Annotated in this window: 53 protein-coding genes, 2 pseudogenes and 1 other annotated feature (2 of these 56 cut by a window edge); of the genes and pseudogenes, 25 read left to right on the forward strand and 30 right to left on the reverse strand. The window is 31.1% G+C overall.

From position 1 onward, the window contains the following. Positions 1 to 130: the beginning of a hypothetical protein gene (locus KTC94_RS04920; protein WP_220320058.1), read on the reverse strand. It extends 524 nt beyond the left edge of the window; 130 of the gene's 654 nt are visible here — the first part of the coding sequence; it begins with the start codon at positions 128 to 130; its stop codon lies off the left edge, out of view. Between the two features lie 293 nt (positions 131 to 423). Here KTC94_RS04920 and KTC94_RS04925 point away from each other — a divergent pair, with 293 nt between their 5' ends. Together KTC94_RS04925 and KTC94_RS04930 are read left to right on the forward strand one after the other, a co-directional pair. Further along, on the forward strand, positions 424 to 621 hold the full coding sequence (locus tag KTC94_RS04925) for a helix-turn-helix transcriptional regulator (protein WP_220320057.1): 198 nt from the start codon (positions 424 to 426) through the stop codon (positions 619 to 621). A gap of 3 nt (positions 622 to 624) precedes the next feature. Further along, a complete protein-coding gene (locus tag KTC94_RS04930) occupies positions 625 to 1398 on the forward strand; it encodes a DUF2178 domain-containing protein (protein ID WP_216302983.1) in 774 nt (257 codons plus the stop codon). Positions 1399 to 1587: 189 nt separating this feature from the next. Here KTC94_RS04930 and KTC94_RS04935 read toward each other — a convergent pair whose 3' ends face one another. The 5 genes from KTC94_RS04935 to KTC94_RS04955 all read right to left on the reverse strand — a co-directional run bounded on the left by KTC94_RS04935 (position 1588) and on the right by KTC94_RS04955 (position 7073). Then, the gene (locus KTC94_RS04935; RefSeq protein ID WP_220320056.1) at positions 1588 to 3495 is read right to left on the reverse strand and encodes an FtsX-like permease family protein; all 1908 of its coding nucleotides are present in this window, start codon (positions 3493 to 3495) and stop codon (positions 1588 to 1590) included. Next, entirely contained in the window at positions 3482 to 4255 is a 774-nt protein-coding gene (locus KTC94_RS04940; RefSeq protein WP_220320055.1) for an ABC transporter ATP-binding protein, read from the reverse strand. Before KTC94_RS04940 ends, KTC94_RS04935 begins: the two co-directional genes overlap by 14 nt. A gap of 242 nt (positions 4256 to 4497) precedes the next feature. Continuing rightward, the gene (locus KTC94_RS04945; protein WP_220320054.1) at positions 4498 to 5517 is read right to left on the reverse strand and encodes a HAMP domain-containing sensor histidine kinase; all 1020 of its coding nucleotides are present in this window, start codon (positions 5515 to 5517) and stop codon (positions 4498 to 4500) included. After that, positions 5514 to 6188, reverse strand: a complete 675-nt coding sequence (locus KTC94_RS04950; RefSeq protein ID WP_220287533.1) for a response regulator transcription factor — start codon at positions 6186 to 6188, stop codon at positions 5514 to 5516. The genes KTC94_RS04945 and KTC94_RS04950 overlap by 4 nt, the downstream gene beginning before the upstream one ends. A gap of 150 nt (positions 6189 to 6338) precedes the next feature. After that, positions 6339 to 7073 carry a Fic family protein gene (locus KTC94_RS04955; protein ID WP_220320053.1) on the reverse strand — a complete coding sequence of 245 codons (735 nt, stop codon included), beginning with the start codon at positions 7071 to 7073 and terminating at the stop codon, positions 6339 to 6341. A gap of 312 nt (positions 7074 to 7385) precedes the next feature. Here KTC94_RS04955 and KTC94_RS04960 point away from each other — a divergent pair, with 312 nt between their 5' ends. Together KTC94_RS04960 and KTC94_RS04965 are read left to right on the forward strand one after the other, a co-directional pair. Further along, a complete protein-coding gene (locus tag KTC94_RS04960; RefSeq protein ID WP_216303024.1) occupies positions 7386 to 7892 on the forward strand; it encodes a flavin reductase in 507 nt (168 codons plus the stop codon). An 87-nt stretch (positions 7893 to 7979) separates the two neighbouring features. After that, positions 7980 to 8120, forward strand: a pseudogene (locus KTC94_RS04965) (nitroreductase family protein); the annotation flags it as partial. A gap of 23 nt (positions 8121 to 8143) precedes the next feature. Here the strand turns inward: KTC94_RS04965 and KTC94_RS04970 are convergent. The 5 genes from KTC94_RS04970 to KTC94_RS04990 form a co-directional block, all read right to left on the reverse strand. Continuing rightward, positions 8144 to 8797: a CatB-related O-acetyltransferase gene (locus KTC94_RS04970; protein WP_216302976.1), complete on the reverse strand. Its 654-nt coding sequence runs from the start codon at positions 8795 to 8797 to the stop codon at positions 8144 to 8146. 166 nt (positions 8798 to 8963) lie between these two features. Further along, a complete protein-coding gene (locus tag KTC94_RS04975; protein ID WP_165414834.1) occupies positions 8964 to 9521 on the reverse strand; it encodes a cysteine hydrolase family protein in 558 nt (185 codons plus the stop codon). A gap of 405 nt (positions 9522 to 9926) precedes the next feature. Further along, positions 9927 to 10904 (reverse strand): DUF4367 domain-containing protein, encoded by a 978-nt coding sequence (locus tag KTC94_RS04980; protein WP_220320052.1) that lies wholly within the window; start codon positions 10902 to 10904, stop codon positions 9927 to 9929. Next, the gene (locus KTC94_RS04985) at positions 10894 to 11466 is read right to left on the reverse strand and encodes a sigma-70 family RNA polymerase sigma factor (protein WP_216302974.1); all 573 of its coding nucleotides are present in this window, start codon (positions 11464 to 11466) and stop codon (positions 10894 to 10896) included. The genes KTC94_RS04980 and KTC94_RS04985 overlap by 11 nt, the downstream gene beginning before the upstream one ends. 238 nt (positions 11467 to 11704) lie before the next feature. Continuing rightward, positions 11705 to 12868, reverse strand: a complete 1164-nt coding sequence (locus tag KTC94_RS04990; RefSeq protein WP_216302968.1) for a dicarboxylate/amino acid:cation symporter — start codon at positions 12866 to 12868, stop codon at positions 11705 to 11707. Positions 12869 to 13292: 424 nt separating this feature from the next. On the opposite strand from KTC94_RS04990, the gene KTC94_RS04995 reads away from it, so the two are divergent. The 4 genes from KTC94_RS04995 to KTC94_RS05010 all read left to right on the forward strand — a co-directional run bounded on the left by KTC94_RS04995 (position 13293) and on the right by KTC94_RS05010 (position 15640). Continuing rightward, positions 13293 to 13670 carry a DUF2809 domain-containing protein gene (locus tag KTC94_RS04995; protein ID WP_220320051.1) on the forward strand — a complete coding sequence of 126 codons (378 nt, stop codon included), beginning with the start codon at positions 13293 to 13295 and terminating at the stop codon, positions 13668 to 13670. 163 nt (positions 13671 to 13833) lie between these two features. Further along, the gene (locus tag KTC94_RS05000; protein WP_220320050.1) at positions 13834 to 14625 is read left to right on the forward strand and encodes an NAD(P)H-dependent oxidoreductase; all 792 of its coding nucleotides are present in this window, start codon (positions 13834 to 13836) and stop codon (positions 14623 to 14625) included. Positions 14626 to 14723: 98 nt separating this feature from the next. Then, entirely contained in the window at positions 14724 to 14969 is a 246-nt protein-coding gene (locus KTC94_RS05005) for a hypothetical protein (RefSeq protein ID WP_216302965.1), read from the forward strand. Positions 14970 to 14995: 26 nt separating this feature from the next. Further along, on the forward strand, positions 14996 to 15640 hold the full coding sequence (locus KTC94_RS05010) for a membrane protein insertase YidC (RefSeq protein ID WP_220287105.1): 645 nt from the start codon (positions 14996 to 14998) through the stop codon (positions 15638 to 15640). A 119-nt stretch (positions 15641 to 15759) separates the two neighbouring features. On the opposite strand, the gene thrS is transcribed toward KTC94_RS05010, so the two are convergent. Further along, a complete protein-coding gene (thrS, locus tag KTC94_RS05015) occupies positions 15760 to 17529 on the reverse strand; it encodes a threonine--tRNA ligase (RefSeq protein ID WP_220287103.1) in 1770 nt (589 codons plus the stop codon). 39 nt (positions 17530 to 17568) lie between these two features. Beyond that, positions 17569 to 17795: a binding site (T-box leader), on the reverse strand. Between the two features lie 356 nt (positions 17796 to 18151). Between thrS and KTC94_RS05020 the strand changes: the two genes are divergently transcribed. The 6 genes from KTC94_RS05020 (at position 18152) to pknB (ending at position 26453) form a co-directional block, all read left to right on the forward strand. Further along, the gene (locus KTC94_RS05020) at positions 18152 to 19819 is read left to right on the forward strand and encodes a PTS transporter subunit IIBC (protein WP_220320049.1); all 1668 of its coding nucleotides are present in this window, start codon (positions 18152 to 18154) and stop codon (positions 19817 to 19819) included. A 1-nt stretch (position 19820) separates the two neighbouring features. After that, positions 19821 to 20630: an endonuclease/exonuclease/phosphatase family protein gene (locus KTC94_RS05025; protein ID WP_220287099.1), complete on the forward strand. Its 810-nt coding sequence runs from the start codon at positions 19821 to 19823 to the stop codon at positions 20628 to 20630. An 18-nt stretch (positions 20631 to 20648) separates the two neighbouring features. Further along, complete coding sequence (locus KTC94_RS05030) at positions 20649 to 21536, forward strand: DUF4380 domain-containing protein (protein ID WP_216302960.1); 888 nt, start codon at positions 20649 to 20651, stop codon at positions 21534 to 21536. Between the two features lie 67 nt (positions 21537 to 21603). Beyond that, positions 21604 to 22251: a beta-phosphoglucomutase gene (pgmB, locus tag KTC94_RS05035; protein ID WP_216302959.1), complete on the forward strand. Its 648-nt coding sequence runs from the start codon at positions 21604 to 21606 to the stop codon at positions 22249 to 22251. Between the two features lie 31 nt (positions 22252 to 22282). Further along, a complete protein-coding gene (locus KTC94_RS05040) occupies positions 22283 to 24580 on the forward strand; it encodes a glycoside hydrolase family 65 protein (RefSeq protein ID WP_220320048.1) in 2298 nt (765 codons plus the stop codon). Between the two features lie 211 nt (positions 24581 to 24791). After that, positions 24792 to 26453, forward strand: coding sequence for a Stk1 family PASTA domain-containing Ser/Thr kinase (gene pknB, locus KTC94_RS05045; RefSeq protein ID WP_220320047.1), 1662 nt, complete (start codon positions 24792 to 24794; stop codon positions 26451 to 26453). 225 nt (positions 26454 to 26678) lie between these two features. Here pknB and KTC94_RS05050 read toward each other — a convergent pair. Beyond that, positions 26679 to 27221, reverse strand: a pseudogene (locus tag KTC94_RS05050) (glutathione peroxidase); the annotation flags it as partial. 321 nt (positions 27222 to 27542) lie between these two features. After that, positions 27543 to 29270 (reverse strand): oleate hydratase, encoded by a 1728-nt coding sequence (locus KTC94_RS05055; protein ID WP_216302955.1) that lies wholly within the window; start codon positions 29268 to 29270, stop codon positions 27543 to 27545. A gap of 203 nt (positions 29271 to 29473) precedes the next feature. On the opposite strand from KTC94_RS05055, the gene dhaS reads away from it, so the two are divergent. Next, positions 29474 to 30028 carry a dihydroxyacetone kinase transcriptional activator DhaS gene (gene dhaS / locus KTC94_RS05060; protein ID WP_220320046.1) on the forward strand — a complete coding sequence of 185 codons (555 nt, stop codon included), beginning with the start codon at positions 29474 to 29476 and terminating at the stop codon, positions 30026 to 30028. A gap of 124 nt (positions 30029 to 30152) precedes the next feature. On the opposite strand, the gene KTC94_RS05065 is transcribed toward dhaS, so the two are convergent. The 6 genes from KTC94_RS05065 to KTC94_RS05090 all read right to left on the reverse strand — a co-directional run bounded on the left by KTC94_RS05065 (position 30153) and on the right by KTC94_RS05090 (position 35147). Further along, the gene (locus tag KTC94_RS05065) at positions 30153 to 31811 is read right to left on the reverse strand and encodes an oleate hydratase (protein ID WP_216302953.1); all 1659 of its coding nucleotides are present in this window, start codon (positions 31809 to 31811) and stop codon (positions 30153 to 30155) included. Between the two features lie 217 nt (positions 31812 to 32028). Continuing rightward, positions 32029 to 32394, reverse strand: coding sequence for a hypothetical protein (locus KTC94_RS05070; RefSeq protein ID WP_220287089.1), 366 nt, complete (start codon positions 32392 to 32394; stop codon positions 32029 to 32031). A 162-nt stretch (positions 32395 to 32556) separates the two neighbouring features. Beyond that, complete coding sequence (locus tag KTC94_RS05075) at positions 32557 to 33375, reverse strand: DUF4037 domain-containing protein (protein ID WP_220287087.1); 819 nt, start codon at positions 33373 to 33375, stop codon at positions 32557 to 32559. Between the two features lie 53 nt (positions 33376 to 33428). Then, positions 33429 to 34523 (reverse strand): radical SAM protein, encoded by a 1095-nt coding sequence (locus KTC94_RS05080; RefSeq protein ID WP_220320045.1) that lies wholly within the window; start codon positions 34521 to 34523, stop codon positions 33429 to 33431. Between the two features lie 191 nt (positions 34524 to 34714). Continuing rightward, positions 34715 to 34879 carry a hypothetical protein gene (locus tag KTC94_RS05085; protein WP_220287085.1) on the reverse strand — a complete coding sequence of 55 codons (165 nt, stop codon included), beginning with the start codon at positions 34877 to 34879 and terminating at the stop codon, positions 34715 to 34717. Next, a complete protein-coding gene (locus KTC94_RS05090; protein WP_220320044.1) occupies positions 34872 to 35147 on the reverse strand; it encodes a hypothetical protein in 276 nt (91 codons plus the stop codon). Before KTC94_RS05090 ends, KTC94_RS05085 begins: the two co-directional genes overlap by 8 nt. 94 nt (positions 35148 to 35241) lie before the next feature. On the opposite strand from KTC94_RS05090, the gene KTC94_RS05095 reads away from it, so the two are divergent. Then, the gene (locus KTC94_RS05095) at positions 35242 to 37173 is read left to right on the forward strand and encodes a DUF2207 domain-containing protein (RefSeq protein WP_220320043.1); all 1932 of its coding nucleotides are present in this window, start codon (positions 35242 to 35244) and stop codon (positions 37171 to 37173) included. 37 nt (positions 37174 to 37210) lie between these two features. Next, on the forward strand, positions 37211 to 37753 hold the full coding sequence (locus KTC94_RS05100) for a LemA family protein (RefSeq protein WP_220320042.1): 543 nt from the start codon (positions 37211 to 37213) through the stop codon (positions 37751 to 37753). A 129-nt stretch (positions 37754 to 37882) separates the two neighbouring features. Here KTC94_RS05100 and KTC94_RS05105 read toward each other — a convergent pair whose 3' ends face one another. Continuing rightward, on the reverse strand, positions 37883 to 39535 hold the full coding sequence (locus tag KTC94_RS05105; protein ID WP_220320041.1) for a thiamine pyrophosphate-binding protein: 1653 nt from the start codon (positions 39533 to 39535) through the stop codon (positions 37883 to 37885). A 391-nt stretch (positions 39536 to 39926) separates the two neighbouring features. Between KTC94_RS05105 and murQ the strand changes: the two genes are divergently transcribed. Genes murQ through KTC94_RS05125 form a run of 4 tightly spaced genes read left to right on the forward strand, consistent with a single transcriptional unit; the run spans position 39927 to position 44197 of the window. Further along, the gene (gene murQ, locus KTC94_RS05110; RefSeq protein WP_220287081.1) at positions 39927 to 40832 is read left to right on the forward strand and encodes an N-acetylmuramic acid 6-phosphate etherase; all 906 of its coding nucleotides are present in this window, start codon (positions 39927 to 39929) and stop codon (positions 40830 to 40832) included. 17 nt (positions 40833 to 40849) lie between these two features. Further along, positions 40850 to 42211: a PTS transporter subunit EIIC gene (locus tag KTC94_RS05115; protein ID WP_216302945.1), complete on the forward strand. Its 1362-nt coding sequence runs from the start codon at positions 40850 to 40852 to the stop codon at positions 42209 to 42211. A gap of 27 nt (positions 42212 to 42238) precedes the next feature. Beyond that, on the forward strand, positions 42239 to 43318 hold the full coding sequence (locus KTC94_RS05120) for a MupG family TIM beta-alpha barrel fold protein (RefSeq protein ID WP_220320040.1): 1080 nt from the start codon (positions 42239 to 42241) through the stop codon (positions 43316 to 43318). 33 nt (positions 43319 to 43351) lie between these two features. Then, positions 43352 to 44197 (forward strand): MurR/RpiR family transcriptional regulator, encoded by an 846-nt coding sequence (locus KTC94_RS05125; protein WP_216302943.1) that lies wholly within the window; start codon positions 43352 to 43354, stop codon positions 44195 to 44197. Between the two features lie 198 nt (positions 44198 to 44395). Here KTC94_RS05125 and amrS read toward each other — a convergent pair whose 3' ends face one another. Together amrS and amrA are read right to left on the reverse strand one after the other, a co-directional pair. Beyond that, positions 44396 to 45382, reverse strand: a complete 987-nt coding sequence (amrS, locus tag KTC94_RS05130; RefSeq protein WP_220320039.1) for an AmmeMemoRadiSam system radical SAM enzyme — start codon at positions 45380 to 45382, stop codon at positions 44396 to 44398. An 11-nt stretch (positions 45383 to 45393) separates the two neighbouring features. Next, positions 45394 to 46767, reverse strand: a complete 1374-nt coding sequence (gene amrA / locus KTC94_RS05135) for an AmmeMemoRadiSam system protein A (protein WP_220320082.1) — start codon at positions 46765 to 46767, stop codon at positions 45394 to 45396. Between the two features lie 851 nt (positions 46768 to 47618). On the opposite strand from amrA, the gene KTC94_RS05140 reads away from it, so the two are divergent. Next, positions 47619 to 47834, forward strand: a complete 216-nt coding sequence (locus tag KTC94_RS05140; protein WP_220287075.1) for a Tn3 family transposase — start codon at positions 47619 to 47621, stop codon at positions 47832 to 47834. Positions 47835 to 48052: 218 nt separating this feature from the next. On the opposite strand, the gene KTC94_RS05145 is transcribed toward KTC94_RS05140, so the two are convergent. Both KTC94_RS05145 and KTC94_RS05150 read right to left on the reverse strand, forming a co-directional pair. Next, positions 48053 to 48805 (reverse strand): hypothetical protein, encoded by a 753-nt coding sequence (locus KTC94_RS05145; RefSeq protein WP_220320038.1) that lies wholly within the window; start codon positions 48803 to 48805, stop codon positions 48053 to 48055. Positions 48806 to 49323: 518 nt separating this feature from the next. Beyond that, complete coding sequence (locus KTC94_RS05150; RefSeq protein ID WP_220287073.1) at positions 49324 to 49821, reverse strand: hypothetical protein; 498 nt, start codon at positions 49819 to 49821, stop codon at positions 49324 to 49326. 312 nt (positions 49822 to 50133) lie between these two features. Here KTC94_RS05150 and KTC94_RS05155 point away from each other — a divergent pair, with 312 nt between their 5' ends. Beyond that, positions 50134 to 50670: a hypothetical protein gene (locus KTC94_RS05155; protein WP_304518696.1), complete on the forward strand. Its 537-nt coding sequence runs from the start codon at positions 50134 to 50136 to the stop codon at positions 50668 to 50670. A gap of 345 nt (positions 50671 to 51015) precedes the next feature. Here the strand turns inward: KTC94_RS05155 and KTC94_RS05160 are convergent, their stop codons facing one another. The 5 genes from KTC94_RS05160 to KTC94_RS05180 all read right to left on the reverse strand — a co-directional run bounded on the left by KTC94_RS05160 (position 51016) and on the right by KTC94_RS05180 (position 56171). Next, positions 51016 to 52293, reverse strand: coding sequence for a hypothetical protein (locus KTC94_RS05160; protein ID WP_220320036.1), 1278 nt, complete (start codon positions 52291 to 52293; stop codon positions 51016 to 51018). 648 nt (positions 52294 to 52941) lie between these two features. Beyond that, positions 52942 to 53535 (reverse strand): sugar O-acetyltransferase, encoded by a 594-nt coding sequence (locus KTC94_RS05165; RefSeq protein WP_220320035.1) that lies wholly within the window; start codon positions 53533 to 53535, stop codon positions 52942 to 52944. Between the two features lie 308 nt (positions 53536 to 53843). Beyond that, entirely contained in the window at positions 53844 to 55046 is a 1203-nt protein-coding gene (locus KTC94_RS05170) for a NupC/NupG family nucleoside CNT transporter (RefSeq protein ID WP_216303645.1), read from the reverse strand. 379 nt (positions 55047 to 55425) lie between these two features. Then, on the reverse strand, positions 55426 to 55761 hold the full coding sequence (locus tag KTC94_RS05175) for a cupin domain-containing protein (protein ID WP_216303644.1): 336 nt from the start codon (positions 55759 to 55761) through the stop codon (positions 55426 to 55428). A gap of 155 nt (positions 55762 to 55916) precedes the next feature. After that, positions 55917 to 56171: a hypothetical protein gene (locus KTC94_RS05180; RefSeq protein ID WP_220287069.1), complete on the reverse strand. Its 255-nt coding sequence runs from the start codon at positions 56169 to 56171 to the stop codon at positions 55917 to 55919. 195 nt (positions 56172 to 56366) lie between these two features. Here KTC94_RS05180 and KTC94_RS05185 point away from each other — a divergent pair, with 195 nt between their 5' ends. Together KTC94_RS05185 and KTC94_RS05190 are read left to right on the forward strand one after the other, a co-directional pair. Then, positions 56367 to 56801 carry a MarR family winged helix-turn-helix transcriptional regulator gene (locus KTC94_RS05185; RefSeq protein ID WP_220320034.1) on the forward strand — a complete coding sequence of 145 codons (435 nt, stop codon included), beginning with the start codon at positions 56367 to 56369 and terminating at the stop codon, positions 56799 to 56801. A gap of 19 nt (positions 56802 to 56820) precedes the next feature. Then, positions 56821 to 57671 carry the 5' portion of an MFS transporter gene (locus KTC94_RS05190; protein WP_220287067.1) on the forward strand. The gene runs 580 nt beyond the window's last position, so only the first 851 of its 1431 coding nucleotides appear in the window; its start codon is at positions 56821 to 56823; its stop codon lies off the right edge, out of view.

Below are 57671 nucleotides of genomic sequence, written 5' to 3' on the forward strand. Positions count from 1 at the left end.
TAGAGATCATTGACATCCAAAATATATTAGATAAATTTATAATGATTAGATATGTTATGAACAATGAGATTATCATTATAATAATAGAATGCATAATTGATTCAATTAATCTTGCTTTTAAATCTTGCATGAATTTTTACATCTCCTAACTAACTGTTAATGTGTTTAATACACACCATACGCTCCATGTACACTAACCATATTATCTGTAAATATCATACTGTTGTCAATATTTTTTTCTAATATAATTTACATAAACGAATATAACATAACATTTTTTTGAGCAGGATTTAGTGAAACAGGAACATGATTAAGTGCCTCGACTTTAATGGCCTATTAAAATCTATTGTCAAGCTAACTTGACAAGTAAAAAAAGCAATTATATAATATATGTAAAGCTAGCTTGATAAAAGGAGAAAAATTTTGAAGAATATAATTAAAAAGTTAAGAGAAGAAAATCAATTAACCCAACAAGAATTAGCAAATATTATGGTGGTATCAAGACAAACAATAAATTCGTTAGAGAATGGAAAATATAATCCGTCAATATTACTTGCTCATAAAATTGCTAAATTTTTTGGTACAGTAATTGAAGAAGTATTTATCTTTGAGGAGGAATGAGTCGTGGAAAAATTCGCAAAAAACTATGCACTACGATATTATCTGTCTATATTTGAGATTATTATAGGCTTAACTTTTGTTTTTTCAAGCAAATATTATTTTAATAATAACTTAATGTTTGTTATAGGGTCAGGATCTATTATAGCGGGGATAATAACATATTTGCCAAATAGGAATACCCATAAAAATAATAATGGTAAAAAACATTTTGAACAAACTTATGATGAAAGGTTCTTTGAGATAAGTCAAAAATCATCCGAACTTGCAATTAATATCCTCTTTGTTTTGATTGGAATCTTAGCATTAATTACGTATATATATCCAATAGAGGCGTATAAACTATGTACTATAATAATATTACTAATGTTTATTACTAATCATTCTTGCTACACCTATTATAATCATAAGTATGAGGATATAGAAGGAACTTCAGAACAGGCTATTGTTAATATTGGCAATAATTTTACAATCAAGAAATTTTTATCTGTATTTAGTATCGGTATTGTATTTGTTGGAACATTACTTGCATTAACCATAGGAGATGTTTATTTAGGCTCCTTTTTTATGAAACAAATTGGAATAACAAATACATTATATTTTAAAATTACAGATAGCATTATTACATTAGCTTTTCTTACAGTAGGAAATTATAGCAGTAAAACAAATTATCCTAAATTAAATAAAATTTTAAGAAGTGTTTTCGGTAAAATGGCATTATTATTAATTATACTACTGTTAATAAACCCCTTTCTAACAAGAATGGGATTGTTCAAATAATCAGTAATGCTTGTATAATTTCTTTTATAAATAAAAGAAAAATCATTTCATATAATAAGGATTTAGCTCAAGATACCATTTATTATATGAAATGATTATTTAATCATAAAGAGATAACTTCAGTAGGAGTCTAACTCTTCTTCTGAAGTCGTCAATATAGCTTCGCAGAAGATAATTTACCCTTCTATTTTAATATGAGCTACTTACGGTTTTAATATAGGATTTTAAGGTTATTAAATAATATATACTATAAAGCACTGCATAAACTAAAATTACAATAATAAATTCTTTAGTAATATTAAATCGCAGGAATTTTCCAAGTGTAATTGATGCGACAAAAGTATTTAGTGTTGCCACAACGAAGGGTACTCCAAATAAAATCATGAGTTCCTTTGAAACAGCCTTTCTTATTTCAACTTTACTAACCCCTATTTTTTCAAGAATTATAAATTTGTTTTTATCCTCCGCAGCTTCCATAGACATTTTAAAATATATAATACCTCCTGTAGCTGTAAGAAATAGTAATCCAATAAATACCCCAATGAAGCCCATCATACCCATTAACTTTATGCCATCCATAAAATGTTCATAAAAGGTTAAAAGCTTATTTTCTGGCGGTATTTTACTTTTCAAATCTACAATAAAATTTTGTGAAAGGAAATCATTATTAAGCATATATCCCGTTACTTTATAGGTATTCTCTTTAGAGATTGTACTTTTAATTTGAGAATAGACGCTATCCTTAACAATAAACGTTGGTCTAGCACCATCGAGTGCTATAAAGAATTTTGTATAAGTATCGGTTACTTTTAGTTTATATTCTTTATCTCCGCCGGCTAACTTAACCTCTTTACCAATTACACTTTTATCAGAAACAGCGTTGGCTACTTGAACAAAATCACAATCCATATCATTTTTTAAATTTACTCTTGTATCAGATTTTTCATAACTATTAACCTTATTAAATTTACTTTGGTTTAAAACTAAAAATGTATCATTTCCAAGCAAGATATCTTTAGTTTTCACCTTAAGAAACTCCATATTGTCCTTATATACAACTGAAATCTCTTTGTAATTCTTAATAGTATCCTCAAAAATTGTATCTGTATTATTAGTACCATTTGTGTATTCTATAGAAAATGGTCTCATGTTTCTTGAGTTTTCTTCGACTTGATTAAAAAGTCCAAAGCAAGTAATCATGGCACAAAGTGCTACAGTAGTTGTAACTGCTATTACACTTAGGGTACCTACATTACCTTTATATCTATAGTAAAGCTGTGAAATGTATATAATCTTTGTTCCTTTAAATAGACTTTTTTCATTCTTTTTACTAATATATATAATTAAAGAAGTAAAGCTTGTAAAAAATAATATAGTGCCTATAACCACTAGCAATACTACTATAGGAGCCAGAAGAATATTAGCAGCAGTCTTTCTAATAGCCATATAATATCCGTAGCCTAAGAAAACTATAGAAAGGATGCTAATTATCATGGTTAAAAAGGATACTTTTAACCCTTTTTCAGCTTTTTTTGATGAATTGAAAAGATCTATAAGGTTATCCCTGTATATAAGCAAAGAACTGTGAATACTAATTATTATAAACATAGCTCCAAATACTATAGAACAAACTTTTAAAGCTTCTAAACTAATTTGAAATGACACATCAGCTGTAGCTCCTATCATTGCATATAATAACATTATAAAAAATTTACTGAAAATCAGACCTAAAGCAATTCCGCTGCAAAAGGCGCCAGCTATAGTTATCAAATTTTCTATAAAGTTCAATGTTGCGGTCTGTTTTTTAGACATACCTAGTAACATATATGTTGCAAATTCTTTCTTCCTTGACTTTATAATGAAAGTATTAGAATACCACATAAAAAATGCAGAAAAGCCTGCAATCATATAGGCACCTACGATAAATAAAACCATAAAGCTTTTCATATTTCCTAGTTGGACTTTCACATCTGCATTATTTACAATAGACATAAAAAGATATAATGCAAAAACACTGAAGGTAGAACTTAGAAAAAATGTCCAGTAATTTTTAAAGTTTTTTCTTATATTGTTTACAGCCATACTAATTAATGTCATCTGTAGAACCTCCTATGACTGAAAGAATCTTTAATATATTTTGATAGAAATCCTTCCTTGTTTTATCACCTTTATAAATTTCATTAAATAGTTTACCATCTTTAATAAATACAATTCGCGTGCAATAAGATGCTGCAAAGGCATCATGAGTAACCATAAGAATTGTAGCTTTATTTTTTTCATTTAAATTCTCAAGGCATCCGAGCAATTCTTTGGAAGATTTGGAATCTAAAGCACCTGTAGGTTCATCAGCGAGCACCATAGAAGGCTCAGTAATCATTGCTCTTGCGGCCGCTGCTCTTTGCTTTTGTCCTCCTGATACCTCATAAGGATATTTGCTTAATATGTCCCTAATGCCAAGCTTAATACTTATGTCTTGTAACTTTGTCTTTATAATCTTATAAGGAGTTTTTGCAAGAGCTAAAGGTAGTACAATATTTTCCTTTAGAGTCATAGTATCAAGCAAATTAAAGTCTTGGAATATAAATCCAAGTTTTTCTCTTCTAAATTTAGACAAATTGGGCTCCTTTAGTTTGGTTATGTCATCACCATGAATTATTACACTTCCTGAGGTTGGTTTATCAATAGTTGATATTACATTTAAAAAGGTTGTTTTTCCTGAACCAGATGGTCCCATTATTGCTACAAATTCACCATTTTCTACTTTCAAATTTATATCATCAAGTGCTGTATATTTTACACCACCAAATTTTGATCCGTAAACTTTTCTTAGATTTTCTATCTTTAATACTTCTGTCATTATAAATACCCCCCGTTAAATTATCTTCTGCGAAGCTATAGCATCAACGACTTCAGAAGGAGTTTTATACTTCCACTGAAGTTTTTTCTTTGTTATAGTATGTAACACCCACTTATAGAAGTGGGTGACTTCCCTTCTGAAATGTCGTTAATGTTAATTATTTTGAATATGCTTTACACTCTTAGTATACAAAAAAGCAAAATATACCGCCATTGCTTTGGCTTACATTTTGCTCTTTCACCTTACATTTTTGTAACATCATAGTAATTATCCCATTTTAGAAAATGAATAATTACTTTGGTGCCTTTACCATATTCTGATTCTAGGGTAATATAATGGCCAAGTTTTTTAGCAATTTTTTGAGAAAGGTACAAACCCATTCCACTAGCTTTTAAGTTTTCGTTTCTTCCGTTAAAACCTGTAAAAGACTTTTTAAATAATCTATTTATATCTTCACTTTTAATGCCTATTCCCGTATCTTCTACTATTAATAAAACCTCTTTTGTGGCTTTAATATGTTTAAATATTATGCTTCCACCATTGCTGGTATATTTTAATGAATTTGAAAGGAGTTGATCAATTATGAAAAGCAACCACTTTTTATCGGTATCTATAATAAGGGGTTCAGGTACATTATTTATTAATTTAATATGTTTTTTTATAAATATAATTGAATGTTTTTTAATACTTTCTTTAATTACTTTGTTGATACTCACTTCTGAAAGGATATAATCTTCAGAAAAATTATTACTTCTTGAATAATAAAGTACCTTTTCAACATAATCCTCAATCTTTTCAAGTTCTTCTTTTAAGGATGAAGATGTAGCGCCTGTGCTCTCAATCAATAACTTTGATGTAGTAATTGGAGTTTTAATTTCATGAACCCACGCAGTCATAAACTCTGCATTTTCTTTGAAATCTGTTTCCGTGCTTCTTGCAATTTTCAGGAAATCTTCATAAATCATCTGAATTATTTGAGCATATATTTCATCTTTATAATTTATTGGACCCGGTAAAATAGGAGTTTTATCTTCTGAATTTTTAACGAATAAAAGCTTTTTAATATGCTGGGATTTTTCATAATAATCTATACTAATATAAATTATTAACATGAAAAAAGAAACAAATATTATGTAAAGTAAATTAGAAGTAAGTACGCGATTTTTTCTGTCAAAATATATAGTTAATGAAATAAAAGCCATGAGAAGAAAGTAAAATACTAAAAGCTTAAGGTTCTCCTTTAAATATTTAATAAAGCTCATTTAATAACATATCCTTGATTTATAATGGTCTTAATAAAATCTATAAGACCAATTTCTTTTAGCTTTTTTCTAAGTCTGTTTATATTAACTGTTAGTGTATTGTCATCGATGAAGTTTTCATCTTGCCAAAGTTCTTGCATTATATCCTCTCGGCTTACTATGGTTTCATGCTTTTTCATTAATACATATAATATTTTAAATTCATTTTTGGTTAGTTCAATTGATTTTTCGCCTACGTAAAGGGTGTTATCCCTTAATGATAGCACAGCGCCTTTATAATCAATAGTATCCAAACTTGTATCTCCATAAGAATAGGTCCTACGTAAAATTGCATTTATTTTTGCCATAAGTATATCCAGAGAAAAAGGTTTTGTAATGTAATCATCCGCACCCGTATTCACTGCCATAATAACATCCATATTTGTACTTCTTGAAGATAAAAATATTACTGGCACCTTAGAAACATTTCTAATTTTATTACACCAATAAAATCCATCAAAAGCAGGCAGATTTACATCCATTAGAACAAGTTGCGGCTTTACCTTCACAAATTCTTCAAATACATTATTGAAGTTATTAACTGCATAGGCTTCAAAACCCCATTTACAAAGGGATTCTTTTATTATATCTCTAATTTTCTCTTCGTCTTCAATTATCAATATTTTATACATAGCATCCCCCTTAATGATTTTACGAATTATCGTTCATACTCCTATAATCTACCTATAATATACCATATTCTATAGATGAAATTAAATCTAAATTAAAATAACCATGAATACTTCATAAAACAGAAGTAACCATGGCTTTTTATTTCTAAATTATTTTGTTAAATATAGATACGTATCTACGCTTCTATCTACAGCTCCTGAAATGATTTTTATAAATCCCTCTAACTTCCCCTCAAAACTAACCAATTCTAATGCTTTCATATATTCCTCTCTATTTTCAGTCCTTATCACTGTTATAGGGTATCCATTTCTCATTAATATAAGATTCATAAGAAGCCTTGCAGTTCTTCCATTTCCATTAGTAAAAGGATGAATATACACATACCTAAAGTGAAACTCTGCTGCCAATTCTATTGGATGTTTTTTATTCTTGCTGCAATTATACCACTCTATTAGTTCTGTCATTTTTTCTTTCACTAAAAAATGTTCTACAGGTATATGCTTGCTACCACTGATAATTGCATTATTTTGTCTATATTCTCCAGCATACTTATTATCTATACTTTTCAATATTAAGTAATGTAAGTCTTTAATAACCCTTTCTGATATATCCGTATCTTCACTTACAATGTCTTCTACATAATCAATTGCTTCCTTGTGGTTAATTACTTCTAAATGTTCTTTTAAGCTCTTACCTTTTCCTATAGTTAAGCCATCCTCCAAGATTACTTTAGTTTCAGTTATTGTCAGAGTATTTCCTTCTATCGCATTAGAATTATATGTTAGTTCCACATCAAAATATTTTTTTAAATTTTCTACAGCAATTCTACTCAAGGGTCTCTTGCCATCTAGTGATTCCTTTTTATTATCTATGATTTCAAACATAATTTCCACTCCTATTCGTATAGTATATTACTTACCGCCTTCACCACTTGTTCAATTATTACTGATTTGCGATTGATGATGCCAATGCTTTAAACAAAAATGAATGTACGCTTTCAAATAAAACCTTACATTATATCTTTATTCAATTATATGATATATCCCTATAGTTATTCAAGCAGTTAACATAATTATGTATAAATTGTATAATAAAAGTTTTAAGAGTTGGTCTGCATGTTTGTATATGTTAATATGGTTATATAATGCATAAGTTAATTATTTGTTATAAACTATAAAAAAATTTACAGGAGGACAATTATGTTTAAAGAAATTAAAGTCGAGGAATTACAGTTCAACCCTTTCACAAAAATCGGGAAAGAATGGCTGCTGATAACAGCAGGGAATAAGGAGAAATTTAATACAATGACTGCTAGTTGGGGTGGTGTTGGTGTATATTGGGGAATGAATGTTGTTACCACATACATAAGGCCTCAGAGATATACGAAAGAATTTATCGATGCAAATGACATGTTTACGATTGCTTTTTTTGATGAGAAGTATAGGAAAGCCCTAAATATATGTGGTAGCATTTCAGGAAGAGACACAGATAAGGTAAACGAAGCTGGACTCACTCCTTATTTTGTTGACGATACAGTATCCTTTGAAGAAGCAAACATGATAATTGTTTGTAGGAAGGTATATCATGATACAATGTCGCCTGAAAATTTCGAGTCCAAAGAGAATGATGCAAAATGGTATCCAAACAAGGATTATCATACAATGTACATCTCTGAAATTACAAAAGTGCTCGTAAAGGCCTAATATTACGTATCAATTTTAAATATTATATTAACAGGGCTATAGTGTAGCCTGTGCTACACTATATATATTAAGGAGGCATCTAAAACTATGATAAAAGAAATTACAGCGCGTAGAAGTATAAGGAAATATATTGATAAACCAGTTGAAAATGAAAAAATAACACAGCTACTTGAGAGTGCAAGACTTGCTCCATCTGGCAGTAATACTCAGCCTTGGCATTTCATTGTGACCAGTATTGTTCATTTATTTTTCTACATTCCCTTAAGTTTCCTTCTATCTAACTTATCAATGTTTCCTGATTGAATATATTTAATATTTGCTTGGATTTTTTCATCTGTCCAATCCCACCACTTAATTCTTAACAATTTTAAAATTACATCATCGCTAAACCTTTTCTTTATAACTTTTGCTGGTATTCCTCCAACAATAGTATAGGGTGGAACATCTTTAGTAACTACTGCTCTAGTTCCAATAATTGCACCATCTCCAATTTTCACACCTGCCATAATTATAGCGTCATAACCTATCCACACATCATTGCCAATTACAATATCTCCTTTATTATCCCAAGCATCTGTTACATTACTGACGTCTAAACCCCATTCCTCATAAAATATTGGAAATGTATAAGTAGATATTGATTTCATTGTGTGATTTCCACTTGTCATGAGAAACTTCGCTTTACATGCAATTGAACAAAACTTCCCAATTATTAACTTATCATTGTTAACAGGATACTGATATAATACATTATTTTTTTCAAAATCCCTTGGATCACTATAATAATCATTATATATTGTATAATCTCCAACTCTTATATTATCTCTTGTAATTACATTTTTAAGATATATTGTTTGGTAATCATTACTTCTTGGATATACTTTACCTGAATTTGGAATAACCATATTTAACTCCCTTCATTTATATTGTCTTACTCTTACGACACATTTTTTTCCGATTGTTCATCAATCGTATATTTAGGATTAATCTACTCTTTATGAAAAATGAGTCTTATTAAGTATAAATTTTATACTTGTACCCTTCAAAGAAAATTGTACTCTAAGGAACTCATTATTTATTTTGTTTAAACTTTTGAATTGTAGTTAAGAGTATCCCTTCGTTCTCATACTTTTCTAATATTTTTGGCATCTTCCTCATATTTGAGGTTACTATTGCATCCTCTAAAACTATTGATTTATATCCTTTATCTATTGCTCCTATTGATGTCCTGTATACACATGCAGTTGCATCTAATCCAACAATAAAGACTTCATTGATATGATTTTGTTTAAGGAAACTATCTAATTTAGGATTTGAAAAAGCATTTCCTTTATCTTTTGAATAAATATAATTATTAACAATCTTTATTCTTGAATCTATCTCACTTCCCTGCGTTCCTTTGATAAATCTGTTTCTCATTACAATTTTATTTAAAAAATTACTATTTATTTCATGCTTTATATATATAACAGTAATTCCTTTCTTTTCACTACTTTCAATAACTAAATTCACATTACTAATAAGTTCTTGTGAATTTTTATATGGTCGTTTTGCTGTTTTTCCTGTAGCATCCTCCTGTATATCTATCACAAGTAATGCTTTATTAATATTATCATTTTGATTATTCAATTCCGTCTCCCTCAATTGATTCATATTTTGACCCTAAAGTGATTTTCAATTAATCTTTTATAATAATGCCAACACTACGAAGGCCTAACAAACCCCCACCCTTATTCTCCATATTCATTCATTATCCCTGTTGTTCTTTCACCAGCCCCTGCTATAAAGACACATTTATATTCATACTTTTTCACACAGACGCTTCCTTTATATATTTCAATCTATTTTATATTTGTTTATGACACCTTCGTCACAAAATACAACTGCTTCTCAATCCTTTATGTAATATTATCATTTTTTACCACACATTGGAACATTTTTTTCATAAATAAAGATCATACATTAATAAAAATAAATAAATCACAAGTATGGTAATATCCCTTACTTGTGATTTATTTTCATATGCCTTAATGATTATTTAATAGATTCTGCAATCTTTATTAGTTCATTCTTTGTAATTTCTCCTCTACCCGATAAACTATAAATACAATTTTTAGTTTCCCAATCAATATATCTATCATCACTTATTACAGCATTTACACCATTAATTTTTGTTTCTTCAATTTTACCATCTGTTCCAGATGCAGATTTAGTAGTTTCATCAGGAAACCTTTGTTGCATAAATATAAACTTTCCAGTCTCCTTATTAGTAAAATATAAACTAATATATTTACTATTTTTAACTTTTGTTTCATTCTTCTCCTTATAAAATTCTGCTCTATCAAATTTATATCCTTCTGGCAAAAACGTTGGAAGCTTAACATCAAAGCAAGTATATTCATTTAATTTACTAGAATCTTTTACTTCAACAACTACACCTTCTTCCCTTTCTTTGTCCATTTTTTCTTGCTCAGCTACAGTTATTATTTTTCCATTCTGCATATGAGCAATTTTTTCACCTTTTGCTGTGAATAATTCGTTGCGATTCTCCTTCGTAACTACTTGTACTTGCTTTCCTTGTTTATCAAAAACTTTGCCTTTATACTCATCCGTAAGTCTCATCTCTTTTATTTTAGATGGTTCCGTTTGTATAACACTTATATGTCCTAAAGATATAGTTTTTATTACTTTCTCAGCTATATCTTGAGCGAAGGATGTTTGCATTACAGAAACGCTTATTATACATATTGCTGCTACTGCAATAGCAGTTTTTTTAAATTTATTTGATTTCTTCATAATATTCTCTCCTTTATTTTCATTTATACTTTTCAAAGTTTTATTAAATACCCCTTTTTTATCGCTATCTTTACTGAAATCTTCTTTTGACATACTCTTGCTAAATTCTAAAAGTTCGCTATATTCACTTTGTTCTATTTTTTTCTTATCCTCTATCCCATTAAAATAAGCATCTATTTCTCTAGAAAACTTATCTTCAATTTTCTTATTGCTCATATTGTTCCCTCTCTTCCTCAATTTTCTTTTTTAGCTTTTTCATTGTTCTATAAAGTATTACTCCAACATTGCCTTCTGTAATATCTAATATTTGTGCTATCTCCTGATTTTTAAGATTTGCACCGAACTTAAGAGAAACAATATTTCGATCCCTTTCATTCAACATCTTCAAAGCCTTTGAAAGTTCACTGTTACTTTCTGCTGATAATATTATCTCTTCTGGAGTTTTTCCTTTTGATACCAAGTCCTTAATTGTGTCAATAGAGAATAATTTATGCTTTTTTAAGCTTCTAAAATAATCATTTACTATGTTTCTAGCTATAGCAAACATCCACACCTCAAAAGGTGACTTATGTTTAGAATACATGTCTATTTTAAACATTATTTTTTCAAAAACCTGACTTGTAAGGTCTTCTGACGTTTCAATGCTATTAACGCGATAATACATATAGTTGAAAACTCTTTTGTAATAGATCTCAAAAATATGAGCAATTTCTTCTTTACATAATTCTTCTGTAACTTCTTTTTTATATGAAATATCACACAATGCAAGTTGCTTCATCTTTTTAAAGCCCTCCCTTCTTTGTTTTTTACCCGGCCAAGTAATCTCATATGTTAATACGTAAATTTTTTCATTTCATTACATAAATTTCTCTTTTTTAATAGCAACCTCTATCACAAACTATTGTTACAATAATATATTCTTATGTTATATTTAAAAACTCAATAAAATACTAATCTAAAAAAACCAGGCACATCATAGATAATAATTCCATGATGTGCCTGGCCTTTTAATATATTTATAATTTATGTTTATTTGCATATCCTGTAAGCATCAGCGTTAACGCACCATCCCCAGTAACATTACACGCAGTACCAAAGCTATCTTGCAACGCAAAAATTGTAATCATTAGTGCAGTACCCGTTTCATTGAAACCTAAAACGCTTACGATAAGACCTAAAGAAGCCAAAACAGTTCCTCCAGGAACACCAGGAGCACCTATTGCGAAAATACCAAGTAGAATAACGAATACTACCATAGATGTAAGATTTGGAAGCTTTCCATAAAGAATTTGTGAAACAGTCATAACAAAAAAAACTTCAGTTAAAACAGAACCACAAAGGTGAATATTTGCAAACAGAGGAATACCAAAGTCTACCATATCCGGCCTCAGTGAATCTGATTTTTTTGCACATGATAATGCAACCGGTAGTGTAGCAGCTGAAGACATTGTCCCAACTGCTGTTAAGTATGCAGGACCATAGTGTTTTAAAACAGACATAGGGTTTTTACCTGCGTATATACCAGCAATGCCGTATAAAGCAGTAAGCCAGATAATATGCCCAACAATTGCTATTAAAACGACACCTAAGAAAATAGGAAGTTGTTTTGTGACAGATCCCTCATAAGCAAGAGTCGCAAATGTTGAAGCTATGAAAACAGGAAGAATAGGAATGACTATTCTTGTAACAATTTCTAAAACCATGTTTTGAAATTCATCTAAAGCGGTTTCAATTGTTTTAGCGCTTGTCCATGTTGCAGCTAATCCAATAACCATAGAGAATACTAATGCACTCATAACTGGCATAATTTGAGGTATATCAAGTTTGAAGATTAATGCAGGTAGCTCTTTTAATCCCTCAGTAGCAGGTGTTATTGAAAGACTTGGTATAATTGCATATCCAGCGATTGCTGACATAGTTGCAGCACCAATTGAGGATACATAAGCTATAAAAACAGCAATACCTAACATTTTTGTAGCATTCTGTTTTAGCTTAGTGATAGATGGTGCTATAAATCCAATGATGATAAGTGGTACAGCAAAGAAGATTATTTGTCCTAGTATATATTTAATGGTAACAATTACAACCATTAAGCTTTTAGGACATACTAAACCAATACCTAACCCTAGTGCTACACCGACAATTAGTTTGATAATTAAGTTATTAGATTTTTTTTTCATAGTTTTCCCCCCTACCGTTATTACGGTTAAAAAATGTATTTTTATTTCCATTTTTTTTATATCATCAAGTATAACATTAAATCATCACCTGCGGTGCTACAATATTAACGACTTCAGAAGGATATTTATACTGTCACTGAAGTTTTCTCTTTGTTAATGTATATAACTTCAATTTATGGTAATGGGAGACTTGACTTCTGAAAGTCGTTAAAATTAAAATAAATTCAAAATGATGGTAATTTGTTTGCTTTACGATATAATAAAGGTACTAGTTATTCAATTGTATTGTATAAATATATAATATCATGGAAAATATAAGCCGTTTGCAACAAGGAATGAACGTAATATTGGAATGACTTAGAGTAAAACCACTTTAAGTATTTCTGTTTATTTTAAAGTAAATGAGTGAAAGTAGAGGGTCTTTATGAAAATAAACATTAAGTATATATTGAGTTTTATTATTTTATTGATAACTGAAACAATTATTGCACTTTTTATAAATGACACCATTATTCGACCATACATTGGAGATATTCTGGTAGTTATTTTAATGTACAGCTTCATAAGAGGGTTTATACAAAAACCAATAAAGTTTTTGCCTATTTACCTGTTCTTTTTTGCTTCAGCCGTAGAATTGGGTCAATATTATCATATTGTAGATTTGCTACATTTACAAAACAATAAAATGATTTCAACAATTATCGGAACTTCATTTGATATAAAAGATATTGTATGCTACCTAATTGGAAGCATACTTTTGGTTGTGTGGGAAAAAATCACAAGATATACTATACTATTATAAATAAGCCTTTAGATAGGTGGTGATGTTAACGACATTTCAGAAGGGAAGTCCCCCACTTATATAAGTGGGAGTTCCATACTATAACAAAGATTAACGACTTCAGTGGGAGTATAAATCCCCTTCTGAAGTCGTTAATCTTTCAGCTCCGAAGGAGATGATTTAATTGAAAATACTAATTATCAATGGGAGTGCACATAAAGGAAATACCTGGGCACTTGTGGAAATAGTAAAAAAACATATGCAAGAACTTTCAGATAGAAATATAGATTTTGACGAGGTACATTTAAAAGAAATGGGACTCCCCTTTTGTACTGGATGTAGTTCATGCTTTATTAGAGGAAATAAAAGTTGCCCTCATCACTTCGAAGTGCAGAAACTTATTGATAAAATTGAAGAAAATGATGCGACAATTATTACGAGTCCTTGCTATAGCAATCATGTGAGCGCATTGATGAAGAATTTTATAGATCATTTGGCTTTTAAAACTCATAGACCAAGCTTTTTCAGAAAGAAGATGCTCGCGGTATCCACTGCAGGTGGAAATGGCGCTAAAAGCTGTACCAAATACTTAAGAGAAACATTTATGTGTTGGGGATTTAATCGTGGATATGAACTTCCAGTTATATCGAATAGTTACGGAGAGTATGAACCTCCACAAAAAGTGACTAAAAGATGCGAAAGAGTTGCTGAGAAATTCTACAAGGACGTTGATAGTGGGAAGTTATATTCTCCAACATTTGTGAATTTATTGGTTTATAATATTTTTCGTGGGATGAGCCATGCTGGAACTGAGGATGAGTTTTATGACAATAAGTATTGGAAAGAGACTGGACAAGTTGATGTTGCATATGCAACAAAAATCCCCCTTCCCTTGTATAAATGTTTTTTTGGAAATATCATATATTACTTTGCAAAGAGGTTGGGGGCAAAGACAAAATTGACTTACAGGAAATAGAAATATTCATGAAAAGATCCTATTGTTTTTTACAAATGTAATATTGTCCATAATATATGTTATAATGTTTAAAAATAGCAAGTGAGGAGGTGTGTAAGTTGAATTATGACTTAATAAATTTAATTCAGTTAATGTTTTTAGTTATATGTTTTGCTAGCATAGTCTCTTATACTGTATACTCCTATAAAAATCTTAAGTATAAAACTGAAGAAAATGTTGCAAGAAATATTTTAATTCAGTGGCTCGGATTTATAAAGAAAATACTTCCAGAAGATTATATTATTTATGAGAAATATGGTATGTGGATATATACAGATCGTTTTAAAATTGAAATGATGTTTTAGCCAAAATTATTCGAAGGAGGATAAATATGAACATCATTTTTAATTTTTTAAGTAGTTTATTAAATTCAATTTTTAATTTCACTGGGGATTGGGGCCTAGCAATAGTTTTACTTACGATAAGTGTAAGATTAGTACTTTCACCAATGTCTTTCAAACAAAAAAAATCCATGCAACAGCAGCAAAGGTTTGCTATAAAAATGAAAGAACTTAAGGAAAAATATAAAGATAACAAAGAAAAACTTGAAGCAGAAGTTAAAAAACAATCTGTCCAAAGTGCAAAAAGTATGATGGGGTGCTTAGTAACACTACTCCAACTGCCTATATTAATGACTATGTGGAGTGTATTTAATAAAATCCCTGTGAGCGTAGGTACATATCTTATACCTTGGGTGTCTAGTATTAAGATCTCAGACAGTTATTTTATCGTTCCACTGATATATATGCTTGTATCCTTAACCCCAAGCCTGCTTTCATATGTAACTTTTTTAGAAATTAAAGGCCAGGCTACAATGAGCAAGAGTAATATCATAATAATGGCAGTAGCTGGTTTATTTGTTGCTAAAGCAGCTCCAATTGCAGTGGGGATATACTTGATAACCACAAGTGTGTTCAACTTTTTAGAAGAGCTTGTTTTTAGAATATATATGAGAAATTTAAAAACTGAAAATTAATAAATGTTAGAAAAAATCCTGCTAATTTATTTTATTAGCAGGATTTTTAACATTTACAGTAGAATAACTTATTCATAACATAAGCGAAATGGCACAATTAAATTTCATGTTTTTTACAATTAATCATCTAGCCTTTTACTATCGATTTCCTGTATGATTCTTGAAATAAAGTCCTCAAGTAAGCAATTGCCCTCATCACCATTCTTTCTACTTCTAAGGGATATACTCGCTGAGTTTTCTTCTTTTTCACCAATAACAATAATATATGGCAACCTCTCGTTTCGAGCATCTCTAATTTTATATCCTATTTTTTCTGCTCTACCATCTAAACTAACTCTGATATTATTTTCTTCCAGTTTATTTACTACATCTTTTGCATAATCATTATACTGCTCCGATATAGGCAGTACTTTAACTTGAACAGGTGATATCCATGTTGGGAACTTGCCTGCAAAATGTTCTATCAAAATGCCAATAAATCTTTCTATACTACCAAAAATTACTCTGTGTATAACAATTGGTCTGTGCTTTTCTCCATCACTGCCAATATATTGAAGGTCAAATCTTTGTGGTAGCTGTAAATCTAGTTGTATAGTTCCACATTGCCATTCCCGTCCTATGCTATCTTGCAAGTGAAAGTCAATTTTAGGTCCGTAGAATGCCCCGTCTCCTTCGTTTATCTTAAAGTCCATGTTCATTTCCGTGAGAGCGCCCTGAAGTGAGCTTTCTGCTAATTGCCACTCTTCATCACTTCCCATAGAATTTTCTGGTCTTGTTGAAAGTTCTACTCTATATTTAAACCCTAACCTTCCATAAACCTCATTTATAAGTTTAACTACGCCCTTTATTTCTTCTTTTATCTGCTCTGGTAACATGAATATGTGAGCATCATCCTGTGTAAATGCTCTAACTCTCATAAGTCCGTGCAAAGCTCCAGATAGTTCATGTCTGTGCACTTTCCCTAGTTCTCCCGCTCTTATTGGTAGATCCCTGTAAGAGTGAGTTTCTGATTTATATACAAGCATTCCTCCCGGGCAGTTCATTGGTTTTATAGCGAATTCTTCTTCATCTATATTGACTGTATACATGTTCTCTTTATAGTGAGACCAATGCCCAGATGTTTCCCAAAGTTCTTTGTTTAACACCATAGGAGTTTCTATCTCAACATAACCTGCCTTCTTATGAATTTCTCTCCAGTACTCAATTAATTTGTTTTTTAAAACTACACCATTAGGGAGAAAGAATGGAAATCCTGGTCCCTCATCCATTAAAGCAAATAATTTTAGCTCTTTCCCAAGTTTTCTATGATCCCTTTTCTTCGCTTCTTCAAGCATATTCAAATATTCATCAAGTTCACTTTTCCTTGCAAATGCCGTTCCATATATTCTTTGAAGCATTTTATTTTTTTCACTACCCCTCCAGTAAGCGCCTGCAACTGATAATAATTTGAAAGCTTTTACCTTTGAAGTTGATAGTACATGAGGCCCTGCACAGAGTTCTATAAAATCTCCTTGCTTAAAGAAAACTAGTTCTTCATACTCTGGCAAATCATTAATGAGTTCTATTTTATAAATCTCGCCCTTATCCTTCATAAGTTTTAAAGCTTCTTCTCGAGAAATAACTGATCTCTCGAGTCTTAAGTCTTCCTTAACTATTTTTCTCATTTCTTCTTCAATTTTTTGGAGTATATCCATAGTAAAGGGTTCTTCCACATCAAAGTCATAATAAAACCCATTATCTATTGCAGGACCTATAGCCAATTTAGCATTTGGATACAATCTCTTTACTGCCTGAGCGAGTATATGGGATGTGGTGTGTCTAAGCGCCCTTTTTCCTTCTTCTTCATTAGAATTTATTACACTTCCATCTTTTATTACAACCTTTAACATAAATATTCCTCCTTCAAAAAATAATAAACCCGTCCCAAAATAAGGGACGAGTTTTATCGCGATTCCACCCAAATTACAGAAGGCTTAGTTTAAACTCACCTCTGTCACTCAATACCACTAACGCCGGTTTGCGGAATTACCTACTTAAGTTCAGTAATCAACTCAGAGGTGGTTTTCAATATTGCTTATTCAAGAAACTTTTCAGCCGGTGAGTTTCTCTCTCTTTGAACAGTATACTATTTACTTTTCCTCTTCACAGTTTTTAATTTAAAACTATTGTATTCCAACCTATTCCAATTGTCAATATGTGTTCTAATTATTATAATATGTCTATTCCACATATAAGTGATTATTTATATATTATATCCTAAAATTTCAACAACATTCTTGCAAATGACTTGATTGAAAAATATTTATTGGATGAAACATGGTGTACAGTTCAAACATGGGTACAATTTTATTTAGAAATTTATTTTAATATTTCATTGACAATATTTTCACTATGAAATATACTTTAATAAAGAACGCAAACGTTTGCACATGTTTAATATAAAAATACAATTGCGTATTGAAATTTTTATAAATACATATTCATTAAATCAATATTGGAGGTAATTGGACTATGGTTAAGAACAAATCAAAAATAATTTCATTCGATTTTTGGCAAAAATTTGGTAAGGCATTATTAGTGGTGGTCGCAGTTATGCCAGCAGGTGGACTAATGATTTCATTAGGATCAGTTATAGGAATAGCAGCACCTAATTCTTCATTTGTGCAAACGTTATCGCAAGTTGTGGGAGGTATAGGATGGGGGCTAATAGTTAATTTAGGGCTATTATTTGCTGTAGCTATCGGTGGTTCTTGGGCTAAAGAGCGTGCTGGTGGAGCATTTGCAGCACTCATTGCATATATTTTAATAAATAAAATTACTGGTAATGTATTTAATATTACCAATGAGATGCTCACGGATGCTCATGCAACAGTAACTTCCTTAACAGGTCAGCACCTTTTGGTTAAAGATTACTTTATTTCTGTTCTTGGATCCCCAGCATTGAATATGGGAGTATTTGTTGGTATTATATCAGGTTTTCTTGGAGCAGTTTTATTTAATAAGTATTATAACTATAATAAATTACCAAATGCACTTGCATTCTTTAATGGTAAACGATTTGTACCATTCGTTGTTATCGCAGGCTCCAGCGTTGTTGCACTTTTATTTGTTATAGTTTGGCCATTTGCTCAATCAGTTATAAATGGATTTGGCAAATGGATTGCAACATCACAAAATACTGCACCATTTATTTCACCCTTTATATATGGTACGCTTGAGCGTCTATTACTACCTTTTGGACTTCATCATATGATTACAATACCAATAAATTATACAGATCTTGGTGGAGCATATAAAGTATTAACTGGAGCTAATGCAGGCAGTCTTATACTTGGACAAGATCCGCTTTGGCTTGCATGGGTTACTGACTTAGGTAACTTAAAAGCCGCTGGAGATATGAGTGCATATAATAACTTACTTGCAACAATTCATCCAGCACGTTTTAAAGTTGGCCAAATGATTGGCGGAGCTGGCTCCTTAATGGGTGTTGCACTTGCTATGTATAAAAGTGTACCAAATGAAAAACGATCAAAATATAAATCAGTATTTTTTTCAGCAGCCATTGCAGTTTTCTTAACAGGTGTTACTGAACCATTAGAATTCATGTTTATGTTTGTTTCACCAATATTATATGGTACTTATGCAGTTATGCAAGGCTTTGCATTTATGTGTGCGGACATATTTAATCTGCGAGTTCACAGTTTTGGTGTTATAGAGCTTGTAGCACGTATACCGATGATTGTAAAAGCAGGGATTATAGGTGATCTTATAAGATATGTACTGGTGACCGTCGTATTTTTCTGCATAAATTATGTTGTATCTAAATTTATGATCAAGAAATTTAATATAGCAACTCCAGGCCGTAACGGAAATGAAATTGATATGGAGGAAAATTCAATTGATTCTACTGTAAATCAAAAAGTTGAGGCTAGTAAAAAAGGAAGTCAAGCCGCAACCATTATTGAATTACTTGGAGGGAACGAAAATATTGTAGATGTGGACGCATGTATGACCCGTCTTCGTGTAACAGTAAAAGATAATTTATTAGTTGCCGAAGAAAATGAATGGAAAAAAAATAAGGCTTTAGCCTTAATAATTAAAGGTAAAGGGATACAGGCTATATATGGACCAAAGGCAGATGTTTTAAAATCGGATATTATAGATATATTAGGAGTCTAAAATGAAATTATTAACTTTAAATTGTCATTCTTGGATGGAAGAAAGCCCAAAAGAAAAGATGAGCATTATTGCAAATACTATAAAAGAAAAAAATTTTGATGTAATTGCCCTGCAAGAAGTAAATCAATCTATAAAGGAAAATATAGCCTTTAATAACATAAAACAAGATAATTTTGCTTTAGTTTTATTAAAAGAATTAGAGAACTTAGGATGCAAAGAATACTCAATGCTGTGGGATTTTTCTCATATAGGTTATGGAATATATGAAGAAGGGGTAAGTATTATAACTAAACATAAAATAATAGAAGAAGATTCTTACTCATTTTTCATAAGCAACAGCAAGGACTTGGATTTTTGGAAAACTAGAAAGGTCGTAAAAGCTTCAATTAGAATAAATAACGAAATTATAGATTTCTACTCTTGTCATTTAGGCTGGTGGCAAGATGAAGAAGAACCGTTCAGTCAGCAAGTAGATAAGTTACTTAATAATATGAAAAATGACAGATTAACATTCTTTATGGGAGATTTTAATAATAACGCTTTTGCATCAAATGAAGGCTATGATTATTTAATGAAAAAAGGAATAAAGGATACTTATACCCTCTCTAAGGAAAAAGATTGTGGTATAACTGTAAAAGGTAAAATAGATGGATGGGATTTAAATAAAAATGATTTAAGGCTGGATCTAATTTTAACAAATAAATGTGTAGATGTTAAATATTCTAAAGTAATATTTAATGGCAAAAACGACTTCGTGGTGTCAGACCATTATGGAGTAGAAATAGATACAAGTTTGGGGTTATTCCCCTAAAACGGAAGGGTTTTGAGTATGCTAAATTATTCAATAGTAAAGTGTAAAAACACACAAGAGATAATACTTGAAAACGGAATAATAAAAGTAATTATAGTCCCAGAGCAGGGTGGTAGGATTTTAGAGTTTTCAACAGAAAATTTAAATGTGTTATATAGAAATGCGAATCTTATAGGAATTAAAGGTGATATAAAAGCTGAATATATTCCAGAAAACTGGCTTAATTTTGGAGGATATAAAGGTTGGCCTGCTCCACAAACAAAATGGGCATGGCCTCCAATATTTGATATTGATTTAAATGTTTTTGAATACGACATAGCTAAGTTAGAAAATTCATTAGTAGTTACATTAAGTAGTCCTATATCAAACATTGTTGGTCTTAAATTTATAAGGGAAATATTATTTGAAGATAAATGTAATCATATAACTATAAAGGAAACCATAGTTAACTTAAATGAAGAACCAGTACAATGGGCAGTTTGGGGTAATACCCAAGCATTATCTCCTGGATATATAGATATAAAACTAAACTCTGACGTATTTATAGGAGGAATAACATTTTATCAAGATTTTGATATACCTTCAAACAATGCTTATTCTTTGAGAAAAGAAGATAGAAAAATTTTAAGATTGAATTGTAACAATGAAGAGAAGTTTAAAGTAGGTGTAGTAACTGATGATGCGATACTAAGATATTATTGCAGTGCATATAAACACAAAACCCTCTTACTTACGCAGAAATTTCAGTATGAAGGACAAGTTGTATATCCACATGGAAGTAATGTTGAAGTTTATGTGGATGATAAGCTAGCCTACACTGAGCTTGAAATTCTTGGAGGTATGAGCAGCATAATGCCAGGTGAAAGTAAAAGTATCCAAATGGTTTGGCAATTAGAATTAGTATAAATAATATAGCTTTTTTAGATATAAGTATTAAAAGTTTATTAATAATAAAAAATGGAGGTAAAAAGCAATGACAAAGATTAAGGCTTGTTTGTTTGATTTAGATGGGGTGATTGTAGATACTGCTAAATATCATTATTTAGCATGGAGAAGACTAGCTAAGGAATTAGGGTTTGATTTTACAAAGGAGCAAAATGAAAGCTTAAAAGGTATAAGTAGAATGGAATCTCTTAAAATACTTTTAAATATAGGAGGTTTAACTTTAACTGAAGCAGAAAAAATGACTCTTGCAGAGAAAAAGAATAATTGGTATCGTGAGTATATTTTAAAGATGACCCCTGATGAAATTTTACCTGGTACAGTGGAATTTTTAGAAGAATTAAAGAATAATGGGATTAAAATTGCACTAGGTTCTGCAAGTAAAAATGCCATGACCATATTAAATAATATAAAATTAGTTAATCACTTTGATGCAATAATCGATGGAACTAAAACAAGCAATGCAAAGCCCGATCCAGAAGTTTTCTTATTGGGTGCAAAGGAACTTGGTGTATCCCCTTCTGAATGTGTAGTTTTCGAAGATGCCAAGGCGGGTATTGAATCCGCAATAAATGCTGGAATGTATAGTGTTGGAATCGGCGATCCACTTGTTTTAAATAAAGCTAATATCGTTGTTTCTTCTTTGAAAGAAATGACATTTGAAAAATTAAATTATTAAACTATTAAATTTATTGTAAAGGAGACTCAATATGAAACAATATTTAAAATTAGATGAATGGAATATTATAGAGGAAGGTTTTAACCAAGATAATCATGAAGTATCTGAAGGAATTTTTAGTATAGGAAATGGGTATATGGGACAAAGAGCTAACTTCGAAGAAACGTACAGCGGAAAGTCTCTTCAGGGAAGTTATATGGCAGGAGTTTACTATCCGGATAAAACAAGAGTTGGCTGGTGGAAAAATGGATACCCAGAATATTTTGCAAAGGTGTTAAATTCTACCAATTGGATTGGAATAGATGTTAGTGTTGATGGAGAAACACTAGACCTTGCAAAATGTGAAGTGAAAAATTTTGTGAGAATTTTAAATATGAAAGAAGGATATCTACATAGATGCTTTACCGCAAAGCTTACTAGCGGAAAAGAAGTAAATGTAGATGCAAAGAGATTTGTAAGTATTGCTGCAAAAGAAATAGGAGCAATTAGATATTCAATTACACCAGTTAATTTTGAAGGTACATTGTGTATATCCGCTTACTTAGATGGTGATATAAAAAATGCGGATTCTAATTATGATGAAAAATTTTGGGATGAAATCTCAAAGCAGTGCAATAAAGAACAATCATCTTTAATAGTAAAAACAAAAAAACTTGATTTTTATGTGTGTTCTTCAATGAAACTAGATATTTTTCGAGCAGATAAAAAGGTAGATTTTAATGCAGAATTTATAGAATCAGAAAAATTTGTAGGTAATATAGTTAATTTAAATGTAAAACAAAATGAAGAAATCGTAGTGTATAAGTATGTTTGCAATGTAACTTCAAGAGATTACGCTGTAGAAGAATTATTGGCTGTTAATAGAAAAATTTTAGATAAAGCTTATGGAAGCGGTTTTGAATTATTACTTAAAGATCAAGCAATAGCTTGGGGTGAAAAATGGAAACAAAGCGATATTGTTATTGAAGGAGATGTTTCGGCGCAGCAAGCTATTAGATTTAATATTTTTCAATTGAATCAGACATATTCTGGAGAAGATGATAGATTAAACATAGGCCCAAAGGGTTTTACAGGAGAAAAATATGGTGGAAGTACTTATTGGGATACAGAAGCATATTGCATACCATTTTATTTAAGTACTGCTGATCCAAGTATATCTAGAAATCTTTTGCTTTATAGATATAAGCAATTGGAAAAAGCTAAAGAAAATGCAAGAAAGTTAGGTTTTACAAAAGGTGCTCTATACCCAATGGTTACTATGAATGGAGAAGAGTGTCACAATGAATGGGAAATAACTTTTGAAGAAATTCATAGAAATGGTGCTATAGCATATGGTATATATAATTATGTTAATTATACTGGAGATAAATGTTATTTAGGTCAATATGGATTAGAAGTATTAGTAGAGATCTCAAGATTCTGGGAAGAAAGAGTTAGTTTTGCTTCAAACAAAGGAAAATATGTAATACTTGGAGTTACTGGCCCTAATGAATATGAAAATAATTCAAATAATAACTGGTATACTAATAGAATTGCTGCTTGGACACTAGAATATACTACTTATGTAATTAATCATTTAAAAAATAATGAACCTGGGAGATATTCAGAGTTAGTAAATAAATTAGGTTTAAAAGAAGCAGAAGTTAGTAAATGGCAAGATATCATTAAAAATATGTATTATCCAGTAGATGAAGAGCTAGGGATATTCATGCAACAAGATGGATATATGGATAAGCAGCAGATTCTTGTAAAAGACTTGGATCGCAAAAATTTACCATTAAATCAAAAATGGTCTTGGGATAGAATTCTTAGATCTTGCTTTATAAAACAAGCAGATGTATTGCAAGGAATATATTTTCTACAAGATAGATATGATTTAGATACCATAAGAAGAAATTTTGAATTTTATGAGTCAAGAACAGTACATGAGTCATCCTTATCTCCTTGTGTGCATACTATCCTTGCTGCAAAATTAGGAAAACATGAAAAAGCTTATGAAATGTATCTTAGAACTGCAAGACTAGATTTAGACAATTACAATAACGATACAAAAGATGGATGTCATATTACTAGTATGGCTGGAACCTGGATGTCCGTAGTTGAAGGCTTTGCTGGGATGAGAGTAAAAGATGGAAAGCTTCTTTTAAATCCTTTTATACCAAAAAATTGGAGTTCATTCTCTTTTAATGTTTTGTTTAGAGAATCATTACTTAAAATAAATATCAAAACACATAAAGTTATTATTACCAGCGAAAATAAGCAACAAATAACTTTATGCGTTAACGGTAAAGATTATACAATAAACGGAGAAATTGAAATTTCCTCTTAAAAATAAAAAACAGAAGGCTATTTTACTTTTAAAAAGTAAAATAGCCTTCTGTTTTCATTTTTTATTGATAAAATTATATTGAAAATCAGATGCGGACATTGGTTTTCCAAAACAAGCAATTAAAAACTTAGTAGTTTAATTAAAGATAAACGTCTCATAAGTGCTACTATGTTATAATAAATACATTGCCGTTTTTCATGGGAGGCTAAATATGATAGGAAAATTACTTTTAAATAGATATGAGTTATTAGAGAAAATTGGCGAAGGCGGTATGGGAACTGTCTATAAAGCAAAGTGCCACTTGTTAAATAGATTTGTCGCTGTAAAGATATTAAAAGCAGAGTTAAGTAATGATGAAGAGTTTGTTTTAAGATTTAAAAGGGAAGCTACTTCAATCGCAAGATTGTCACATCCAAATATCGTGAATATTCATGATGTTGGTGCAGAAAACCATATTAATTTTATAGTTATGGAATATATTAATGGAATAACATTAAAGCAATTAATAAATGAAAATGTTAGACTTACTTCGCAAAAGGCTTTAGATATCTCACTCCAAATAGCCAAAGCACTTCAATGTGCACATATTAACAATGTAATTCATAGAGATATAAAACCGGATAATATCATGATAACAGAAGATCATATAGTTAAGGTTATGGATTTTGGAATAGCTAAAGTTGCTGATTCAAGAACCATAACCAATTCTAGTAAAGTTATGGGTACCGTACACTATTTTTCTCCAGAACAAGCAAAAGGAAATTTTATAGATTGTAGAACAGACATATATTCCTTAGGTATTGTAATGTATGAAATGATTACTGGACAAGTACCTTATAATGCAGAAAGCTCTATTTCCATAGCTATAATGCATATTCATGAACCCGTTACTGCGCCCAAAGAAATCATTACAGATATTCCTGAAAATATAAACCAGGTAATTTTGAAGGCAATGCAAAAAGAGCCTTTTAAAAGATACCAAACGGCTAAGGACATGGCAGATATAATAAATGCAATTAAAGAAGATTCTAATTATGAAGTTAAGGTAAATAATGACCTAGATGATGCTACAAATATTATGGGTGCAACAATATTTTCTGATATAAAAGACAATTTCACAACGGTTATGAGTGGAGCATCCATCGCTGAAAAAGCAGCAAATAAAAAAGATAACGAAGTAATAACGGGGAATGAGAAGACCGTTAATAATAAAAAGGCAGTAATTATTATTGCCTCAATTATTTTAGTTGTGATTGCTTCCATTTTAGGTAAATTTATATCCAACGGGACTTCTATTAATACACCAGCTCCCATTGTCGAAACTACAGTTCCAAAAGCAAATGAAAAATTACAGTCAGATGAGATACAGCATGTTGATAAAAAACAACAGGCAGATGAACAACTATCCGTTGTTGAAAATAAATTTGTGCCCTCACTTATTGGAAGGACCCAAGATATTGCAAATCAGACTGTAGTTAATAATGGCTTTATGCTTGGCAATATTTCAAATGAATATAGTGATAGTATTGCTCAGGGTTTAGTTATTAGTCAATCACCTGAGGTAAATACATCCTATGAAAAAGATGGCAAAGTAGATTTAGTTATAAGCCAAGGAAAAAAAATTGAACAGGTTACTGTCCCACAATTAAATGGCAAAACCCTTGATGATGCTAAAGAAATTCTAGATAACATTCAATTAGAGCTTGGGGAGAAAACACCTATAAATATGGATGACAAAGCCCGTAAGGGCAATCATTCCAAAAATAACAATAAAAAAATATTCATGCAAAATGCCGAGGCCGGTACCCTTGTAGATATAGGAACAAAAATAAATGTTTCTTATTATGGAAGTAAAAAGGATTTATCTAAGTAAATCAAAGGATTAGCAATGAGGAATTTTATGTAAAATTCTCATTACTAATCCTTTTAAATTCCATTCTGAAATGTCATTAACTAACTAATCATTTTTATCATTATATACAAAGTTGCAAGGTTTTCCTTCACAATTTAAAACTTCTTCATCATCTTTGCCAGTATAAATTTTTTTATTGTCTACGTCAACTTCTGATTTGTCAATTTCAGATATATCATTCTCCGCTAATAATTTTTCAATATCTGTTGACATAGCTGCCGGCTCAATTGTTGGTTCATATCTTCCGACTACATTGCCATCTCTACCAATAAGGAATTTTGTAAAATTCCATTTCACTGAATCCCCTTCTAGGAATTCAGGAAATCTTTTGTAGAGTATATCATTAAGTTTTTTTTCATTAGGCTTATTCAGATCAAAACCTCTGAAAGTTGCTTCCTCTGTCAAATATTTAAAAAGCGGAAGGGCATTTTCCCCTCTTACATCACCCTTCTCGAACAATTGAAAACTCACTCCATAATTAATTGTGCAGAAATTCTTTATTTCATTGCTTTCACCTGGTTCCTGCCCAGCAAATTGATTGCTTGGATAGCCTAGTATTTCAAAGTCCTTATCCTTGTACTGTTCATAAATCTTCTCCAAACCCTCATACTGTGGTGTAAATCCACACTTACTTGCTGTATTAACTATAACCAATACCTTTCCCCTATATTGTTCCAAAGATATTTCTTCACCATCGATTGTAATTGCTTTAAAATCATAAATTGACATTTGCTATCCCTCCATATTATATAAATTTATCCATATTAAAATGTTATCATTAACATTATAGTATTCCTATTTCAACAAATAATTCTCAACTTTTATTGGTTATAACGACAATTTTTTTAATAAACACCAATAAATATTTCTTAATAATTATTATTGTTTGTATTGTATAAAGATATTATATCATAGAAATAAAATAAAGTACACTTAAAATTCATTTTGAAAGGACTCAATAAAGAATGTAACAGATAGAACTTAATTTTACCCGCTCAAAAAAATATAAATAGATTTGCAAAAGCAACCCTACTTATATTTCCGAATTTTTTATCTAAATGAAGTTTTTAATGCTTCTTTTAATATCCTCGTATTCTTTCTATAAGGAGTTACTGGACAAATAGTTTTATCTTTTACATCAAATAACGTGTATATCGCAATTCTTGCTGCGCGTACAGAATATTCTTCTGTAAATACCATATCTTCTGGAATTTCAACGAACTGGCTAATCATAGCGAAATTTGTTGAGCATTCTGGTACAACACTTGGACGATCAGTCATCTTCCGAGGCTGGAACTGAGCATCTACATACGGCATCATACATGGAATAACATTAATTATAGTGTCCATAATTTCCTCTTGCTTGTCTTCCATATGCATGTGGTGTAGAAGTTCTATTAGCATTTCCTCACCTGTACAATCACGCATTGATTTCTTTACAAAATCACCAACTTTATCAGTATATATGCTATAGCCCCAGAACATAGTTGTATCAATGGGCTGATTTTTAAAGTGTGGTTGAGCTGCAACAACTATGCTCATTAACCAATTAGAATCCTTAAATGTCATTAATGCGCCACTACCTGGAATATTAGTGGAGAATTTTTCAATTAGGTTTAACAATTTATTACCCTTACAAGTCACGGTAAAGCTTTCCCAATTAGTTTCATTTGCATGTCCAAAGAAGGGTTCTGGATTTCCAAGACCTCTTTTCTTTTTAGCTATTTTCGCCCAAAGTTCACCAGATATTGGTTTGCTTGGATTATATTCTGCAGGTGTGTACATATCACCAAGAGTTGCGCAGTCAGTCATGCATCCATTTGTCATAATGCAAACGTCTCTAGGGTTTAACTGAATAACCCTTTCACCTTCTTTTTCTTCTATATGCATAGCCGTTACTGTAATTTCATCTCCTGATTTGAAATCTAAATCAGTTACAGTTGCATTTATACTAAAATCAACTCCAAAGTTATCTAAGTAAGCTTTTAATGGAAGAATAACAGACTCATATTGATTGTACTGAGTACGTGTAACCCCCTCTAAAGTTTCAATACGAGAAAATTCAAAAATCATACGTTCCATGTAACGCTTAAACTCAAAAAGACTGGACCATTTTTGGAAAGCAAAGGTTGTTTGCCACATATACCAAAAATTAGTTTCAAAGAAATGTGGCGTATGACTAAACCATTCCTCAATAGTCTTATTATCTAATTTTTCTCCTGAAGTAATCATAAGTTTTCCAAGAGCCATACGATCGGAATTATTAAAGCCCATACTAGTCACATCTAGAATTACTCCATCTTTATCAATTAACCGTGCCTGTGCATGTGTTGGGTGTAAATGATCAAAATTAAGAATTTCTTCTTTAACGCTTTTACCCGGCATATCTAGGGATGGTATACCTGAAAACAATTCCCAAAAATTCTCATAGGTTTCTTCATTTAACATTCTACCGCCACGGCATACATAACCATTTATGGCATCTCCTGCACCATCGTTACTGCCTCCTAAGATTTTCATTCCTTCAATAATATGAATATTTTCTCCTTTAAAGTTACAATCTCGTACAAGATAAGCAGCACCAGCTAAGGAAGCTAACCCTCCACCAATAAAATAAACTTGTCTATCTTCATTATTTCTATTTTCTGATAAATCTATCGTTGTTTTAGAATTATTTTTAAACTTCTTTGCACTAATAGTTGCTACAGCAGCCGCACCAGCTATTGCACCTAACGTAAGTAATACGTTCATACCATTTTTGCTTGATTTTTTACTCATAAAATTTCCCTCCATTTTGTCCCGTTAATAATAAATATCTTATCTATTATTATAAACCTAGTAACGTTAATTGTATTTACACACTTTTGAGTGTTTGTCTAAAAAACACGTGAAATTTAATTTTCTATTATAGAACTATCTACAAAAAATCCATATTTATGGTGTATAATTACTATTAAAACTAGTTTTTGTAGGTGATTATTATGTCTGAATCAATAATAACAGAAAAGGCCCTTGCTTTATCCTTAAAACAATTAATGAAAACAGTTCCTTTGTCAAAGATTTCAATTCAAAATATTGCAGACAATTGTAGGCTTAATAGACAAACATTTTATTATCATTTTAAAGATAAATTCGATCTTGTGAATTGGATTTATTACACTGAAGTTACAGAATGCATCGCTAACTGCAATCGTTATGAAAATTGGACTGATGGTATGTATAGAACCTTGTGCTACCTAATGAATAATAATTCCTTTTATATTAATGCGCTTAACACACCTGGTCAAAATGCTTTTAATGGATATTTCTTTGACTTTAGTTGCGAACTTATTATGGGGATTGTTAATGATGTATCCTTAGGCATGAATGTTCCTGATATGGACAAAAAGTTTATTGCTGATTTTTATACCCATGCTTTTGTAGGTATAATCGTTCAGTGGATTAAAACCGGCATGAAAGACTCACCTCAAATCATGGTAGAAAATATGCGAAATGTGGTTGAAGGCAGCATGCTTGGTGCTTTATCTAGACATTAATGAGGACGGTTGTCCAATCTTCTTTTTATAGAAAAATGGACAACCGTCCCATTAATTATCACCTTCGGTGCTATTTATCACCTTCGGTGCTATTCATCTTCTTCGAAGCTGAACTGTCATTAGCTTATTTCAATATCATAGATTTAAGTGCATTTATTTCTTTACTTAAGTTATCATCCTTCATCATTTCAAGGGCAGAATTAATTAGTACACGAACATCATGCTGTCCTTTATAAATAGGTGTAACTCTTTTATTTAGATTTAGGAATTTATAAACAGCAGTTTGTGCGCCTCTTACAGAATAATCCATAGTAAATACTACATCATCTTCTATTTCACAAAACTGTCCAAGTAATGCTAAATTAGTTGAACCTTCTGGAATAACTTGTGGTCTATCGCCCTTTTCTCTAGTTAAAAATTGTGCTGTTGTAAAAGGTAGTATACAAGGTATACAAATAGACGTTTTAAGAATCTTCTCCATATCCTCTTTAAAGTTTAGGTGATATAATACCTCAGTTAATATTTCCTCACCAGTACAATCCACCATCCTCTTCTTTATGAAATCACCTTTTGCATATGGGAACAAAGAATAACCCCAGAAAGTTTGTATGTTATCAGGTTGATTAAGAAAATGTGGTTGATTGTGTACAACTATTGTCATGAGCCATGCAGAATCTCTAAATGTCATATGAGCACCAGTTCCTGGTTGATTTCCTGAGAATTCTATTATTCTTTTATACATTGTTGGGTCTTTAAGAGTAACTGTGAAAGACTGCCACATTGATTCTTCAACACGTTCATCAAAGACTTGAGGTTTACCAAACTCAGGACGTCCCTTAGCAATTTTCTCCCAAAGATCCCATGCTCCACCTACACTTTTGTCGTTAATCTTTGCTGGTGTAGTCATTGAACCAAGGCTAGTACCCGCTGTTAAAGAACCGATAGTAGCAAATGCAAGGTCTCCCTCACCCACTTCTATTCTAGTTTCTTTCCCGTTTTTTTCACATTTGAATGCTGTAACCGTAGTTTCAGTATCTGATGGTTTAAATTCAAAATCAGTTACTCTGCAATCTAATTCAAAATTAACCCCTTGCGTCTCTAACCATTTTGTCATAGGTAATAACATTGAATCATATTGATTATATGGTGTACGACGTATTCCAGATAAATCACTTAGACGTGGTAATTCTTGAATAAATCTATGAAGATATCTCTTTAATTCTTTAGCACTGTGCCAAGTTTCAAATGCAAAGAGTGTAGTCCATTGAAGCCAGAAGTTTGATTTAAAAAATGGTTCTGGGAAACATTCTCTAATAGTTTTTGTTCCCAAAGAATCTTCAGAATTAATCATTATATCCATTAATGCCATTCTATCAGCGCGAACAAGTCCCAAAGCTGATACATCAGTTATTTTAGCATCATTATCTATTAATCTAGCTTTTGCATGGGTATGAATTTTTTTATTAAAAGCATTAAATTCATCAAGTATTGAAACTTTAGGATCAGTTAATGAAGGAATGCTTTCCATTACTCCAAAAGTACAAGCATAAGCTTCCCTATCAAACATTCTTCCACCACGAATTACATAACCATTCTCAGCATCACCACTTCCGTCCATGCTCCCACCTGTGATGTTTAATTCTTCATATATATGAATGTTTTTTCCTGGAACATGTCCATCTCTAATTAAAAATACCGCAGCAGAAAGTGATGCAAGTCCAGCACCAACCATATAAGCATTTATTTTTTCTACATCAATAGTTTGATCAAAATTAAATCTCATTTTAAACCCCTCCATTTGAAAAATTATGCCATAAGCCATAAGCCTAGGTCAATTTTGTATTTACCAAGTTAACCAAGTACATGCACTTTCAATCACTTGCATGCACTTGCTATAGATACAATATAAATTCAAACGAAAGGATTGTATATAATCAAATTTGTAAAACTGTCTAAAAAACATACATATGTCTTATAGTGTATAGTAAATAAAAATTAATTTATTCTATAACTTTAATATTTAATAGTGGCATTGCAATTACTTCTTTGTATTTTTTGGGAGCTCCACGTGCATATTTTAAATCCACATTATCACCAACCTTGAGCTTTAAAACTTCCTTTGCAACAGCCCTACCTGTGCTTGTATAATAAACTGTTTCTTTACTATCTTTACCGACAACTATAAAAACAATGTTTTCAATAGTTTCAATATTTTTTACAACGCCACTAAAAGTCTCTACCCCAGTAGTTTCAGGAAGTATAGTTTTAGGATTTTTATTCTTAGAATTTACACTACCATACATAAAAAAAATCCCTACTAAAACTAAACTTACAATAATCAAAGCATATTTAGATTTACATGACAAATCATTCACCTCTGCATTCATATTTCTTATTTTTCAAAATTCAGATTTTATTTCAACTAATATAGTTTATAAAATGCTAGCTAAAATCCAACTCTATGGAAGTTTCAAAATAATGATATTTCACTTTCAATCTTGATTCGTCGAAGGGGTTGTTAATAAGAACTATCTACCATATGGTATCCCCTCATTCTTTAGCAATATATCTAATTTATCAATCAATAAATCTATTTCTAATAATATTGTTATATCATTTACTGCTGAATACTTTAAAATATTATTAACGTTTATTCCCATATCTGTAGGCACTCTTAAATTATTATCTTTTATGATCTTAAGAATTTTTTTCTCACCTGGATGCGGCATTTCATTTATTGCAAATATAATATCAAAATAACTTGCAAACAATGCTGCTACTCTATGATTTACACTAATAAAATCATTTCTTTTTAAAGCCTTCTCTATTTGATAATAATATGAAGGCATTTGAAGCTTTAGTAGTGGATAGTTCTTTTTTATTATGTTTTGCTTTAATTCATAAGGATATCCTATCTCATATTTCTGTTTCAGCTTATTTAAATCACCATTTTTATCATACAGTATAATCGAATTTATGAAGTTAGCCCAAAAGCAAGTTGTATATCCTGCATCTGCTTCACATTTTACTAAGTTTCTATTTAATAAACCATCAATCCAATCTAAGTCTCTATATATAATTTCTACTGGGATATTACCTTCTTTTAGAAATCCATCATCTTCGGTTTCCCAAAAGGTATTATTTAGTTCCATGTAACTACAATATTTATCAGTAATTACCTTTCTCTTTAATATTGGTATTTCCTTAGATGTATAAATGTATATATCATAATCCGAATCTTTATCATTAGTTTTTGTTGCGTGTGATCCAGCTAATAAGATGCCCTCCACTTCTTCTATTTTTGAGAAAGCATTAACCAGTGACCTTACATTTGCATTAATATTCATAAAAAATTCACTCCTTTTCATTATTAAATTTGCGTATATATGTTTTAAATTTATTAACCGCTATTAATTAATTCTTTCACTTCCTTTTCTTTCTCAAAAAGAAGGCAACCACCCGCATGTTCTCCAATCAGCATTCCTGTTTCATTAAGTTTTGTAAATAGTGGCGACTTCAGAGCCTCTCTTAAAGTACATTCCTTTAAGTTTGTATCAGAATAAGGTGAGAAAGGACAGGGTTCTGCTGAACCATCTACATTAATGTGGAAGAAGCCTCTTCCAGCTGCAAGACATCCCCCTGAGTATTTCTCATCACCAGGAAAGGATAGAAAAATAGCATCTTCATAGTGCTTTCTAAGTTTGTGCTGCTCACATTCCAATTTTTTGCGCTCATTCTCAGTAGGTGCAAGCTTCCATGTTTCTTTTGTCACGGGCACGTATTCTACAAAAACTAATGCCCTACAGCCTTTATTGTATAGCTTGTCAAAAAAAGCTTTACTGGAGACAGTCATGAAATTTTCAGTTGTCACCGTAGCAGAAGCCCCAAACAAAATACCTTTTTCCTTAAGTTTGTCCATTACATTCATTAAAACTTCATAAGTTCCTTCCCCTCGCCTACCATCTGTCTGCTCCATATCTCCTTCAATGCTAAGTATAGGTACAAGATTTCTATTTTCATGGAATAGCTTTATATACTCTTCCTGGAGCATTACACCATTGGTGAATATAGGAAACATAATCTCTTTCACCTTTGCTGCTTTTTCTATAACATCTTTTCTCATTAAAGGTTCTCCACCTGCAAGCAGTATAAAAGAAATTCCAATCTCCCTAGCTTCCATAAAAATACTTTCCCATCTTTCGGTAGACAACTGTTGTTTTTGTACTCCTTCTCCACAGGAGTTAAATTCCCTTGCATAGCAACCTTTACAAAACAGGTTACATCTACTGGTTATGCTCGAAATCAAAAATGCAGGAACATTTTCTCCTTTTCTTTCAAATCTCCCTCTCTTCTTTTTTGCTTCCCTACTTGATAATACATATTTTAATACAAATGCTGTTTCTTTTGTATTTTTAAAGGATGCCTTTAATATCCCCCTTACAACATTTTCAATGCCATTATTCATATATTCAGATAAATTGAAAATACTATTCATTCCTTCATCTCCTACAGCTATAATTACTTTATATTTGTCTATCAAACTGTTTTACAAGCTTTATGTAATCATCATTTTCAAGTATTACGACAGAAAATTCCTATTTAATTATACCATAATTACCTTAAATTGGTGTGCAGAGTTCAATCATTGTTCCTCTTGAAAATGGTGAAGTGATAGCACCCGTTATATCAGAAATTTTGCTGTAGCAGAATTCCTGAATATTCTTTATTTTGTATTTGTCTATTTACTGGTAGATGTCCTACACTTATAGGGTATGCACCATTACCATCAACTATAACATTTCTTTCAATACCAACATTGTCTGGTAAATCTAATAATGTACCATTATTCATCACGTTTAGCCGGTTTCTCATAATTATTCACTGTATATAAAACTGGCTTCCCTTTAATTTTCTCTATTCTTCCTTCTCTAATTAAAGCATTTAAATCACTGCAGGCATTAGTTCTTTGTATGTTTAATTTTTCAGCTATTTCAATAGCTGAAAATCCACTAGCCTTATCGTCACTTTCATAAATGACTTTGCATGACGTATTAAATAATTGAAATTTTTCAAAACATAATTCTCTATTTACTGATTTTAAATCTTTAGCTACATTCATAATTAAACTTTCCTTTTAAAATGACGTTAAAATATGAAATATAGTGAATTCCTTGAATAAATTGTATATAATAAGATTATAGGAAGGTGAATTTATGAAAAAGGGTTTCACAATAATTTTTACTAAAATGTTTTTGGCAATTGTTCTTTTTACTCTCTCTACATTTGGACAACAAGTATATGCTTCGGGAACTAAAACATATAATTTATCTAGGTATGCTATTAATGTAATAGTAAATAAGGACGGTTCAGCTAACTTTGAAGAGCGGCTTACTTATAATTTCGACGGTAAGTTTAATGGAGTTACTAGAGATGTTGATTTTTCTTTTACAAAAGGCTTAAAAGACAAAAAAGTTTATGTACTGGAAAATGATAATTTAAAAGAACTTCAGCTAAATCCCGGTAATTCTCTTGATGCCACAGGCAAACCAGGCACCTATAACTTTATAGAGGAAGGAACCTTGGCAAGGCTTAAGCTTTTTGAGGTTTCAAAAAATCAAGAAAAAACCTTTGTTATAAAATACAAGTTAATTGATGCTGTTACAAAATATAAGGACACTGCAGAGTTTAACAGAAAGATAGTTGACTCTAGGTGGAAAACTAGATTGGATAACATAAAAATAAAAATAACACTTCCACCTGGAGCTACAAAAGAGGAGTTGAAAATATTTGCTCATGGGCCCCTTATAGGCGAATCTTCCATATTAGATAACCGTACTGTAGAATTTACTGTGCCTACAGTGTCACCGGGTACTTTTATAGAAACCCTGGTTTTATTCCCTATAAATCTTGTTCCTGGATCGAGTAATGTAGTAGATGAAACTGCACTACCTAGAATAATGGCAAATGAAGCTACCCTTGCGGATGAAGCAAATAAAACAAGAGAGGAATCAAGGAAGGAGGTGCAGCAGCAGGTTGAAATGCAAATGCAGCGTAAATCTGTAGGCAACCCTCTAGCAATAGTTCTCATACTGTTATGGTTTCCAATAATTTATTATATATATATAAAATATGATAAAGAAATTAAACCAAACTTTTATGGCAAGTATTACAGGGAGCTTCCGGGTGATTATACCCCCGCAGAAATGAGTGTTTTAATGTCCTTTGGCAAAGTAAATACTAGAGATGTAATGGCTACCCTTATGGATCTTGCAAGAAAAAAGCAACTTATAATCTCTCAAAATAAGATTACTAAAAAGGGTTTCTTTAATAGTAAGGAGATAGATAAATATGTAATTACCTTAAATGAAAAAGCACCCTCAATAGCTTTAAAGACGCACGAAGAGTTTTTGATAAGCTGGTTTATAGGTAAAATAGGAAACGGAAATTATGTTGCCCTTGATGAAATAAAGGATTATGTTAAAGAAAAGAGTGAAGCACTAGAATTTAAGGCTGATTATGATAAATGGAATACACTCGCATGTGAGGAAGCTGCTAAAAATGATTTTTTTGATCAAACCTGTAAAAAGGGAATCTTACTTGGAACATTAACAGGATTTTCTTATTTATTAATTGGAATAGCTGTTACATTACTACTGTTTACTCCAATTGCTGTAGTTGCCATAATTCAAGGGGTTATAATGGTGATTTTCTCAACATTAATAAAAAGAAGAACAGCATATGGAAATGAGCAGCATGCAATGTGGCAGTCCTTCAAAAACTTTTTAAAAGACTTCAGCAGATTAGATAAAGCTGAAATTCCGTCTATTATATTATGGGAACACTATCTTGTATACGCCATTTCTCTTGGCGTCGCAAAGGAAGTTATAAAACAGCTTCCTATTGTTTTCAGCGATGAGGATCTAAATAATAATAATAATCTCACCTATATGTATGGGGCAAGCTATGGTTACTTCAGTGGCTTTGGTGCAATGTTTGATGATACTATCCATACCGTGGAGGGTGCAATTTCCACAGCACAAAGCGTTGCAAGTTCTGAGAATTCATCATCTTCTGGTGGTGGTGGTGGCTTTAGTGGCGGTAGTTCCGGTGGCGGTGGCGGTTGTGGCGGCGGTGGCGCATTCTAATGCGTCATAATTAAAAAAGAATAAAGGAGCGATTTTTATGTTAATTCCAGTAATTATAATATCTGCACTAGTACTGATACTGATTTTTCTTTATAATAACCTCATAATCAAACGTAATAAGGTGAGGAATTCATGGAGCCAAATAGACGTACAACTAAAAAGAAGATTTGATCTTATCCCTAACCTAGTTGAAATTGTAAAAGGCTATGCTAATCATGAACGTAGTACCTTTGAAGAAGTAACCTCAGCCAGAACTAACTATCTTTCCTCAAATACACCTGGCGATATGATGAAGGCTAATGGTAAGTTAACACAGGTTCTTGGAAAATTGTTTGCTGTAGCAGAAGCATATCCAGAACTTAAGGCAAATACAAATTTTCTTGAGCTTCAGGGAGAATTGTCAAAAGCAGAGGATAAAATTAGCTATGCAAGGCAATTTTACAACGATGTTGCTATGGATTACAATAACTCTGTACAAATGTTTCCATCAAGTCTGATTGCAAGCATGTTTAGTTTCAAAGAAGAACCTTTCTTCAATGTGGATGAGAAAGAAAAAGCTACTCCGCAGATTAAGTTTTAGCAAGACAAATTGTATTCCCAATTTGTTAATGTCCCCCGGGACATTCCCCTAAATAACTTGCGACTGAGATTGATAAAAGAGCATCCAAACGGATGCTCTTAATTTATTACTTCTTCATTTAATTCAAATTCATCTTCTCGAATCTGCACAGCTCTCCGCAGGAGATGATTTAACTTTTTGTAATCTATCAGTATCTATAACAATTTCTGAACCATCAGTAACTAATTCAATAAGTAATGGTTGTGTTCTATTGTGTAGCAAGTCCTTTATGTTATTAACTTCCTCATTTGAGGTTATCTGTATAGCTTCTACTCCCATGGCGTCTGCAATAGAAGCTATACTTTTTTTAGCAAATTTAACTTTGCCTTTGCAACTTCTACCATATAGTACATTTAATCCATTATTAACAAGTCCTAACATTGAATTATTTACAACAAAGTAGATAATAGGTATATTATATTCTTTAGCTGTTAGTATTTCCATTCCATTCATGTAAAATCCACCATCGCCTACCATTACGGCATATGTTCTATCAGGATTAGCTAAGTATGAACCTACAACTCCCCCTACACCGGTTCCCATACATGCGTAATTTATACTTGTTTGAAAATCCATTGTCTCTTTTATTGGCATATACTTAAATAAACAATTAAAAAAATCCCCCATATCACTTACGAAACAAGTATCCGCAGGCAGTAAGTCTGATATTTTTTCAGTAAATAGTCTTAAAGACATCCCTGTATGGTTCTTTACATAAGGCTTATTCATCAAAGGTTTAATGAATGGATTTTCCTTTACTGATACATTGTTACTAATCAAAGTTACTGCTTGTTTTAGGTCGCAACAAACAGAAATATCTTCTTTAAAAACTTTATTAAACTCCGCTACATCCCAGTCTATTCTTATAACTTTTCTATCTTTAACGAGAATATCCTTGTAATCCCTTGTTGCAGCTTGTCCTAAAGATGAACCAAGGATTAATAGACAACCAAATTGTTCTTTCTCTACATACTCCACAGCTCCATCTGCTGAACAAAATCCATAATTTCCAATATAATAAGGGAAGTCTGTGTGCACAATCCCTTTACCATTGGGTGTAGACATTACAGGCCATTTAAGTTTTTCGCTTAATGCTTTTATTTCTTTACTAATACCTCTTGAACCTCTACCAACTAAGATTAATCCCTTTTGAGTATTATTAATCTCATTAATAGCTTCTTTTAAACTTTTTTCATCAAACTGCATTGCTTCAATGACTATTTTATTAGTAGGAAGAATTCCTTTAAATTCATTATTTTGAATATCAAAAGGAATTGATAATGCAACGGGACCACATGGTGGTGTCATGGCTATTGTAATCGCTTTTTCAATCTCTTCAATAACTTCATCTTCATTTAGAATATTTTTCGAGTATTTTGTTAAGCTACTAAGCAATTTTATATTATCAAATTCTTGCAAAGCACCTTTGCCCATGAAAGACCTTTTTATATCCCCATTTATAACAAGCATAGGAAGTTTATTTCTTTGCGCGTCTGCAATTCCATTGATGGCATTGTTTACACCTACACCACCTGCCAACATACATACCCCTAATTTATTTGATAAATCAGAATATTTTGTAGCGCAGTAAGTAGCCCCTGCTTCATTCTTTGTTATTATAAATTCTATATCACTGTCATTTAAAGCATCCAGTATACCCGCAAATGTTGCAGATGGTATTCCAAATACGTAATTCACTTCATTAAGTGAAAGTGTCTTTATTATAGCGTCAGCTATTCTCATATGTTATATCCTCCGTAAATTTCAATTATTTTTTATGAATTATGCTATGTTAGATAAAATTGAGCTTTATTTCTCTGTTATATTCATTATATACAATTAAGCTCATATTTCCAATCTATGCTATCATATGAATATTTTATACATTTTTATACTAATTGTAGCATAATTTTCAAGTTTTATGCATTAGATTTTTTGAAAATACTTAGGTTTATCACTGATTACGTTATTATTAATGAAGCAAGAAGGATAAGGAATATATTCACAAAACATGAATGAAATGAAATAACTTTTTTTTAAAAAATACTTGAAATGTAATTTCAGTTATGCTAATATACTCTCATAAGATGAAACCGTACACAAAAGAAAAATGATCAGCATTAAAGGAGGAAATATGGATATATTAAACTTAAAAAAACTAACAACAGAAAGTAGAAATGAAAATACCATGGACATAGATAAAATTTCAACCTTAGAAATGGTGAAAATAATAAATAATGAAGATAAAAAGGTAGCAGAAGCCGTGGAAAAGGAACTTCCTAAAATAGTAGAAGCCATAGATTGTATAACTTTAAGAATGTATAAAGGTGGGAGATTAATTTATATAGGTGCAGGAACTTCCGGAAGACTTGGAATTTTAGATGCATCAGAATGTCCACCTACATATGGAATTTCTGAAGAACTAGTACAAGGGATTATAGCAGGTGGTAAACAAGCTATGTTTAGTGCAAAGGAAGGCGCTGAGGATTCTAAGGAACTCGCAGTAAAAGATTTGAAAAATAAAAATATAACAGCGAATGATACAATAGTAGGACTTGCAGCATCAGGTAGAACTCCATATGTTATAGGAGGACTAGAGTATGCAAATGAAATAGGAGCATTAACCATTTCAGTTACTTGTAATGCTAATTCACAAGTTTCAAAAACATCGAAAATATCAATAGAACCAGTAGTTGGAGCAGAAGTTGTGACAGGATCAACAAGATTAAAATCAGGAACAGCTCAGAAACTAGTACTAAATATGTTATCAACAGGGGTTATGATAAAGCTAGGTAAAGTATATGGCAACCTTATGGTAGATGTAAAATCAACAAATGAAAAACTAGTTGAGAGAGCTAAGTTAATAATTTGTGAAGCAACGGGAGTAGCTATTGAAGAAGCATCCGAAGTATTAAATAAAACAGATTTTGATGTTAAGCTTTCAATATTCATGATATTATCAAAGCTTAATAAAGAGGAAGCAAAAATCATATTAGATGAAAATAAAGGATATATAGCAAAAGCACTAAATAATATCTAAAATAGGGAGGAAATATTATGGTAAATAAAGATATTGCTAAAAACTTAGTGGAGCTAGTTGGAGGGAAAAGTAATATAAAATCTGTTACAAACTGTATGACGCGATGCAGATTAGAACTTAACGATCTTTCAAAAGCTAAAATAGATAAAATAAAAAAATCTGAAGGAGCCCTTGGAGTGGTTGAGTCAGAGGGACAGTTACAAGTTATTTATGGCCCAGGAAAGGTAAATAAGGTAACTGAAGAAGTAACAAAAATACTTGGGGGAAATCCAGTTATAGGTGAAGATGCAGTAGCAGAAACTAAAAATAAATTAAAAGAAAAGAATAACACTAAGTTTAAAAACATACTTAAAAAACTAGGGAATATATTTATTCCCTTAATACCACTATTCGTAGCTTCTGGGCTTGTACTTGCAGTTAATAATATAGCAGGAGTATATTTGGGTGATGTATATAAAACCACAACAGCAGCTCAAATAATAGGGCTTATAGGTAATGGCGTATTCTCTATATTATCAATTTTAGTTGGTGTAAATGCAGCTAAAGAATTCGGTTCACAAATGCCAATGATGGGTGGAGTATTAGGTGGTATTCTATCATCAGCAGCACTTGCAAAGATAACTCTTTTTGGAACAGCATTAACTCCAGGACGTGGGGGGATTATTTCAGTAATATTAGTAGTAAGTTTAGCTTGTTACATTGAAAAGGTTTGCAGGAAGTTTGTACCAGATGTGTTGGATTTATTCGTTACACCACTCGTTACACTTACACTTTCGGTTTTAGTAGCAATATTTATACTTCAACCAATTGGGGGATTTGTTTCAGATAGTATAGGAATAGTTGTAGCTCAAACTATTGCATCCGATAATATGATAATATCAGTTATATCAGGATCAGTATCAGGAGGGTTATTCTTACCACTCGTTATGACAGGAATGCACCAAGCATTAACTCCAATACATGCAGATTTAATAGCTAATGTTGGATTTACAGTATTACTTCCTATATTAGCTACAGCTGGAATGGCGCAGGTAGGAGCTACTATAGCAGTACTTAGAAAAACAAAAAATGAAAGATTAAGGAAAGTAGCTAAAAATGGATTAATACCAGGATTTTTAGGAATAGGAGAGCCATTAATATATGGAGTAACATTACCACTTGGAAAGCCATTTGTTGGAGCTTGTTTTGGAGCAGCACTAGGTGGAGCAGTTATGGCAATATTTAAGGTAGGAGCAGTTGCATTAGGTGTATCAGGATTACCACTCGCATTATTAATTGCAAATGGAAAAATGCCAGTATTCTTATTAGGTGTATTGGTATCATATATAGGTGGATATTTCTTTACTAACATGTTAGGTTTTGAAGATCCAGTAGAATAACAATCTATGATTTGAGGAGGGATTTTTATGAGTTATGGTTTTTCTATTTATTTTGGACTAGACAATACAAAGGAAGAAAATATAAAGTTATTAAATGAGGCCCATAAACTTGGATTTACTAGAATATTTACCTCATTTCATATACCAGAGGCAAATTATAGTATCTTAAAGACTGAGGCACAAGAATTTTTCAAATTGGCTAAAAAATATAATATAGATATAATAAGCGATATTTCTCCTAACACATTTAAGTTTTTAGACTTAAATGATATGGATTTGAAGGGACTATTTGATATAGGGGTTAAGACTATAAGAATAGATTTTGGATATACAGAAGAAGAAGTATCTAAAATGAGCAAAAACACTTATGGAATTAAAATACAACTAAATGCATCAACAATAACTAAAAAGTTTTTTGAAAACCTAGATAGATATTCCCCTAATTATAAAAATGTTGATGCATTACATAATTTTTATCCAAGAGTGGGTACAGGTATTTCAGAAGAATGTATGAAAGAAAAAAATTCTATTTTAAGTAAAAGAGGAATAGAATCTTCTGCTTTTGTACAATCAAATAATAGAAAAAGAGGCCCATTATATGATGGCCTACCAAGTTTAGAAGATCATAGAGGTATAGAAGTAAGAGAGGCTGCGAATCATTTGTTTGCATTAGGAAATAAATCTGTATTTATAGGTGATTCACTTCCAAGCAAAAAAGAACTAGAAGATCTATCTGGATTAAATCCAGATGCAGTAGAGCTTTTTATAGAATTAAAAGAATATGATACTGTAACCCTAGGATTACTTACTGAAACTTACACCCAAAGAGAAGATGAGGCTAGAGATGCTATAAGAGCTAGTGAAAGTAGATTAGTTCTTAATGGAAATAAAATAAAGGCCTTAAATACAGTGGATAAAAATTATGGAGATATTATTATAGATAACGAAAATTACATGAGGTATATGGGAGAATTACAAATATTAAAAACAAGTCAAAAGAGTGATTATAGGACAAATGTTGTAGCTTCTGTTTTACAAAATCATATTTATCTATTAAAATATATAAATGGTGGTAAAAAATTTTACTTTAATATAGTAAATAAATAGAGCTAACATCAAATGTAAATAGGGTGTGATATTATGAATGTATTACAATATATAAGGCAAAATTACGATAGTTTTACAGATAGTGAAAAATTAATAGCAAATTATTTATTAGAAACTAAGAAAAGTATTATATCAATGTCAGCTAAGGATATAGCCTATACTACTAAAACATCAGCTCCAACAGTGGTTAGGTTTGCTAAAAAAATAGGTTTTAATAGCTTAAATGAAATGAAGCTTAAGTTATCCATAAATTTAGATAAAATGGATCAAGATATAGGGTTTCAATACTTGGATAAAGATTTAGGAACAAAGAATATAATTCATGTAATAAAAAATTCAGTAGATTCTATCATGGAACAGACAGTTAGATTTTTAAAGGAAGACGAACTAGATAATGCAATAGAATTACTTATAAATGCTAAAAATATATATGTATTCAGTGTAGGAGTATCAGCTTTAGTAGGTCAAGATCTTTATTATAAGTTAAGCAGGATAAATAAGAGATGTATATCACATACAGATACACATTTGCAAATAACCTCATCTATACTAATGGAGCCAGGTGATGTAGCAATAGCAATATCCTACTCAGGGGAAACAAGAGAAGTTATTAAATGTGTAGAAAATGCAAAAAAGAGAAAGGTTCCAGTAATAGCAATAACAAAGGCTAGTGTAAATAATAAGATAGCTGATATCTCAGATGTAGTATTACGTGTGCCAGCAGTAGAAAAATCTTTAAGGGAAGGTGCAATTAGCTCGAGAATATCACAGCTAGCAATAATAGATATGTTATTTATAGGCATGGTTAGAAATAATATAAAAGAAGTTGAAGAAATCTTAATTGAAACAAGAGAAGCAGTTAAAGAATTGTATAAATAGGGGAAGTTAAGTATATTGGTGTGAAAAAACCAAGATGTTATATTGAATCAAAAAAGCCACAGTATATTTTTTACTGTGGCTTTTTTATTAGTTTGAATGTAGGTGGTCGGGTACCTCAACATCTATTAAATCTCTTGAAATAAAATCTCCAAACTATATTTATGCAAAATAAATTTAGCTTTGGAGATTATTGTTAATTTAAAGTATAATATTTATTTTATAACCACACTTTGGACATATATCATCACTAGTATTAACATGAAGCTGGCATCCCTCTCTTGCAATAAGCTTGTAACTGCACTTTGGGCAGTAAGTCGAGTTATCTGTGCCTGCTACATTACCTAAATATACGTAGTTAAGATATTTTTTTGCTATTCGCCTATCTTTATACATTACCTCAAATTTTGTAGCAGGATTATCCATCTTATAGTTTGGAAAATATCTTGATAAATGAAGTGGAATATCTTTATTTAATGAGGCAATAAATCCTGCAATTCCCTCAATTTCTTCTGCAGAATCATTTTCTCCATTTACGAGTAGAGTAGTTACCTCTACATGACACTGTTTTGATGCTATTTTAATAGTATCCATAACAGGTGTCACACTGCCTCCGCATATATCCTTATAATACTTGTTGTTTAACGCTTTTAAATCAATATTCATAGCATCCACATATGGAAGAAGTATCTTTAGAGGTTCTTCTTTAATATAGCCATTCGTAACCACCACTATATTTATATCTTTTACCGTTTCTTTTAATAGTTTTGATGAATTGTATACATATTCATACCAAATAGAAGGTTCATTATATGTAAATGCTATCCCAATATTACCTTCCAGACTTTTGCATATTTCCACTAATTTTTCTGGTGGTACATATTCGCTCTTTGCTCTCCCTTGGGATATGGAGTAATTTTGGCAAAACCCACAGCTAAAATTGCAACCAAAGCTTCCTACAGAAAGTATATTGCTTCCTGGCTTAAAATGATATAGTGGTTTTTTTTCTATGGGATCTTGAGCCATAGAAGTTATTTCTCCATAATTTATCGTATAAAGTTTTCCCTTGCTATTTACCCGTACATTACATATGCCATGAGCGCCTGATGGAATATGGCAATTATGAGGGCAAAGTTTGCATTTAACTACCTCTCCTTGTTTTTCATAAAACAAAGCTTCTTTTTCCATAATTACCACTCCTATTTATGCCTTATAACCTCAAACTTTTCTATAGAATATTTTTCATTTGGGGAAATTGATGCTTTATTTAATACTATACTTATTTGCTCCTCTATGGTATTAACACCAGCAAGATCTGGTAATAGTAGTCCACTCTTTCTACCACTTCTCACAATAACTCCATATTTTTTAGGATCTAATTGTTCTTTTATAGCTGCTATAGGCTCCGTTAAAACATCTACGGAAAACACAATATCCTCAAGTTCTCCCTCCGATACGTGACTAAACCTTGGGTCCCCTTCTCCTGCTTCAATGGCATTTCGCATTATTTCACTTGCTACACTTTCTGTTACGGGAAAAATTGTACCTATGCAGCCCCTTAACTGTCCAAATTTTTTAAGAGACACAAATACCCCTCTTTTATTATTTATCATTTCCTCTGTTACATAGTTTGGTTGATCCATGGAATTACCCTCTATTAGATAATGAGTAAGACTTTCTCTGGCAAGCCTAACATAAACATCTTCGTTATTTACTCTTTCCTCATATTTTTTTCTTTTTTCATTAGTAATTTCTGATAATATATCTCTATCACTGTTTTTAAGGTCAAATTTCATTACCGCATAGCCCACTCCGAAGGTGCCTTCATAGGAAAGGAGTTCTCCCTTTATTTCATTACCTTCCATTGCTCCAAGCATTATATAATAAGACCTTAAGCCACATTCTCCAGCATTTTCAACCATTTCTGTATTTATATTAAATACTCCTGATACATCACCCTTTGTTAATAGACTTATTATTTCGGCATCAAACACTTCTCCATAGGGATTATAATCATAAGGTCCTTCATCTTTAAGATGATGTGAAAGATCACCACTTCCAATAAATACAGCATTTTCATTGCTCTCCTCTATTGCCTCTTTAATGAGTTTACCAAATTTATATAACTGTATAGGACTAAGCCCCCCATAGGTAATATGAACAAGCTTAAAAGAATTATACCTATCAACAACAAAGTACAGTGGAACTATGCTGCCGTGATCTAATTCATATTCTCTATCGTATTTTTTAAGAAAACTTGTGCTTACTTCTACCGTTGGTATATTATTACTGCGTGCCTTAGCCATAATTTTCCCTGTCAAATCCATGTCTATTTCAAAATTCATAGAAACTTTTGACGCCCCAAATTGCTTTAAATTTCCTGAAATAGAACTTTCAAAAGAAAGAGCTATGGCATCTGAAAACATAGTTCCATGTGGTGTCACTACTATTATTACTTCTGGTTTTAACTCTGATATTTCGCCTCCAATGCGCACGCAAGCATCGTATGTGTTTTTTATCTTTTTTTCCTCTCCACGTCCCACTTCTGGAATTATTATAGGTGGATGTGGCATTGTATAAAAAGCTTTTATTTTTCCCGTTGTAATCACCTCTCCTATTCATTACTTTAAATATCATTTAAAAAAATATCAAGTCAGTATTCTAGCCTAATCTATTTTTATATGCATAAATATTTTACCCACTACTTAGTGTTCATATCCATAAAGGTTTTTTAGCATTAGCTTAGTTTGGCCACTTTATAATGAAATAATATGTTTTCAATTTCCTCCACAACAACAAAGTTTTCTATTCTTATACCATGCTTTCCGTTAAGAAAAGATTAATTACCATGTGTATTTCTACTATTGTTAATATTTTTCTATTGATTTTTATAATTATTGCTATATTAAATACATAATCTTTTTAGCCAATTTAATTTACATCCTTATGCTTTACAAGGTTTAAAGATGGTAGAGAATGTTGTAGGGGAACTTACGGAAACTGGACTCAGTAATGCCAAGCTATTAGGTATATTAAGAAATGGATACGAGAAAGTCTGTTAAATATAACATCTCATTATATGGAATGATTTTGTATCAAATATGGGGGCATTTATAGCAATGGAACCGAAACGGCAGTATGACTACCTTTATTTGTAAATATATGATTAGATTAATCTTGCTGAGGATTACCGTATTTTTTACAAGTAAAGTAATCTAGTGCGATAGATAAATAAATTAAAAATACAGGCCATAAGCAGTTGTGATAGTAATAATAAAACTCTTTTCTAAGATTTTCTTAACACTATTATTTACAACAAACGCCAGTACACTATCACCTCACCAAATGTTTCCTGGAATAACCATGCAAGTTTTTCTCTAAGAACCTCTTCCTTAGAGCTACCAACATTAGAACCCCTATCAAAATGTTCCTAAGAGGTGGACATCCAACCATACTGGGTCATGCAATTGGAGAATTTGGACTAATTTTTAAGACCACTCATAAACTATCATTTTTGGATGACAAAGATTATCGTAGGCGTATTTTAGCACAGCTAAACCGTGGAGAATCAGAAAATGGTCTTAAAAGAATCGTTGTATACGAAAAAAAGGCATTGGATGCTATCAGAAATGAACATTAGTTAACACATAAAGTATTATAATAACAACCTCTTTAGAGCAAGGAAGTTGTTATTATAGTAAAAATAAAAGTCAGATACGATTGGTAAGTACTAATAATTGATCTCTTAATTAGTTGGTTTGATTTTATATCCACTTTTTTGTCCACCCGTTTTACAAAGATTCAGAGGCGCCGTACCTATAGCCCCTTATTATCCATAGATTTTCAACAAAAATAAACTTAAAAATAAATAGATTCAATCTTTAATTTGTTCTTTGCAATATAACATAGGAAAAGCATGCTAATAACATTGATTACAGGTAATCCCATAGAAATAGTGTATAATATACGAATTTTTTTATTTGCTACTGCTACTGAAGTTACTCGAATAGTTCCATTTACAGATGTTATAAAGAATATAACTGCTAAAGTTAATATAGAAATTATACAAATTGCTAGAATAACATAAAGCTGTGCAGCTGCTGGAAAAAGCAATACACCCCATATGAAAAACCAAGAGAAGGTACCTAAAGCGTCTTTTCCATAATTTGAAGTGTTAATTATCAAATTAATTGCATATATTATGAATATTAATGTTGGTATTATATAAAGTATGTTACCAAAAATAGAATACTGTAAAAGTCTTACTCCTGAGCCAATTTTCTTAGCACTGTAATTTATATCTTTACTGACAAAGGTAGACCCTGGGAATATATTAACTATACCTAAAATTACTATTACAGTTAATAGTATCTCCAAAGAATATATACATCTCGGAATTGAAAGTGATAAATTTTCAATAGAATAGCCTTTATATGGTGAAACTAATGCAGTAGGAATGACTAACAAAATAATAGGAAATAATCCTAGCATAATATATATTATTTTAGGATTTATTATTTTTATTTTCCTTGTAATAAACATAATAGTTATTGAAAGTAAGATAATTCCTCCAATTAAAACTAGAAAAACCATAATTAAAAAATCCTTCATATTTTACGCATACCTCCGAAAACAAAATTATTCTACAAGTAATTACTATAAATATACTGCATTCATACTTATTCTACATTTTTCTTACAATACCTCTAATTCTAAATATGCAAAAATATTAATATATTCGTTGTTCCAATTTTTCTACATATCTGTAAACATGAATAAAATTAATTTGTTTCCATATGACATTGTTGGGTAATGTGGACTTCATTATTAGTGAAGTATTTCTCATCTGTTACCTCCCTTTGGAATTACTGCTTTTCGCTTTATTCCTGTTGGTTTGAACCATGGTAGCTTTTGCTTTTTCTAACGTTAATAGTAATCGTTTCTATACCCCAAGGAGGATTGTGGGCACTATAATATATACATTAAAAATTTTGAAAGCCGCTTTTAAATTAAACAAAATCATTCTTTGCTCAAAATGTATCGACCCGCAGGATATTTTGTACCGGACCAAGCGCTATAACCCTTACATAGTTGCGCTATGTAAGGATTATGCCATTGAAGTCTGCTTATTATTGCTTTGAAGATTCCTTATATTGAATCGTAAACTTTGATTGTGCATTACCTAAAAATACGATTGTTCCATTTTTAGACAATGTAACCTTTTTAATACCTGTAATTAGAGAATCATTCACTAAAACTCCATTGCTATCATAAACTACAAAGGCTGTATTCTTCGGTATATCTACAGTAATTTCCTTACCAGCTGATTCCTTATCTATTTTATACCAGCTAGCATATCCGTCTTTCTTAATTGTAAATTTGAATTTATTCTTTGTTGGAAAAGTTTCAATTGCATCTTCTGATACATAAGTAGCACCACCTGCCCTTAGGTATTCAACCTCATCCTTTTTATAAAATGTGTAGTCCAATAGGTCACGTGATAATACATCTGGACCATCTAATATAGCAACAGCTGAATTATTATCTATAATTTTGTTTAAGCGAAAATATCCATCAGGCCCTTTCGTAAGGCTAACTTGTACATCGGGACATTCCAACATATACATTAATGAAGAGTATTTTTCATTTATTAAGAAATATTTCTTCCCCTCTCTTTTTGCCCAAGCTTGTGAAACACTTTCTGTTAACTTATTTACTCAGTATACATAAAATTATTGGCTCCTATGCCGGACTCGAAAATAAATTTTTATCTTTTAAATTGCATTAAATGTTCCAATTGTTTATTATTTTCAATTTTAATACTAGATAATTAATCACAGTATATTTTTATTTGAATAACATAGAGTAGCAGTTAGAAAAACTGATACTGCTAGGAGGTAAAACTATGTATAGTTATTGGCACGCTGATATGAGCGAATATGATAAACAACAACGTGAAAAGTCCCTCATACACGATTGTAATGAATGTAAAAGACATGAATGCAATGAATGTAATAGACGCGAATGCAATGAATGTAAAAGACACGATTGTAATGAGTGTAAAAGACATGAATGCGATGAATGTAAAAGACACGATTGTAATGAATGTAATAGACGCGAATGCAATGAATGTAAAAGACACGATTGTAATGAATGTAAAAGACATGAATGCGATGAATGTAAAAGACACGATTGTAATGAATGTAAAAGACATGAATGCGATGAATGTAAAAGACACGATTGAAATGAGTGTAAAAGACATGAATGCTATGAATGTAAAAGACACGATTGTAATGAATGTAAAAGACATGAATGCAATGAATGTAAAAGACATGAATGCGATGAATGTAAAAGACGCGAATGCAATGAATGTAAAAGACACGATTGTAATGAATGTAAAAGACATGAATGCGATGAATGTAAAAGACGCGAATGCAATGAGTGTGATTAACCATCTTAAAAAATTTGACAAGTAATAAATGTATTCATAAATAAAACCTATTATATTTATGAATGATTGATATAGATATGAATAAGCTGCTTTACACAAGCAGCTTATTTTTCAAATAAGCCTTGCATTAAAATACAATTGAGTTATATTCGGGATAGCGCCAACATTTTCGACAAAACCCACGCTATGGTTTTAATGTCAGCTTTATGGAAAACTTATCTTGCTACTAATAAGCTCTGCTGTAATATTTAAAATGAGGACTTTAGCTTTATAAAATAAAGACCTTGAAGCCAGTGAACTTAAAACTTGTGAAATAGTTCATAAATATATTGATAGTCTATACTTTGAGTTTAACCTATATCGTAGATTCTTATTTAGAAATGTACCATTTACTTTGAGATTTATACATATCCTTATATTTCTGAAACTTTTGAAATACACCTGAAGTATTTTTAAATATACTTCCTTTAGAAACATATCGAGTATCATGTCCATTAAATTCAACTATTGCAACAGTTTCACCAGGTTTTATATCAAAAGAAACATGTGATAGTGAATTTTTAGTACTTCCAGGGTAAACAAAAGAAACATCCTCTATATTTATTCCAGGAATCCCCTTTGTTTTTACATCTTCTCCTTTACATTCGTCCATGTCAAAAAATCTTATAAGATTTTTCACAGTACCAATCTTTGGAAGTACGCTGCCTATATTCCAACATATCATTTCTTCCATCATTCCTATAAGCATATCTAAAGATCCAAATACTGCACCAAAAGCACCTATTGATATTGATTTATCTAATGCACATTTTACAAGAATCAGAAGAATTATAATATAACCGCTTAAAGTTAAAAGCTTTAAGCTGAATTCTATAACTGCAGATTTTTTCTGAGTTTTGAAAGCTTCATTATTAATTATTGATAAAGCATTTTTATAAAGTTTTTTAAAGTATCCAAAACATCCTAAAATTCTAGTTTCTTTAAAATATTCCCTATCCATAATACATTTTTCATAGTATTGGTATTCTCTCCTTAATGGAGCAACTTTATCTTCAAGATTTGCAAAAAGTTTAACTTTTAACACCTGTGCTAAAGTTACTGGAACAAATATAATAAATATTGATAGTACAAGTATAGGCTTTAATTTGTAAAGATATATACCCATAATCACAAAATACGGAATATACACTAAAAGCACACCAAGTAGTACGTCCATTGCAGACATTCCTCTGTTAGCACCCTCTTCGGCTTTATTTATATCATCAAGGAAAAGAGGATTCTCAAAATCAATAGGATTCATTTTTGAACTTTTTATATTGATTTTTTTTATTATTTTCCCAGATACTTTTTTAAATAAATCTTTGTATACTACATTTGAAGCTCCATTCAAAATTTGAACGGTTACAATACATCCAAATAATAAAAAAATCTGGATTAATAAATTTACAAATGTTATTTTACCTAAAATATAATTAGACACGGCATCAAAAAGGTTACTTATAGCTATAGTATTTAATGCTAAAAATATTCCTAACAAAATTTTTATCAAAGAATATATAGATATATATATAGGACAAGCTTTTAATGTAAAAGTTAGTAATCTTTTAAATATTTTAAACAGAGAAACATCATCTTTTTTCTTTATCATAACCATCAATCCTTTTTATATTAACAATAGAGTATGTTAAAAAACTAATTAATTAGTTTTTTACATTCCAATTTAAAATGCAAAATTTAAGAATTACTTTTTTACTGCGTTATGGAAAAGCTTTATTTGATTTTACTCGCAAAACGCGGGGAATATACGTTAAGACAGTTATTACTAAAAATATATTTTATTATAAATTTTAGTTATGCATACTTACACTACCGCTCTTAATTGTCCATCCATCAAATTACTCCAGAGCCACTCATTCTAGAGCTAGATGCAGTCATTGACATTGTAAGATTTGTTCCAGTAAAACTTCGGGTTATTCCTCATCTAGTAGTATCAAAACTTAAAGTAGAAGCGTAGCTGCTCGCAAATACTACAGTTGATATTACCAGAATTACTAAAAGTATAGCTGCGGAACAGATTTTTTCGTTTCTTATTGGTCATATTTATTCCCCCTTTTATATATATAAAGTAACTCCATACATAAAATAGATTCCATGTCGTTTATAAAAAAGCTTTAACTTCAAATTATATTTTGTTGCAAATTTCAGGAAGCATACATGCTGGTGTACAAAAAATAACACCGCTATCTATCCGGTGTTATTTGTAAATATCTATTTTATAGGGGAATCTTATTTAATTTTAAAGTTTAAAGTTTTTAAAGTAGTATTTCTTATCTTCCTCTGTAACTTCTCTTATTATTTTACAAGGATTACCTACAGCTATAGAATTAGATGCAATATCTTTAGTTACAACGCTACCAGAGCCAATCACTACATTATCACCAATAGTAATTCCTGGATTTACTATAACACCACCTCCTATCCAAACATTATCGCCTATATTAATTGGAAATGCATATTCAAGTGCTGCATTGCGTGGTTCAAAATGAATAGGATGACCTGCGGTAAAAAGGCTTACGTTTGGTGCAAACATAACATTATCACCAATTGTAACCTTAGCGCAATCTAAAATAGTACAATTGTAGTTACTATAAAAATTTTCTCCAATAGAAATATTATATCCATAGTCACATCGAAATGGTGATTCTATATGGAACCCACTCCCAACTACACCTAATAATTTCTTTACAATTTCCATTTGCTTCTCACCTTGGCTTGGGCGTAGAGTGTTATAGTCAAATATCATTTCTTTTGCATATTGGCGTTCAGATAATAGTTCTTCTTCGAATGCTTTATATGGTTTTCCACTTAACATTTTTTCTTTTTCTGTCATAGCCTCTTCCCTCCATATTATATAACGCTTGAAAATCGCATTTTCTCTTATTATTTTACCATATTTACTGTAATTTAAATCCAAAATACCAATAAATATATTTTCAGATAATTTGAACTGAAAAGTTGTAAAACTAGTTTATTATGTTTATATATAGAACATTGAGAAATCTCGAGATAGGGAAATCATTAAATGTACTATAGCAAATAGAAAACTTCAGTTTACAAAAAAAGATATGGGCTTCATTTTAAACTATGAATCCCATATCTTTTTTTATATTATTATTTTATATGACTAACTTTAATATTCTATATTGCAATAATTAAACCTACAATTAATGCGCTTAATATACTTACACAGAAACCACCTATCATTCCTCTAAAAGCAAGTTTTGATAGTTGTCCTCTCTTATCTGGACAGAATACTGATATTCCTGATACACAGATTCCCATACTTGATATGTTTGCAAAACCTGTTAATGATACTGCAAGCATAAGTCCTGTTCTATAATCTAATGTGCTAATTACTTTACCAAGTTGTCCAAATGCTACAAACTCATTTAACGCCATCTTACTTCCAAGTAATTGCCCTGCAAGTAATACTTGGTCATTCGGAACACCCATTAAATAACCTATTGGTGCAAATGCATATCCGAGTATTCCTTCCAGTGATACTCCAAAGATTCCAAGAAATCCATTAAGCATTGCAACTAGTGCTACTATTGCTATAAGTACTGCACCAATTCCAAGAGCCATATTAAGCCCTGCAGATGCGCCTTCTGAAATAGCTGATATTAAGTTTTCATTATCACCCTTATTATCTATTTTTAAATTCTCTATTTCACTCGCCACTTCTGCCTCAGGAATTAATATTTTAGAGATAATTATACTTCCGAGTGGCACTAATGTACTACCAATTAAAAGATATTCCATAGGTATTCCAAGACCAACATATCCCATTATTACACTAACGGACATACTACCCATACCTGATACAAGCACTAGCATTATTTCACTTTCAGTCATTTTAGGTAGATACTTGCTTACAAGTAATGGTGAATCTGTTTGCCCTAAAAACATATTTGCTACTGCCACAAAACTTTCTACTTTGCTTGTTCCAATAACCTTTCCTATTGCTCCACCTATTATTTTAATTACAAGCCCTAAAACTCCTAGATAAAATAAAGCTGAAACCAATGCTGATACAAATATTATGTTACCTAATACTTGTATACCAAATACCATTCCTGTTGGTGCAGCTCCGTCTGCTAATGATCCAAATATAAAGTTTAACCCCGCACTACCATAGTTTAAAACGTTACTAACCCCATCTGATACATTTTGTATAACTACCCTTCCCAATGGAACTTTAACTAATAAGATTGCCACTACAAATTGTATAGCAAATGCCTTAATAATTAATTTCTTATTAATATTGACCTTATTATTTGATACTAGATATAAAACACCAAATAACATTACAATCCCTAATAAGTTTCTTATTATTATCATAAATTATCCTCCACCTTTTCCTTATTCTTATACAATTTTACTAATTATTGATAATTTAACCCTTTAAGAACCTTCAAAAATAACAAGTCAATACGCTTGTCTATTTTTCAGCATGCCTTATTAGTTTATTTTATACAACTATTTTAAAATCTTATAACTATATTATACCAAAGGCTAGTAATTATTGGTGTCTTTATTTAAATAAATTGTCGAATTTAATAAAATAATTTAAGTTTCTAAAAAAATAGGATACTGCAGCTACTAGCCCTTATTTATTTTCTGGCAAACAAAAGCACTAAAAACTAATCAACAGAAAAGTTTTCAGTGCTTTTTTTAATTAAATCATATGCGGAGCTACTATTGCTACAACCTTAATTATTTAACCTTTTATCACCGTTAAAAGCATTTGGAATCTTACGCGAGCTTCAAGTCCATGAGGAACATTAGAAGGCATGATTATTGTTTCGCCTGCCTTAACATTGAAAATATCATTATCTATGGTAATTTCCGCTTCACCATCTAATACTTGAACCATAGCGTCTCCAGGAGTTACGTGGGTGCTGATACCTTCTCCTTTATCCAGTGAGAATAATGTAATACTCACAGATGGTGTCTGCGCAATCGTTCTACTTATAACCTGGGCCTCTTGATAAGATATTAAATTCTTTAAATCAATTACTTTTGAGAATTCTATATTTTTAATTAAGCTTTTCATACTGTTACCCCCTTAAATTCTTTAATTACAGTATATTACTATTAGTGATAAAAGTCCGTAACTTACGTTACCTTTTATAATAATTATCGGCAGTTGCAGTCTCCTTCAGAAAATTTCCCGGGGTATATTACCAAATTGCGGCACAACTTATTTTGCTAACTTTCTTCTACATGATCAATATAGTCAACATTTTTTAATTCGGATAAAGCATCTTCTACTGATATATCATCTATGATTCTGGCAGTAAGAATTAAACCTCTCTCTATACCTTCATCCCACTGAAAATCAGTCATAACGGCATCAATACCTAGATTTTCAGCCATGTCTTTTGCACTAATCGTATCAGCTTTATAATCTTCAAGCCCCTCTTCTGTTATTGTGACATCATAAATTGTACTTTTCATTGACATTTTATACACCGCCATATCATTAATATTTTTTAACCTACTATATATATATAATGTTCTACAGAAATCTTAAAATATACCTGTATTTTTGGTTTAAATATATGGTTGACGAGTCAACAAAATCGTTCTATAATAAGGTTGACTTATCAATTAAAACAAGAAGTTTTTTAATATACTTGAGTATAAGGGGGTTAAATTTTGAAAGAAGATATAATACATTTAATTAAGCTCAATAATAAAATTTTTAGAACCACCCAGGTTTATTTGGATAAGGTGTTAAAGAAATATGAATTAAGCAGTGGTTCTTACCCATATTTACTTGTATTAAATGAAAATGAAGGTATAAGCCAGAATAAAATAAGTAAAGAATTAGGTTTTGATAAAGCAATGTCAGCTAGGACTGTCACAAAACTTATAAACCTTGGATACTTAGATAGAAAAGAGGATGAGGCCGATTCTAGAGCATATAAATTATATTTAACACAGGAGGCTAAGATTATAATTCCAAATGTGCTCAATGAAATTCATAAGTTGGAAGGTCTAATAACAAATGATTTAAGTGAAAAGGAGAAAGTTATTACCCTAGATTCATTGAATAAGATTTTAAATAATATGAAAAATTTTAAATTATAAGGATAAAAGGAGAATATAAATGGAAGCAGCAAATAATAGCATTAATAAACATAGATGGGTAATTCTAATTATAATTGTAATGGTAGTTTTTATGTCTACCCTAGATAGTAGCATTGTAAATGTAGCTTTACCTATGATGGCTAAATCTTTAAATGTGACATCAGCAGGTATTCAACTGGTAGTAACCAGTTATTTAATTATAATTTCAGCAACTATATTAGTTTTTGGAAGATTGGGGGATATAGCTTCTAAAACAAAGATATTTAAGTTTGGTATAGCTTTATTTACACTTGGTTCTTTATTTTGTGGAGTAACAAGTTCACTGTTTGTTTTAGTCCTAGCTAGAGTAATACAAGCCGTAGGGGCCGCAGCCACTATGGCAAACAGCCAAGGGATTATCACTGCAGTATTTCCATCAAATGAAAGAGGGAAAGCACTAGGAATCTCAGGGTCCTTCGTGGCACTTGGAGCTTTAGTTGGGCCCCCACTGGGAGGATTTATAGTACAAGCCACTAGTTGGGAATATATTTTTTTAATAAATGTCCCAATAGGTATAATAACTTTACTTTATAGTTTTAAGATACTTCCTAAAGAACACAAAAGAGCAAAAGGAAAATTAGATGTGCCAGGAGCGTTATTGTTTATGTTTGCTATAGTTCCTCTATTTGTAGCTTTAGGTAAAGGTCAAGAGGTTGGATTTACTCAGCCCATAATTTTATTAGGGTTTTTAATCGCAATTATTTCTTTTATTGTATTTGTTATGGTGGAAAAGAAATGTGAAGACCCTTTATTACAGCTAGAAATTTTCGAAAATAAATTGTTTTCACTTAGTATATTTTGTGGATTCATATTCTTTGTAGCCATCTTTTG

This window comes from Clostridium sp. CM028 (assembly GCF_030585565.1).
Lineage (GTDB): Bacteria > Bacillota > Clostridia > Clostridiales > Clostridiaceae > Clostridium_AD > Clostridium_AD estertheticum_B.

What these genes read in the sequence shown, in the direction of transcription:
- KTC94_RS04935 (WP_220320056.1), bottom strand. Translation starts at nt 3,495, where the DNA reads ATGACATTAATTAGTATGGCTGTAAACAATATAAGAAAAAACTTTAAA.
- KTC94_RS04940 (WP_220320055.1), bottom strand. Translation starts at nt 4,255, where the DNA reads ATGACAGAAGTATTAAAGATAGAAAATCTAAGAAAAGTTTACGGATCA.
- KTC94_RS04945 (WP_220320054.1), bottom strand. Translation starts at nt 5,517, where the DNA reads ATGAGCTTTATTAAATATTTAAAGGAGAACCTTAAGCTTTTAGTATTT.
- KTC94_RS04950 (WP_220287533.1), bottom strand. Translation starts at nt 6,188, where the DNA reads ATGTATAAAATATTGATAATTGAAGACGAAGAGAAAATTAGAGATATA.
- KTC94_RS04955 (WP_220320053.1), bottom strand. Translation starts at nt 7,073, where the DNA reads ATGTTTGAAATCATAGATAATAAAAAGGAATCACTAGATGGCAAGAGA.
- KTC94_RS04970 (WP_216302976.1), bottom strand. Translation starts at nt 8,797, where the DNA reads ATGGTTATTCCAAATTCAGGTAAAGTATATCCAAGAAGTAATGATTAC.
- KTC94_RS04980 (WP_220320052.1), bottom strand. Translation starts at nt 10,904, where the DNA reads ATGAGCAATAAGAAAATTGAAGATAAGTTTTCTAGAGAAATAGATGCT.
- KTC94_RS04985 (WP_216302974.1), bottom strand. Translation starts at nt 11,466, where the DNA reads ATGAAGCAACTTGCATTGTGTGATATTTCATATAAAAAAGAAGTTACA.
- KTC94_RS04990 (WP_216302968.1), bottom strand. Translation starts at nt 12,868, where the DNA reads ATGAAAAAAAAATCTAATAACTTAATTATCAAACTAATTGTCGGTGTA.
- KTC94_RS04995 (WP_220320051.1), top strand. Translation starts at nt 13,293, where the DNA reads ATGAAAATAAACATTAAGTATATATTGAGTTTTATTATTTTATTGATA.
- KTC94_RS05010 (WP_220287105.1), top strand. Translation starts at nt 14,996, where the DNA reads ATGAACATCATTTTTAATTTTTTAAGTAGTTTATTAAATTCAATTTTT.
- thrS (WP_220287103.1), bottom strand. Translation starts at nt 17,529, where the DNA reads ATGTTAAAGGTTGTAATAAAAGATGGAAGTGTAATAAATTCTAATGAA.
- KTC94_RS05020 (WP_220320049.1), top strand. Translation starts at nt 18,152, where the DNA reads ATGGTTAAGAACAAATCAAAAATAATTTCATTCGATTTTTGGCAAAAA.
- KTC94_RS05025 (WP_220287099.1), top strand. Translation starts at nt 19,821, where the DNA reads ATGAAATTATTAACTTTAAATTGTCATTCTTGGATGGAAGAAAGCCCA.
- KTC94_RS05030 (WP_216302960.1), top strand. Translation starts at nt 20,649, where the DNA reads ATGCTAAATTATTCAATAGTAAAGTGTAAAAACACACAAGAGATAATA.
- pgmB (WP_216302959.1), top strand. Translation starts at nt 21,604, where the DNA reads ATGACAAAGATTAAGGCTTGTTTGTTTGATTTAGATGGGGTGATTGTA.
- KTC94_RS05040 (WP_220320048.1), top strand. Translation starts at nt 22,283, where the DNA reads ATGAAACAATATTTAAAATTAGATGAATGGAATATTATAGAGGAAGGT.
- pknB (WP_220320047.1), top strand. Translation starts at nt 24,792, where the DNA reads ATGATAGGAAAATTACTTTTAAATAGATATGAGTTATTAGAGAAAATT.
- KTC94_RS05055 (WP_216302955.1), bottom strand. Translation starts at nt 29,270, where the DNA reads ATGAGTAAAAAATCAAGCAAAAATGGTATGAACGTATTACTTACGTTA.
- dhaS (WP_220320046.1), top strand. Translation starts at nt 29,474, where the DNA reads ATGTCTGAATCAATAATAACAGAAAAGGCCCTTGCTTTATCCTTAAAA.
- KTC94_RS05065 (WP_216302953.1), bottom strand. Translation starts at nt 31,811, where the DNA reads ATGAGATTTAATTTTGATCAAACTATTGATGTAGAAAAAATAAATGCT.
- KTC94_RS05075 (WP_220287087.1), bottom strand. Translation starts at nt 33,375, where the DNA reads ATGAATATTAATGCAAATGTAAGGTCACTGGTTAATGCTTTCTCAAAA.
- KTC94_RS05080 (WP_220320045.1), bottom strand. Translation starts at nt 34,523, where the DNA reads ATGAATAGTATTTTCAATTTATCTGAATATATGAATAATGGCATTGAA.
- KTC94_RS05085 (WP_220287085.1), bottom strand. Translation starts at nt 34,879, where the DNA reads ATGAATAATGGTACATTATTAGATTTACCAGACAATGTTGGTATTGAA.
- KTC94_RS05090 (WP_220320044.1), bottom strand. Translation starts at nt 35,147, where the DNA reads ATGAATGTAGCTAAAGATTTAAAATCAGTAAATAGAGAATTATGTTTT.
- KTC94_RS05095 (WP_220320043.1), top strand. Translation starts at nt 35,242, where the DNA reads ATGAAAAAGGGTTTCACAATAATTTTTACTAAAATGTTTTTGGCAATT.
- KTC94_RS05100 (WP_220320042.1), top strand. Translation starts at nt 37,211, where the DNA reads ATGTTAATTCCAGTAATTATAATATCTGCACTAGTACTGATACTGATT.
- KTC94_RS05105 (WP_220320041.1), bottom strand. Translation starts at nt 39,535, where the DNA reads ATGAGAATAGCTGACGCTATAATAAAGACACTTTCACTTAATGAAGTG.
- murQ (WP_220287081.1), top strand. Translation starts at nt 39,927, where the DNA reads ATGGATATATTAAACTTAAAAAAACTAACAACAGAAAGTAGAAATGAA.
- KTC94_RS05115 (WP_216302945.1), top strand. Translation starts at nt 40,850, where the DNA reads ATGGTAAATAAAGATATTGCTAAAAACTTAGTGGAGCTAGTTGGAGGG.
- KTC94_RS05120 (WP_220320040.1), top strand. Translation starts at nt 42,239, where the DNA reads ATGAGTTATGGTTTTTCTATTTATTTTGGACTAGACAATACAAAGGAA.
- KTC94_RS05125 (WP_216302943.1), top strand. Translation starts at nt 43,352, where the DNA reads ATGAATGTATTACAATATATAAGGCAAAATTACGATAGTTTTACAGAT.
- amrS (WP_220320039.1), bottom strand. Translation starts at nt 45,382, where the DNA reads ATGGAAAAAGAAGCTTTGTTTTATGAAAAACAAGGAGAGGTAGTTAAA.
- amrA (WP_220320082.1), bottom strand. Translation starts at nt 46,767, where the DNA reads ATGCCACATCCACCTATAATAATTCCAGAAGTGGGACGTGGAGAGGAA.
- KTC94_RS05140 (WP_220287075.1), top strand. Translation starts at nt 47,619, where the DNA reads ATGTTCCTAAGAGGTGGACATCCAACCATACTGGGTCATGCAATTGGA.
- KTC94_RS05145 (WP_220320038.1), bottom strand. Translation starts at nt 48,805, where the DNA reads ATGAAGGATTTTTTAATTATGGTTTTTCTAGTTTTAATTGGAGGAATT.
- KTC94_RS05150 (WP_220287073.1), bottom strand. Translation starts at nt 49,821, where the DNA reads ATGTATATGTTGGAATGTCCCGATGTACAAGTTAGCCTTACGAAAGGG.
- KTC94_RS05155 (WP_304518696.1), top strand. Translation starts at nt 50,134, where the DNA reads ATGATAAACAACAACGTGAAAAGTCCCTCATACACGATTGTAATGAAT.
- KTC94_RS05160 (WP_220320036.1), bottom strand. Translation starts at nt 52,293, where the DNA reads ATGATAAAGAAAAAAGATGATGTTTCTCTGTTTAAAATATTTAAAAGA.
- KTC94_RS05165 (WP_220320035.1), bottom strand. Translation starts at nt 53,535, where the DNA reads ATGACAGAAAAAGAAAAAATGTTAAGTGGAAAACCATATAAAGCATTC.
- KTC94_RS05170 (WP_216303645.1), bottom strand. Translation starts at nt 55,046, where the DNA reads ATGATAATAATAAGAAACTTATTAGGGATTGTAATGTTATTTGGTGTT.
- KTC94_RS05175 (WP_216303644.1), bottom strand. Translation starts at nt 55,761, where the DNA reads ATGAAAAGCTTAATTAAAAATATAGAATTCTCAAAAGTAATTGATTTA.
- KTC94_RS05180 (WP_220287069.1), bottom strand. Translation starts at nt 56,171, where the DNA reads ATGTCAATGAAAAGTACAATTTATGATGTCACAATAACAGAAGAGGGG.